Raw genomic sequence first — 57671 nt, forward strand, 5'->3', positions numbered from 1 at the left:
TCTAGCCGAACCCGCAGTCGTTGCCGATTTGATCGATGGGTCGATTTATAACGCCTAAAACAGCCCGCCTCGACACTATGAAAGGCCGTGCACTCAAAACTGAGCGTGCGGCCTTATTCATAAGGCATCAGGCAGCACTAAGACGGATGCTCTGCATTTTTGAGCAGCCAAAAGGACTTATTAACCAAAAATTTGTCTCTTTAAGCGCAATCTGGCCTCATGGAAACGCAGATCATCACCGACCCTAAGCACTGGGATGGCCTTGCAAATTTGACGCAAGCCCCTTTACAGCAACGCTGGCTTTACGGTGATGCGGTTCAACGCATCGGACGGGATGTGGTGCGATTGGCGGTCATTCACCAAGGTGAGCCTATAGCAATCGCGCAAATTGTGCAGCGTAAAATAATGGGGTTTGAGGTCTCTCTGACCAGCCGCGGACCTGTATTCTTGCAAAGCGGTCATTCAAATGATGTGCTGCGCTCTTTACGATCCACGCTAAAAACAGTCTCGTTCAAACTAATGTCTCCAGAGACCCGCTTGCGACGTCTGTCACTCTCTCCCAAGCCACAGATTTGCGAATTGGACTTAAGTCTTGATCTGCAAGACCTGCGCGCAGCTCAGCACCCCAAATGGCGTAACGCATTGAAAAAGGCCGAAGCGTCACGGTTGAAAGTCGCCCAGACCACCGCAACGCCAGTTGCGATCGCCCCACTGTTACAGCCAGAAAAAGCACGCCAATCCCAAGGGCAATATCGCGGTCTCCCACCTGAATTCACATTGGCTATTCAAAATGTTGCGCCCAATTCCTTACTGCTTTTGCGCGCAAGTGACGCGCAAATGCTGTTCATCCGGCACGGCAATACCGCCAGCTATCACATGGGGTACAACGGACCTGACGGACGGAAAGTCAATGCCCATAACTTGATCCTTTGGGATGCAATCAAACGCTTGCAGAAACTTGGCGTGACGCGCCTTGATCTTGGCACCATTGATCCCAAACGCGCCCATAATTTGGCGCGTTTCAAACAACGCAGCGGGGCACAGACCCGTCAGCTTGGTTCTGCTCAATTTCTATAGGCCAGTGACACCCAATGGAAAAAGGCCCCGAGCTGTGCTTGAGGCCTCTCGAAAGTTCCACGACTGGCGGGCTTATTTCATCATCATCATGTCAGTGATGTCAGATGTGTAAGCGCCGGTTGGTTCCATAGTGATCACAGGATCAGACCCGCCAGACAGCAAAGACGCAACTGTGCGATCATAGTCACCTATCTCAAGCGCGCCCGTAGAGCCCTCGATCAACTTGGCCACTTCGCCCATCATACGGATTTGGTGCGCCTCAGATTGCGCGCCTGTCTCATCGTACTCTAGAACAATCTCAGCGGCCTCTTCTGGGTTCTCAGCAGCCCAAGTCCAGCCTGCCATGGACGCCTTAACAAAACGTGCCATTTTGTCTTTGAACGCCTCATCTGTCAGGCTCTCTTCCAAAACGTAAAGACCGTCTTCTAGGGTCGCAACACCTTGATCTTCGTATTTAAACGTAATCAAATCGTCAGCTGAAATACCCGCATCCAAAACCTGCCCGTACTCGTTGTAGGTCATAGTGGAAATACAGGCCGCTTGTTTTTGCAACAATGGATCAACGTTAAAGCCCTGCTTGAGAACGGTCACGCCGCCCTCAGATCCGTCAGTCGCAAGGCCCAGTTTTCCCATCCAGCTCAGGAACGGATATTCATTGCCATAAAACCAAACGCCGAGCGTTTTGTCAGCAAAATCCTCAGGCCCTTCAATACCGCTTTCTTTGAGGCAGGTCAGCATCATGCCTGAGGATTTGAAAGGCTGCGCAATGTTCACCACAGGCGCGCCATTTTCGCGCGCGGCCAAGGCAGATGGCATCCAGTCAACCATCACATCTGCGCCGCCGCCAAGCAGCACTTGCACAGGCGCCACATCAGGGCCGCCAGGCTTGATCGTGACGTTCAAATCTTCGGCTTCATAAAGACCTTTTTCCAGCGCCACATAATAGCCCGCGAACTGCGCTTGGGTGACCCATTTCAATTGCAGCGTCACATCGTCAGCGGCAAACGCGCCTGTTGTCATTGCAGCCAGCGCTGTCGCGCTCAAAAGTAGATTCTTCATAATACAACCTCCAAGTTGTTGAACTGCCGAGGTTTTCCCCGTGCAATTTGTCAGCGGTTACCCGCGTTGTGAGGGATGCCAAAAGGTCACCCTCTTTTCAATTAAAGCCACGACCCCATAAAGCGCCGTACCCGTCAAAGCCGATATGGTGATTTCAGCCCAAACCATGTCCGTTGCCAAGCGCCCCATCTCTGTCGTGATGCGAAACCCCATTCCACGGATCGGAGAGCCAAAATATTCAGCAACAATCGCCCCAATCAACGCCAATGTGACGGCAATTTTCAAACCGTTGAACACAAATGGCAGTGCCGCCGGCAGGCGTAATTTCAAAAGCGTTGCGACATGCCCCGCCGCATAAGTGCGCATCAGATCGCGCTGCATCGTATCGGTATCGGCAAGACCGCCAAGCGTATTCACCAACATCGGAAAGAACACCATAATCGCCACAACAGCAGCCTTGGAATGCCAATCAAAGCCAAACCACATGACCATGATGGGCGCCAAGCCAACAATAGGCAGCGCGGCAAAGAAATTGGCCACTGGCAAAAGGCCGCGTTTGAGAAAGGCAAACCTATCGATCACCAAGGCCACAGCAATGCCTGCGAAACTGCCCATCCAAAGCCCGTTCAACGCGCCTTTCACGACTGTTTGCACCCAGTCGCCCCAAAGGATCGGCAAAGATCCGAAAATAGCAGCCCCAATAGCAGAGGGCGGCGGCAACAGTGCTGGTGATATGCCAAATACCATCACTGCGACTTCCCACAAAAGCAGAACCAAAAGGCCAAATCCGACGGGGTATGCGATGCGTTCAAACTTCGTGTCGACACGGGTCATACTGGCTGCCCTCCCATGGCGCGGCGCAGGATTTTTTCAATCGCTCCGACGGTGAAAATCAAAATTGCGGCCAATATAGCGGCGGCAAACAAAGCGGCCCACATGATCATCGGCTCACCAAATTGCGACCCAATCAACATGCGTGCCCCAAGGCCAGAAATCGCACTGGTGGACAACTCGCCTACCACAGCCCCGACAAAAGCGGCGGCAATGCTGACTTTCAATGAGGCAAAAAAGTAGGGCATAGACGCAGGAACCCGCAGCTTCCAAAACACGGCAGATCGTTTTGCCCCGTAGGTGCGCAGCAAATCCAACTGCATGTGATCAGGACTTGTCAGCCCTTTGATCATACTGACCATCACGGGGAAAAAGCTTAAATAGGCCGCAATGATCGCCTTGGGGACAAGCAGCGACCCTGCCCCGATGGCATTGCTCAGCACGACGATGATCGGCGCCAAAGCCACAATCGGAATGGTTTGCGAAATGATTGCCCAAGGCATCAGGCTGAGGCGTCCAACACGGCTGAGCACGATCAAGGCCGCCATAGCGATGCCAACCACGACGCCTAAGGCAAAGCCCCAAAGCGTTGTTTTCAAAGTGATCGACCCTTGATAGATCATCGACCGTTTTGAGGTGATTTTCTTTTCAACAGTGGTGTCCCAAAGCTCCGCAGCCACTTGATGCGGCACAGGCAACAGAGGCCGATCTTGCTGCATGGTGTCCTTGACCACTTCGGAAAAGCTTGGTTCTGTGCCTGCTCGCGCGGCCTGATCATAGGTCCATGTGGAATTCATCTTGATCGCCGCCGCGTACCAAACCACCACCAATACGGCAACAACAGTCAGCACAGGCAAAACCGAATACGTAAAAGTTGAAGGCTTGCCCGGAATCATTCGTCATGCCCCGCGCGCAAACCATCACGCACACGATGGGCAATTTGGATAAACTCTGCGCTGTCACGAATGTTCAAAGGTCGATCTTTGGGCAACGGACTGTCGATGATGTCTGTAATACGACCGGGGCGCGGCGACATGACAACGATTTTGGTGCTCAGGTAAACGGCTTCGGGAATGGAATGCGTCACAAAGGCGATGGTCTTTTCCGTGCGTGCCCAGAGCTTTAGAACCTGTTCATTCAAGTGGTCGCGCACGATCTCGTCAAGTGCGCCGAAAGGTTCATCCATCAACAAGATGTCAGCGTCAAAAGCCAGCGCACGTGCAATCGACGCGCGCTGTTGCATACCGCCAGATAACTGCCAAGGGTACTTTTTCTCAAAGCCTGCAAGATCCACAAGCTCTAGCACTTTTCGAACACGTTCAGTCTGATCTTCTTTAGAAAATCCCATGATTTCGAGCGGTAGTTTCACATTTCCACCAATTGTCCGCCAAGGGTACAATCCTGCGGCCTGAAACACATAGCCATAAGATCGCGCCTTGCGCGCGTCTTCTGGTGACAATCCATTCACTGTCAAATCACCGCCAGTGGGTGTTTCCAGCCCAGCAATACAGCGCAAAAGTGTGGTTTTCCCACAGCCAGACGGACCAATAAAGGACACGAAATCCCCTTTGTTGATCTCAAGGTTCACATTCTTGAGCGCATGGATCGGGCCATCGTTGGTTTGAAAGGTAAGGTCCACACCGGACACATCAATCACTGGCGAAGTCATAACTGGTCTTTCTGGCCTGGCTTAGTGCTAGGTCCATTATTTGTCCCTGTCGCAATGGGGGCCTTTTTCTGGCCCCCGCCGATCTTAAACCCCAGTTACGGGAATGCCTGTACGCTCCACTGGGCGCGGGGCTGTAAGGTCTTTCCATTTCGAAAGCGCGGTGTTCACGGTTGCATTGGCATCGCGAGCGACGAATTGACCATGACCTTCCTTGGCTTTCAGTTCACCATTATCAACAGCGACATAGCCACGGGTCAAAACATAACGCGGTAGGCCTGTGACCTCGATACCCTCAAACACATTGTAATCAATGGCAGAGGCTTGCGCATCGGCAGAAATCGTTTTGCTGATTTTCGGATCCCAAACGATTAAATCTGCATCGGCCCCAACAAGAACCGCACCCTTTTTAGGATAACAGTTGAGGATTTTCGCGATATTGGTCGAGGTCACCGCGACAAATTCGTTCATAGTGATGCGGCCAGTATTGACGCCTTTGGTCCACAAGACCGGCAAGCGATCTTCTAGCCCGCCAGTGCCGTTGGGAATTTTCGAGAAATCGCCGATACCATTGCGTTTTTGCTCTGTTGTAAAGGCGCAGTGATCAGTCGCCACGCAAGACAATGTGCCTGACGCCAGCCCAGCCCAAAGACTGTCTTGGTGCTGTTTATTGCGAAACGGTGGTGACATGACGCGGCGGGCAGCGTGGTCCCAGTCCTCGTGGAAGTATTCAGATTCGTCCAAGACAAGATGCTGCACCAAAGGTTCGCCCCACACCCGTTTGCCCTGCATTTTGGCACGGCGAATGGCTTCGTGGGATTCTTCGCAAGAGGTGTGCACCACATATAAAGGCGCGCCCGCCATATCGGCGATCATAATCGCGCGATTTGTCGCTTCGCCCTCAACCTGTGGGGGGCGCGAATAGGCGTGGCCTTCGGGGCCTGTATTGCCTTGCTCCAACAATTGCGCGGTCAACTCGGCAATCACATCGCCGTTTTCCGCGTGTACAAGCGGCGTCGCCCCAAGTTCGGCACAGCGTTTGAACGAGCTATAAAGTTCGTCATCATTCACCATCAATGCGCCTTTATAGGCAAGGAAGTGCTTGAAAGTATTGATGCCTTTTTCTTCGGTGATGATTTTCATGTCCTCAAACACTTGCTCACCCCACCAAGTGATCGCCATGTGGAAGGAATAATCACAAGACGCCTGAGCGGATTTATTATCCCAAACCTTCAGCGCATCGAGCAGGCTTTCACCTGGGCTTGGCAGGCAAAAATCGACCACCATCGTGGTGCCACCCGCAAGCGCCGCGCGTGTACCAGAGGCGAAATCATCTGCCGAATGCGTGCCCATAAACGGCATCTCAAGGTGTGTATGCGGGTCAATCCCGCCGGGCATGATGTAACAGCCCGTGGCATCAATCACCTCATCACCCGATAGATTTGGTCCGATTTCGATGATCTTCTCTCCGTCGATTTTCACATCAGCTTCATAGGTCAGATCGGCGGTGACAATCGTGCCGTTTTTGATCACTTTGGTCATATTCAGTCTCCCGTTTTGAAATGCGGCGCGTCGTGGTTTGCGCGCCTGCTTTTTCGATATTCAATGTCTACTCGACGACTTCAGCCGTGGCCAAAACCGCATGCAACAAGACATCTGCACCTGCGGCGGCCCATTCGGGGCTGATCTCTTCGGCCTCGTTATGGCTTAGACCATCCACACAAGGACACATGATCATCGAAGTTGGGTATAAGTCATTGATCCAGCAGGCATCATGCCCTGCGCCAGAGACGATGTCCATATGGCTGTAGCCCAGTGTTTCGGCAGCTTTACGCACGGCGCTCACGCAGGTCTTATCAAAGGCGGGCGGATCGAATTGGCCTGAGACTTCGGTGTCCAGTGACACGCCGATTTCTTCGCATAGTTTTGGCGCGCGGTCATAGAATTCTTCCAACATCGCATCGATCACGTCTTGTAAATGCGAGCGAAAATCGATGGTAAACACCACTTTGCCGGGGATAATGTTGCGCGAATTCGGGTAAACATCCACATGACCAATGGCGCCAACAGCATTGGGCTGATGTTTCATCGCGATCTCGTGGACCAGCTCGGTGATCCGCGCCAAGCCGCGTCCTGCGTTTTTACGCATCGGCATGGGCGTTGACCCTGTGTGACTTTCTTTGCCCGTCACCGTACATTCGATCCAGCGCAGCCCTTGCCCGTGGGTGACCACGCCAATGTCTTTCTTTTCGGCTTCTAAAATAGGCCCTTGTTCGATGTGTAGCTCGAACATGGCGTGCATTTTTCGCGCGCCCACCTGTTCAGAACCAACCCAGCCAATCCGTTTCAATTCATCGCCAAAGCTCTTGCCTTCAGCATCAACACGATCGTAGGCCCAGTCTTGCGTATGCTTGCCCGCGAACACGCCAGAGGCCAACATAGCAGGCGCAAAGCGTGTGCCTTCTTCGTTGGTCCAGTTGGCGATCACGATGGGATGTTTGGTTTTCAGCCCAAGATCATTCATTGTGCGCACGGCCTCAAGCGCGCCAAGCACACCGAGAATACCGTCGTATTTGCCACCCGTGGGCTGCGTATCAAGGTGCGAGCCCATGTAAACTGGCAAAGCCTCGGGATCAGTGCCCGAACGTGTCGCGAACATATTGCCCATCGTATCGACGCCCATGGTCATGTCCGCGGCCTCGCACCATGATTGAAACAAAGCGCGCCCTGCGGCGTCTTCATCGGTCAATGTCTGACGGTTGTTGCCGCCTGCAATGCCTGGGCCGATTTTGGCCATATCCATCAAAGAGTCCCAAAGACGCGCCCCATCGATCCGCATGTTGCTTTTATCTACTGAGCTGCTCATCTTTTTTCTCCAATTTCTGGTCTTGAAACGCACAAATTCACTGCGGCGTTTTTGTTCTCGACAGTCCTGCCGATCATTCTACTTCAATGTGACACAATCAACGGAGGACATCATGTTTAAAGGTCTCACAACATCCATCGCAATCATCACCGGCCTTATGGTCGGCGCGCCTGCGCTTTTGATTCTGATGTTTGAGTGACCCCGAGCGGGATCACTCAAGGGTTTTAGTCTAGCGTTTTGAGCACATCGGCAATGATCCCGATCAATGTGTCGATGTGTTCTTTTTCAATGATCAAAGGCGGTGACAGGGCAATGATATCACCTGTGGTACGTACAAGAACGCCTTTATCAAAACATTTCAAAAACGCATTGAACGCTCGTTTGGTGGGCTCGCCTGCGATGGGGGCCAGTTCAATCGCACCGATCAGCCCCATGCCACGAATATCAACCACATGCGGCAAACCTTTCAAGCTGTGCAACGCATCTTGCCAATAGCCCTCAAGCCCTGCGGCACGGGCAAACAGGTCTTCTTCTGCATAGGTTTCTAATGTCGCAAGACCGGCAGCTGCTGCCATCGGGTTGCCTGAATAGGTATAGCCGTGGAACAGCTCAATCATGTGCTCAGGACCCTGCATAAAGGCGTCGTGAATCTCACCCGAGACCAAGACAGCCCCCATAGGAATCACGCCATTGGTCAGACCTTTGGCTGTGGTGATCATATCCGGCATAACCCCGTAATATTCGGCGGCAAAGCTTGATCCAAGACGCCCGAAACCCGTGATAACCTCATCAAAAATAAGCAAAATACCATGATTGGTACAAATCTCACGCAGGCGTTGCAAATAGCCTTTTGGCGGCAGGAGAACCCCCGTCGACCCCGCCATCGGCTCGACAATCACAGCGGCAATTGTTTCGGCCCCATGCAGCGTCACGATGCGTTCCAGCTCGTCTGCCAAATGCGCGCCGTGTTCCGGCTGGCCTTTGGTGAAAGCGTTTTGGTCAGGCAAATGGGTATGCGGCAGGTGGTCGACGCCAGCCAAAAGCGTGCCAAACATCTTGCGATTGGTTACGATGCCGCCTACAGAAATCCCGCCAAAATTCACCCCGTGATAGCCACGTTCGCGGCCAATCAAACGGGTGCGTTCGCCCTGCCCTTTTGCACGATGATAGGCCAAGGCAAGCTTCAAAGCGGTCTCGACAGACTCAGAACCAGAGTTGGTGAAAAACGCATGTTCAAACGGCGCAGGCGCCATATCGACCAGTTTGCTCGCCAGCTCAAACGCCTTTGGATGCCCCATCTGAAATGCGGGCGCGTAATCCAATTCGGCGACCTGTTTTTGCACCGCTTCGACAATTTTCGGACGATTGTGCCCCGCGTTGCAACACCACAACCCTGCGGTGCCATCCAAAACCTGACGTCCGTCGTCTGTCGTATAATGCATACGATCTGCGGACACGAACATTCTGGGCTGTTTTTTAAACTGCCTGTTCGACGTGAACGGCATCCAAAAAGCCGACAAATCATTTGGGCGTGTATTGCCGTCCATAGCCATAGTGTACCTCGTTGTCATTAATAGAAGCGCGCGCCTGCCTTGCATGGCAATTGCCGTTTTGCACCTGCCATCGCCAGCACGCCTCACTTTGACCAAATGGTCAAGACCACGTTAACAGCGCGCCAACACGGGTCAAGGACAGTCACCCGCCTAAAAACCAAGCTGCCAGAAAATTTTCCATTTTTCAGGTAAAATCACCTTGGGAATGGCGTTTTTTTCAGCAACGCTGTAGCCTTTATAAACGCCAAGACGCGCAAAAAGGAATCGGCACCCTATGCCAAGTAAGATACCGCGGACGAGAATCCAAAAAAAGAACCACGAAACGATACTCGAAGCCGCCTTAGATGTGTTTTCACGGCACGGGTTTCGTGGCGCGACATTGGACCAAATCGCCCTTGCGTCAGGTCTGTCTAAGCCAAACCTATTGTATTATTTTCCTTCTAAAGTCTCGATACACCGCGCCTTGCTTGAGCGGCTCATGACCAATTGGCTCGACCCTTTGTACAAACTCAATGCCAACGGCGATCCGGTGGAAGAAATCCTTGCCTATGTTTTACGCAAACTCGATATGGCCCGCGAATATCCGCGCGAAAGCCGTTTGTTTGCCAATGAAATTGTCCAAGGTGCACCTAATATTGCTGATCAAATTGAAGGCGAATTGAAAGCCCTCGTGGACGATAAAGCGCAAGTCATCAAAGGCTGGTCTGAGGCGGGACGCATCGCAAATGTTGACCCCTACCATCTTATCTTTTCAATCTGGGCCACCACACAGCACTATGCCGATTTCGATGCGCAGGTCCGCAAAATCATCGAAACGGATGGCTCATCTCATTTCGACGATGCAGGTGTCTTTTTGAACAGAATGTTCCGTCGAATGCTCGCGCCCGACATCTAGATTTTACCAAACATTAACCATCCGCTTAATAACTTGTGGATGTTAACCCATTGGCAAGTTTAACTCTTTATACATTTGCAGGTGGGGGCTCCAAACGTAAGGAGTTCAGCATGTCCGATATACTTGGCGTGTCAGCCTTTGGTGGCAGTGGGGTTTCACTTAGATCTCCTCCTCAAAATCTAGGGCAAACAATGCCGAAAGTGGCCGCAACAGCGGATGACACTTCGGCCACATTTAACAAAGGGAGCACTCTCCCTAGCCAGAATGGCGACAGCTTCGATACAACTCAGTCGATCCGTGAAGATGCAGGTGCTTATGCGCCCACTGATCCGCGCGATGCGCTTGTCCAAAAACAGCCCTTGGATGCCGATATATTGACAGGTCCGACGCCAGCTTTCCAAGCCAGTTTGCTTGAGGTCGAAAGCGATCTGCGCAATGTTATTGCACGTGTCGAAGCCAAACGTGCCCAAATATCTGACGCTGCCGCTATAGCACCGGCCCCTCAGAAGGACTCGGCAAATAGTGTTTCAGGATCACAAAACAGCCTTGAGATTTCCCCTACGGCCCGACGTGATTTGCGCGAGGTAACACCAAAAACCGAAACGCAGCCAGCGCCAGAGGTTAAGATTGAATCTCCGCAAGCTGAAGTTCAAACAGAGGCCTTGGATCGCGAAGCAGCCTACGCTGGGCGCGCCGCAATTCCAGAGACTCCTTATAGCAAAGCAAGCGCTATGGATCTGTCTTAAACTGAGCCAGATTCCCACTTGAAGCATTCAATTGGATTGCTGTGCATTTCAAACGCAAACCCCCCGCACTCAAAAGTACGGGGGTCGATATGCGCGACCTCGTGATTGGGGTGGCTCTCACACCTGTGCAACAGGCATTACTCAGCTGCGACAAACGACGGGTTGTTAGGATGCTTGGTCCAATCGCTGGACTCTGACGACACAGCTTGGCCTGTGCGCGCATCCAGATCACCAGGTTCCAGCGTTTTCATGGTGATGCAGCCCTCAATCGGGCAGACATTTACGCATAAATTACAGGCAACACATTCGTCATCCATCACCTCAAACACGCGATCGGCGGTCATTGAAATCGCTTGGTGAGATGTGTCTTCACAGGCCGCATAACAGCGACCACATGAGATACATTCATCTTGATCGATCACAGCCTTAGTCACGTGATTGAGGTTCAAATACTGCCAATCCGTCACATTCGGTACCGCTTTGCCAGACAGTTCCGCGACCGATGTCATGCCCTTGCTGTCCAAATATTCAGACAGGCCAGAGATCATTTCCTCTACCACTTTAAACCCGTAAGTCATCACAGCCGTACACACCTGAACATTGCCCGCGCCAAGCGCCAAGAACTCAGCCGCATCACGCCAAGTGGTCACGCCACCAATGCCAGAGATCGACAAATCACGGGTTTCGGGATTGCGTGCGATTTCTGCAACCATATTCATCGCAATAGGCTTGACCGCAGGACCGCAATAGCCGCCATGGGTGCCTTTGCCGTCGATCATCGGCTCTGGGCTAAAGCTATCAAGGTTCACGCTGGCAATAGAATTGATCGTATTGATCAACGAAACAGCGTCCGCACCACCGCGTTTGGCGGCCTCGGCAGGTAGTAGAATATTGCTGATGTTCGGCGTCAGCTTGACGATAATCGGCAGGCCTGTCGCCTCTTTACACCATCGAGTCACCATTTCGATGTATTCGGGCACCTGCCCCACAGCCGACCCCATACCGCGTTCCGCCATACCGTGCGGACAACCGAAATTGAGTTCGAACCCGTCACAACCGGTCTCTGCAATACGCGGCAAGATGTCTTTCCAGCTTTTCTCATCGCAAGGCACCATAACAGAGGCAACCAAAGCCCGATCAGGGTAATCTTTTTTTACACGGGTCATTTCCGCAAGGTTAACTTCCAGCGGGCGATCCGTGATCAACTCGATGTTGTTCAGGCCCAAAAGACGACGATCCGCGCCGTAAATTGCGCCGTACCGCGGCCCGTTGACATTGACCACAGGCGGGCCTTCTTCGCCGAGTGTTTTCCAAACAACACCGCCCCAGCCAGCCTCAAAGGCGCGGCGCACGTTATATTCTTTATCCGTGGGCGGCGCTGAGGCCAGCCAAAATGGATTGGGGGACTTAATGCCGCAAAATTCGCTTGTTAGATCTGCCATGATTTAGCCCTCGCCCATCAAAACTGCATGAATATCCATCGCCGCATCGCGCCCTTCGGCGACGGCAGTCACTGTCAAATCGTCGCCACCAGAGGCGCAATCGCCACCTGCCCAGACATTTTCTACCGTGGTTTTGCCAAAGACATCGACAGCAATTTTGCCACCTTCAATCGTCAGCCCTTCAGGTGCGCCAAGTAAAGTTTGCCCAATGGCCACCAGCACTTGATCGGCTGCGACATGAATCATTTCGCCTGTACCTTTAAGCGATCCATCCACTTCTGCCGTGTATTCAAACACAACCTCAGAACACGTCCCCTCGCCCAAAACAGCAGAAGGCTGCGCGTCATACAAGATTGTCACCCCTTTTGATGTCGCCAAATCTTGCTCATATTCGGACGCCCCCATACGGTCTTTGCCGCGTCGGTAGGCCATCGTCACGTTTTGTGCGCCCAATAGTTTGGCTTGAACAGCGGCATCAACGGCGGTCATGCCTCCGCCGATCACCACAACATTACGTCCGATTGGCAGCGTCGACAGATCATCGCATTGGCGCAGCTTCGCGATAAAATCAACTGCATCATCTACGCCATCAAGGTCGACACCCTCAGCACGCAGGCTGTTCACGCCGCCAAGGCCAATGGATAAAAACACTGCATCAAAGTCAGTTTTCAACCCGTCCAGCGTGATCTCTTGTCCAAGCTTTTGCCCCGATTGCATCTGAATACCCCCAATGGACAACAGCCAATCGACTTCCTTTTGGGCGAAATCATCTGTAGATTTATAGCTCGCGATGCCAAATTCATTCAGACCGCCAAGCTTTTCGCGGGCATCAAACAGGGTCACATTATGCCCCAGCATCGCCAACCTGTGCGCTGCTGACAAACCGGCAGGTCCAGCACCGACGACAGCAACCGTTTTGCCCGTAGCCTCACCACGCGTATAAGGATGTGCAGGTTCCGCCATCAGTGTATCGGTGGCATAACGCTGCAAACGGCCAATTTCGACAGGCTTACCTTCGGCAATTTCGCGCACGCAAACCTCTTCGCACAATGTCTCGGTGGGGCAGACCCGCGCGCACATACCGCCCAATATATTCTGGTCGAAAATCGTTTGAGCTGCGGCTTTGGGCGTGCCGGTAACGATCTGGCGAATAAACATAGGGATATCGATAGATGTCGGACAGGCCGTCATACAGGGCGCGTCATAACAAAAATAACATCTGTCGGCGGCGACTTGTGCCTCGTGATCAGCCAAAGGCTCGTGAAGGTCAGTGAAATTTTCGGCTAAGGCATCTGGTTTCAGCCTGCCTGCCACAATACCACTGTGTCGTTCCCTACTTTGCATCTTTGGCTCCATCGCTATATGACTATGCGACCAAAGGTGCCATATTCAATTTTTTTATCAAGTGGTAAATTTTATTCTCCGCCCTTCACGCCCGTCGATATTGAAGTGAAACTCAAAAAAATAACGATATTAATTACACAGACCAACTAAAATTGATTTTATAGCGCAGTATACCTTTGCTTTTATTGGGTTTTCAGCCAAGACAGCGTGCCGTATAAGCTACCAAAGAAAATATTTCCGCTTGCCTTTTTTATAGGCATAAGTGGCAGAAACTGGGTTGGACCAATGACAAAGACAAACGATTCCGATGTAAAGTTCATTCAAGCACTGGCAGAATTGCTAACAGCAAATGATCTCACTGAACTTGAAGTGATGCGTGAGTATGGCGACAACGACAGTTTGAATGTCCGCGTAAGCCGTCAGCTTCCAGCGCAACAAATTGTCCAATCGATCGCAGCCCCTGCACCCGTTGCCGCAGCAGCACCTGCCGCCGCACCATTAGATGCCCCAATCGCACCAGCGGATCCATCAAACGATCCAAACGCAGTGCCCTCCCCAATGGTTGGCACCGCTTACCTGTCAGCCGAGCCAGGGGCTGCGCATTTTGTCAAAATCGGTGATCAAGTCTCTGAAGGCCAAACCTTGATGATCATTGAAGCTATGAAAACCATGAACCACATCCCTGCGCCAAAATCTGGCACGGTGAAACGTGTGCTTGTGGATGACGGAACACCAGTTGAATTTGGTGCTCCTTTGATGATCATCGAATAGGTGGGCGCCCACATGTTCGATAAAATCCTCATTGCCAACCGTGGCGAAATCGCGCTTCGCGTGATCCGTGCTTGCCGCGAAATGGGCATCAAATCCGTTGCCGTTCATTCAACTGCTGACGCTGATGCCATGCATGTACGCATGGCAGACGAAGCTGTTTGTATTGGCCCGAATTCGTCCACGGATTCATACCTGAGCTTCCCTGCCATCATCGCGGCCTGCGAAATCACTGGCGCGCAAGCGATTCACCCTGGTTACGGTTTCCTGTCTGAAAACGCGGCTTTTGTGCAGATCGTCGAAGACCACGGCTTGACGTTTATCGGCCCCTCTGCGGAACACATCCGCCAGATGGGTGACAAGATCACTGCCAAAGAAACCGCGCAAACTTTGGGTATCCCCATCGTGCCGGGCTCTGACGGTGGTGTGCCTGATGTGGCTGCGGCGAAAAAAGCAGCCGCAGAGATGGGTTACCCTGTCATCATCAAAGCCACAGCTGGTGGCGGTGGTCGCGGCATGAAAGTGGCCTTGAACGAGGACGAGTTGGAAACCTCTTTCCGCACAGCCCGTTCCGAATCCAAAGCTGCTTTTGGCAACGACGAAGTTTACATGGAGAAATATCTCCAAAAGCCACGTCACATTGAAGTGCAAGTCTTTGGCGATGGCCAAGGCGGCGGCGTCCATTTGGGCGAACGCGATTGTTCTTTGCAACGTCGTCACCAAAAAGTCTTTGAAGAGGCCCCCGGCCCCAGCATTACCGCAGAAGAACGCGCTCACATCGGTGGCATTTGCGCCAATGCGATCGCTAAAATGGGATACAAAGGCGCTGGGACTGTTGAATTCTTATACGAGGACGGCGAGTTCTTCTTTATCGAGATGAACACACGTTTGCAGGTGGAACACCCTGTGACCGAAGCCATCTTTGGCCAAGACCTTGTGCGCGAACAGATTCTTGTGGCCTCTGGCGAAAAGCTGTCCTTTACCCAAGATGACTTGGTGCTTAATGGCCATGCCATCGAAGTGCGGATCAATGCTGAAAAGTTGCCGAACTTTTCGCCCTGCCCTGGAAAAATCACGCAGTACCATGCTCCAGGTGGGCTTGGCGTGCGTATGGACAGCGCATTGTATGACGGCTACTCGATCCCGCCCTATTACGACAGCTTGATCGGCAAGCTCATCGTACACGGGCGCAATCGTCCCGAAGCACTGGCGCGCCTGCATCGCGCCTTAGGCGAGTTGATCGTCGACGGTGTTGAGACAACGGTTCCGCTTTTTGATATGCTTTTGCAAGAAGAAGACGTTCAAACAGGCAACTACAACATCCACTGGCTGGAAAAATGGCTTGATAAAAACCTAAGCTAAAGGTTTGATCTGACAGTGATGAGGTCGCCTTAGGGCGGCCTTTTCTTTTCCGCCCCCCTCTTCCCGTAATATAACATAGATACAAAATGGATCACGTAACCCTGACACCGCAAATGATGCTGAACGCCTATGCCAATGGCGTGTTTCCGATGTCTGACAGCCGTGATGACCCCGATCTGTACTGGGTTGATCCGACAGATCGCGGCATTTTTCCGCTAGACGGGTTTCACATTTCAAAGTCCTTGGCTAAAACCATTCGGCTTGAGCGCTTTTCGATCCGTTTCAACACCAATTTTGATGCCGTTGTAGAAGGCTGCGCAGACCGTCCTGAGACATGGATCAACGACACGATTTTTGATCTATACAAACAATTGCACGCTATGAAGTTTTGCCACTCTCTTGAAGTGTATGAAGAGGATGCACTTGTGGGCGGCGTTTATGGCCTGACCATTGGCACAGCCTTCTTTGGCGAAAGCATGTTTTCACGCCGCACAGACGCATCAAAAGTGGCACTGGCCTATATGGTCGCCCGATTGCGTGCCACAAGGTTCACACTGTTTGACACGCAGTTCATCACACCGCATTTGGCTTCACTCGGCGCGATTGAAATACCGCGTGCAAATTATCATGAATTGTTAGGTCAGGCGCTAGAGCATCGCGCAGATATTGAAGCCCTACCCGCCCAGCTTACGCCTCAGGACGTGCTGCAGGTCAATGGCCAAATATCATAACGCGCGTGATCCATCGCGTTCAATGCAGGGCTAGACGACACCATCCAGCCAGAAAACACAGGGTCATCAACCCCTTGTGCATGGACCATCAAATAGGCATAGGCATCGCCTGACGGGTTATTTTCTGGGTAACGGCAATCGGCAAGGTAGATTGAAATACGGCCAAAGACAGCGGGTTGCCCGACCGCGATAGTTAGATCTTGCACCTCCCCCGTCAGCTTATCAAGCGCACGTAGGTTCACGCCTGTCCCCGCAGTCACTTCAACCTGCGTCTCGGTGGTGATGTCTCGTAGCTCTTGTTGAAAACCCGACCCTGGGAACGATTGAAGGTCTTCCAACGACAAACCATCGCCACCAAAACCGATGCCGCTCTCATCCAAAGGCTGCACTAAAATTTGATCAACACCAGTTTGAAAATCTTCGCCCAGCCCATTGTCTTGTGCCCACATCGGAACAGCCAGCGACACCGCCAAGACCAAAGAAGTTAATCCCGCACGCATCACTCGCTACCACCACTGGCGGTGACAAATTTCAACAACAGATTGATCAGACTGACCGAGCCCTGAGTGTCAGCAATCACTTGTCCATCTTCAAAATTAAAAGCTGATCCACCGGGCACGAGCTCGATAAAATTGCCACCAAGCAAACCTTCAGAGGCGATCATCGCTGCAGTGTCATCGGGAAGAATGAGATCACGATCCAAAGACAAAGCAGCTTCAGCGCGAAAATTATCATAGTTCAAAGTCAGACCAGAGATTGATCCCACCTTGACACCAGCCAACCGCACATCTGTTCCCACGGCTACGCCCTCTGCAGAGCGAAAAGACGCAGTCAGCGTGTAGCGGTCATCTGAGCCTGTGGAAAATCCGGTGACCTGGCCTGCATAGACAAGAACCCCAAGCGCAAGCGCAAGAACCCCAGCCCCAACGGCAATCTCTGTCATGTTTTCAGACATTTATTCTGGCTGCCATGCCTCATAATCGCGGCGATCCGCAGGACGCGCGCGACGAATGGATCCAGCAGGTGCGTAAGCGGCAGCTGTCCCAGTCTGGTTTTCAAGGTGGGGTTTTTCCCACGTTTTATGCACAAGCGGCGTTGTGCCTGGGGCTTCATCAAAGGTTTGATGCAGCCAACCGTGCCAATCAGGGCTGATACGAGAAGCTTCAACTTCGCCATTAAAGATCACCCAGCGCTTGCTGTCATCTTTATTGCGGTAATAGATATTGCCCTGCGCATCGTCACCAACCTTGATGCCGTTGCGCCATGTGAAGAGTTGCGTGCCGAGTGTCTGATCTTTCCACCAGACGAGCCCGCGGAGAACTGAGTTCACGATGCCCATGGGTAAGCCTTTCGAATTGCGTTGTTCATTCTATGAACCATTGTTGCGACAAGGTCCAGAGGATTGGAGCGTTTGCACGGCTGAGAAGCGAAATCACGCATAGCCTTTTGGTTCATCATGCCTGTGCTGAAAAAAGAGGCCCCAGCACATCTGTACTGGGGCCTTTCGTCTTCGACGTTTCGCCGCCAGCCAGACTTAGCCTGCGCTTGCTTCTTTAACGTCTTCTTTTGAATAGATCATCAAAGGTTGTGCTTCGGTGTTTACCGCTTCCTCGTTCACCACAACTTCGCTGACATTGTCCATTCCAGGCAAATCAAACATCGTGTCGAGCAAGATGTCTTCCAAGATAGACCGAAGACCGCGCGCACCTGTTTTGCGTTCAATCGCGCGCTTGGCAATTGCGGACAGCGAATCTTCGGTGAAAGTCAGTTTGGTTTTCTCAAGCTCGAACAAGCGCTGATACTGTTTGACCAAAGCATTTTTAGGCTGCGTCAAAATCGTGATCAAAGCGGATTCATCGAGGTCTTCCAGAGTAGCAAGAACAGGCAGACGCCCCACAAATTCTGGAATCAGACCAAATTTCAGCAAATCTTCTGGTTCAAGCTCACCAAGCAATTCACCTGCGCCGAGGTTTTCAGATTCTTTCACATCAGCACCAAAGCCGATGGATGTGCCCTTACCGCGCTGCGCGATGATGCGATCAAGCCCCGCGAAGGCGCCGCCACAGATGAACAAAATATTGGTCGTGTCCACTTGCAAAAACTCTTGCTGCGGATGCTTGCGGCCACCCTGAGGTGGAACAGAGGCAACAGTGCCTTCCATGATTTTCAACAAGGCTTGCTGAACACCTTCGCCAGACACATCGCGCGTGATGGACGGGTTGTCCGATTTACGGGTGATTTTATCGACTTCATCAATGTACACGATGCCGCGCTGCGCGCGCTCAACATTGTATTCAGACGCTTGAAGCAGTTTGAGGATAATGTTTTCGACATCCTCACCGACATAGCCGGCCTCTGTCAGGGTCGTCGCATCAGCCATGGTGAAAGGCACATCAAGAATACGCGCAAGGGTTTGAGCAAGCAGTGTTTTACCACAGCCTGTTGGCCCCATCAGCAAGATGTTGGATTTGGACAATTCGATATCACCTGCACCACTGCTGGCGTGATTAAGACGTTTGTAGTGGTTGTGAACAGCGACAGACAGCACGCGTTTGGCTGTCGCCTGACCGATCACGTAATCATCTAGGAACCCAGAGATTTCTTTGGGGGATGGCACACCTTCGGAAGCTTTTAAACCAGATGATTTGGTTTCTTCACGAATGATATCCATACACAGTTCAACGCATTCATCACAGATGAACACGGTAGGTCCCGCGATGAGCTTGCGCACTTCATGTTGGCTTTTGCCACAAAAAGAACAATAGAGCGTATTTTTGCTGTCACCACTGGACGAGTTCGACATTACAATCCCCTAAGGCTGATCGCCTTTTAATTCCGTAAAATTGGCCCAAACAAAGGCCAATCAGTTTGCCCGTTACATGAAAGTGTAAGGCAGCGTATATGTGGGCACAATGCCAAAATCCTGCCCAAGCGTTACACTTGGGCAGAATGACAAAATGCTAGACTTTCTCTGCGAGCGGTTCGCGTGTTTCGACGATATCATCGATCAAACCGAAATCTTTGGCATCCTGAGGCGACATAAAGTTATCGCGCTCAAGCGCATCCACAACAGCTTTCATTTTTTGACCGGTATGTTTGACATAAATTTCGTTCAAACGGTCTTTGAGTTTTTGGGTTTCTTGCGCATGGATCATGATATCCGTGGCTTGACCTTGGTAACCACCAGAAGGCTGGTGCACCATAACGCGTGAATTTGGCAGCGAGAACCGCATACCCTTTTCGCCAGCCGTCAATAGCAATGACCCCATAGACGCCGCTTGGCCCATAACCAAAGTCGACACCTTTGGACGGATGTACTGCATGGTGTCATAGATCGACAGACCAGAGGTCACAACGCCGCCTGGGCTGTTGATATACATAGAAATTTCCTTGGACGGGTTTTCCGCCTCAAGAAACAACAGCTGTGCACAGATCAGTGATGACATACCGTCATGCACAGGGCCGTTTAGAAAAATGATGCGCTCTTTGAGCAGGCGCGAGAAAATATCGTAGGCACGTTCACCGCGACTGGTCTGTTCGACCACCATCGGAACGAGCGTATTCATGTATGTGTCAATTGGGTCTCTCATCGGTCCCTGCCTCTTATCTGTCTTTTTTGATGGTTAGCGCGGAAGTATTACTCGAATCTTATTAAGACCATCGAGAAGCTGCAAGTGCGCCTGAAGTCTTGTATCTGTGCCATGATCTTTCGTTTTTCAAGTCAGTGCAAACCGATAACGAAACTTTTGGACTAAAATGATATTATACCTTTAAATACAAAAAGTTATAAACACGCCCCACCACCCTATTTCACGGCACAGCTAAGGTCAGAGTGGTAATGGCACAAGGCATGTTGCCGCATTGCATCAAATTTCAACAAAATTTAATTAAAATGCCGACTCGCCCCCTTCAGCACTGGAAACAGCCACTCAAATGACACTTGAGCGATCAAAATCCTGCGCCCGATTATGATTCCGGCGGTGCCGTGTAATCCTCAGGGTTGAAGGTGATAAAAAACTGATACACCAGATAGCCCCCAGCGCCCAAGAAGAGCGCGCCAAATATATTGTTGCCATAGGCCAACTCTACCCCCGCCCAAACAAGGCAGACCAAGCAGGCCAGAGCCCTGCGCCACATAGGGCGAAAAAACGGCGTTTTCACGTTCCACATTTGCTTTTTCATGCCGTCACTTCATCCCAATAAAGGCAAAGACACAAGGTGATTATCCCAAGCCAAACCAGCCGTCTTATTCAGCAGGTGGCTGTCCGCCTCAATCGATAGCAAAGCCCCCTGCCCGTCAGAGGCCAGATATCCGTCACCTTTCGAGGCCAGCCCGCTAACATCTGTGCGCGACACAGCGGAGATAAACTGACCATCCGTTGCAAACCTATGGATACGCCCACCTCTCGATGAAGTAATCGCCAACTCTGTCCCTGCACCATTGAAGGCGATGGAGCTGGCGTAGGCTTTCATCGACAATTGATCGGCCAAAGGTGCCTCGAACAAGATCGGATCAGCGCCCCGTTTATGCAGTCCGAGCAATGGCACGATGTCAAAGGGATCGCCCTGCCACTGCATCGCAAACCCGACATGATCATCGGCCACCGAAAGATGGCGGATCGAGGCGTGATGCAGATCTTCAGACAAGATATGCTGTTCTTGCAGCGAAAACTCTGACGTCAGATAGGCCAAGGACGGCTGCATTGTCTCAAGGTTCAGCTTATCGCGTCCCTCGCCATGATCTGGATGGGTGAGAATGCCACCATTTGCGACCACCAGCGTACCGTCGGACATTACCCGAATATCGTGCGGGCCGATGCCGTGGCTGTCAACTTCGCCGATCCGCACGTAACCTTTGCTGCGCTGCCACAGCCCCAAACAGCCTTTCGATTCAGCATAGTTGTTTTCTGTGGTGACCAAGATATCGCCGCCTTGAACGAATACCCCGTGCCCCATGAAATGCCGCCCCTTGGGGGCTTGCAATTTATGCGTGACCTGACCATTGGCACAGTCAATCACGAGCGCGTAAGTGCCAGGTCTGCGGGCAAACCCCACGGCCTCGGGCCGCGTTGGATGAGCTGCGGCGGCATGTCCGCGCGCAGGAAGGCCCACACGAAACACGATTTGCGCCTCGGCGCTCAGGCCATAAAGCGCGAAATCACCGTTTTGATCACGCGCCGCCCCTAAATACGCAGGACTGCCAGCATCCGCCCAAGTCAACCGAGGCGTCAGGCTGGCGGCTGCTATCCCAAGTAAAAATCCACGACGAGAGGTCATATCAATCTCCGTCTGAGGCGTTGAACCCTGCTGAAATGCCCAAAGGTACGCCGATATCATTTGCTATAGAATCTGTTGCTGCCTCAATGCGCTGCGCGATTATTTCGATCTTGAGGCGGCCCATGGGATCCTCCACCGAAGCGAACGTCGGATCGTCCAAATCCTGCAATTTGGCCAAAACATCGTCCAAAACTTCAAGGGTATGTGTCGGGGTCTCTGGCGCCATTGCGACGACGAACTCACGTGCAGCTTGCACGGACAGCATCACGTTGCGCGCGGAGCGCCCTGACCGATAGGCCTCTGCACGTTTAGGACGCGGTTTTTCGAAACTGCCAAGGGGGCGACCGATGCGTTGCTCTGCGGAATTTTCCAACCCCGTCAGCAGCATGGTGTAAAGCGCCTGCGCCGCTTCTGTCTCGGATAAATAGCGCTGATTGCCTTGCGCACCTGCCGTGGTCAAAGTTGCGGCGAACCCGTCTTCGCGGGTCCATTCGCCAGCGATATGATCTGCTGTTTGTGCCAAGTCGTGGGTGATAGCTTGTACCAATTCACAAGAATAGCTGCCTTGTTCATAAGCATTAAATTCATCGTCGAAGAGCATGTATTCTAAGGCAAAAAGGCCACGCGCCGCGATTGACACATGGGCAAATTCATCAGCGTCTGCCACAGCTGCATCTTGACCTACGATGAGAGAAGAAAGCGTTTTGGGGATCATGCCTTTTTTGTCAGGCCAAAACGCAATTGTCAGCCCGCGTGCATCGGCTTCGACAGGTCCGATGTTCAGGTGTTGCAACCCCATCCACGCATCGAACCCTGCGTTATAGGCAGGCACAAGTGCGCCTGCTGTGCAATCAGATTTCGCAGCAACCTCAAGGGCTTTGGTTTGCGCCGAAAAGTTCAAAACCGCAGGAACGGCATGCTGCGTCACAACGCGCACCACAGCATCCGCTTGCGGGCCAGCATATGCGCCACCGCCTGTAAATAAGACAACAGATGCCGCAAGCGACTTGAGCGTTATTTGAACAAAAGATGTCATCATCATAGGCTTTCTAAAAAGCGGATCAGTGCCGCGCGGTCTTCACTTGGCATGTCCACCACGGTATCGCGAGCGCTTTCAGCCTCGCCACCATGCCACAGCACAGCTTCTAACAATGAACGCGCGCGCCCGTCATGTAAAAATTGCGTGTGCCCTGATACCTGCTCAGTCAAACCAATGCCCCAAAGCGGTGGCGTGCGCCATTCAGACCCGGTTGCGCGTAGCTCTGGTCGACCATCTGCCAACCCCTCGCCCATGTCATGCAAGAGAAAATCGGAATAGGGCCAAATCAATTGAAAGCTCTGCGCTTTGCTGCTGTCGTCCTCTAGGCGATGGGTCACGTATTTCGGCGTATGACAAGACGCGCAACCGATGTTGTAGAACACCTCTTTGCCGTGCAAGACCTGCGGATCATCGACGTCACGCCGTGCAGGTACGGCCAAATTCCGCGAGTAGAAAGCAACCAAATCAAGGCCTTCAGCGTCGATTTCATCACCGCGTTCATCATTATCGCCATGTACAGCCGCCAGACATTCGGTTTGCGCTTGCGTGCAATCTCCAAAAGGACGCGGCGCTAGAGGCGACGAAATGCCGATATCGCCAGCAAAGGCATCAGCGGACTGTTCAATCACCGTGCCGTGGCCGGCTTTCCAACCAAAGCGCCCCAAAATAGGCGTGTTAAATTCACTGGACCAGACCACCTGCGCGCGCCCTGAAATACCGTCGCCATCGGCGTCTTCTGCATCTTCACGGGCCAAAATATCGGCCACAGGAATGGCTTCCACCAGACCAAGTCCGATCATGGGGGGCGCGACACGGGGCGAGATTTGAACATCGGGGGCAAAGTCACCATAACCCGCGTTGGTCATGCGATAGCTTGGCACCCGCAGGCTTGCTGTTTCACCATCTGACAACGCGATAGGTTGCTCAACATAGCTGACATCCATTTGCGCCTCAGCGGCGTGGCCTTGGATCGCCAAATCTTGCAGCTGGCCCCCATAAGTCGGTTCGGGCGCAGTGCGCGGCGTGGCGGAATCGCCATCAAGAGCGGCCAAATAGGCTTCGATCTCAGTCAATGGCACGTCGTCTGGCGTTGGCACAGAGAGGCGCAAGAACATCGACACGCGGCTGTCGTCCGCGCCCTCAGGCGTGTGCCCGCGCCCGTCTTTCAGATGGCAGCGCTGACAAGAGCGTGCATTGTAGACCGGCCCCAAACCGTCAGAGGCCAAAGTGGAGGATGGCGATGACACCCAGAGCTTTTTGAACAACCCGTTGCCAAGCTTAAAGTCCAATTCATGTTCAAAACTCAAGGACTCTGAGGATTGCGAAAAGGCATCATGATCCGTGCGAGCACGGGTCGTTGCTTTGCCGGCGGAATTTTCCTCAAACTTTTCTGCTTTCGAAAAATCCGTTGTCGGCGCGGTGGCGGCTTTAATACGCTGCGCTTCAGCTTCGGTGCGCGGCACGACAGACAAATACGGCTCGCCGACCTTCGGCACCTCAGAGCTGGCCCCGCTCGCAAATGGCATGGCGCAGCCAAGCGAAATTGCGAGTACTGAAACGGTAGAGCTGGGGACGAAGAATGAACTGCTGCGTGCCATTATCGCTATCCTTGCAAATATTTACGTGAAAGATCACGCTTACACCCATAAAAGTGTTGTGCATAGGCGAAGCCCCCCGCCTATGCCGTTTTTTGTCAGCTGCGTTTATTCGAAAACCGCATCAGGATCGTCAAGGCTGTCAGAGCCTTCGATCCCCACACCGTCCACGTCAAGAACCGCAACAGCACGTTCAATTGACCGTGTTTGAGCGACAAGTGCATCAACAGCTGACAAGATCAATTCTTCGCCCGCAGCATTGCCGCGTTCAAGCATTTGGTCGTATGAAAAACCAGCTTCAGCCGCCGATTTGATCTGACCAAGTTCGGACATTGTCGCATCAATCGCGGAGGTCAATTCTGCAGCCACGGCAGGGTCAGTTGCGACCAACAAATCTTGCAAGCTTTCGCCGCTGACTGTGTTGCCTGATCCAGACACATATTCACCAACAAAGACGTTGCGGATGCCAAGGCCATCGTAGAAATGCGAGTTGTGAGTGTTGTCTGAGAAACAATCATGCTCTTCTTCTGGGTCGTTCAACATAACGCCAAGCTTCATGCGCTCGCCCGCTTGTTCGCCGTAAGACAATGATCCCATACCGGTCAGGATCGCTGTGATGCCCGCTTTCGGATCAGCCGTGACAGCCGCACGGGCTTCGCCCTCAGCGCCCCATTGCGCGGTCATGTATTCAAGATCGGACACGAGCAAATCAGCGGCAGCCGACAAATACGCGCCGCGACGATCACAGTTGCCGTTGGTGCAGTCATCGCCGGTCGCGTAATCTGTAAACGGACGATTGCCCGCACCGTGGTTTGTGCCGTTCAGGTCTTGGCCCCAAAGCAAAAATTCAATTGCGTGATAGCCAGACGCGACGTTGGATTCGACCTCATCCGCTTCGTGCAGTGTTTCACCGATCAACTCAGGTGTAATATCAGTCGCATCAATATCAACACCAGACAGTGTGAACATTGGGTTTGCAATCACGTTGAGTGCTGCAAATTCGTTTTCATCTGTCGCGCCGCCGTAAGCTGCATCAACGTAGTCGATCAAGCCCTCGTCCAAAGGCCAAGCGTTCACTTTGCCTTCCCAATCATCAACAATCGGATTGCCGAACCGGAAGACTTCGGTTTGTTGATACGGCACGCGGGCTTGGATCCAAGCAGCTTTTGCAGCGGCCAAAGAAACCTCGGACGGATCGGAAATCAGCGTATCGATGGCAGCGCGCAAAGCTTGGGCTGAGGTCAGGCTGTCACCGTAAGAGGCTTCGGCGATATTGGCGTAGGTGGTCAAAACCTCTGCTGGGCCAGCAAGGGCGGGAGCGACGGGCAAAGCTGCCACGGCGAAAGCGGTCATCATGCGTTTCATGTTTGGTCCTCGATCTCGGCTTTAGATTTTGGCGCGCGAGCTTCGAAGATTTACAGCCCATAGGCCTTCAAACATTCACCACCAGCATCGCCACTATATGTGTGATGCTGTATCTGACTTTTTCCATAAGGCATGTCAATCCTGATTTTTTATATCAGGTATTAAAACCCTCAACCCCAAGCATAAAAGTTAAAACAATAACCTTTAAAATAAGCATATTATCAATAATCTGACTGACGCCAGACATTCAGGATATCATACAACGCGCCTAAATGCGCGTCGCAATAATGACCGTATACCTGATTTAGATGGCTCCAAAAGACAGCCCAAAACAAATGCAACCGGATTAATTTCAACCATGATGACACCTTCAAAAAAGCATTCTCAATCGAATACAGGTGCCCTTTTAGGCATTTACTTTAAACCTCGCATGACAGCGTTATGGCGCTTTTTTAACAATAAACTAAGGATATCCCCACTCACACCGCATGATCAGCCAGTGCCGCACGCCGCGACATCCGCCGCGTGATCCGCATCCGGCGCACAAAGGCGATGATGAACAGCAGCGTCAAGATCAACACAATCGTCGGCGCGGGCGAGCTGTCTAGATAAAAACTGACATAGGTGCCAGCGAACATCGCAAAGGTGCAAGCGGCCATAGACACGAACATCATCGGCGCGAAACTGCGGGCAACCAAGAACGCAATCGCCCCCGGTGTGACCAGCAAGGCCACCGCCAAAATCAGCCCAACGGCGCTGAGCGTGGCGACGATGGTCAACGATAAGGCCGCCAACAGGCCGTAGTGCAGAAAATTGGTGTTCAACCCCGAGGCCTGCGCTTGCGCAGGATCAAAGGCGTGCAACAATAGATCACGCCATTTCAGCCCCAAAAGCAGGGTCACAAAAGCACCGATGATTCCCGCCGTCCATAAATCTTGCGACCCAACGCCCAGCATATTGCCAAACAACACATGATCGAGGTGCTCGTTGGTGGTGATCGAAGTGTACATGATGATGCCAAGTCCGAACATGCCCGAAAACACGACCCCCATCACGGTGTCTTTTTTCACGCGGCTGTGGTCAGAGAGATACCCCGTGGCAACAGCGCAGGCCATGCCCGCGACAAAAGCTCCGACAATCAGCGGCAGCCCTAAAATCCAAGCCAAAACGATCCCCGGCAGGGTCGCGTGACTGACGGCATCGCCCATCAAGGCCCAGCCTTTGAGCACAAGAAAACACGACAACAATGCTGTCGGCGGAGCGATCAAAATGATGATCCAAAAGGCGTTTTGCATGAAGGTGAATTGAAACGGCTGCAACAGAATATCTATCATTTCGCATCTCCCTTCATCACTGCAGATTTAGACGCGATGGCCTCGCGTGCGATGCGTTTGCTGGCCAAAATGCCATGCTTGGGCGCGAACACAAAAGCGATCAAAAACACAGCTGTTTGCAACACAACGATGATCCCGCCCGTGGCCCCATCCAAGAAATAACTGATATAAGCCCCGATGAAACAGGTCGCGGCCCCAATGAACACGGACAGCGCGATCAGGCGTGGAAACCGGTCGCACAGCAAATAAGCCGTGGCCCCAGGTGTGACCACCAAAGCGATCACCAAAAACGCGCCCACGGTCATCATCGCGGCCACAATCGCCGCCGACAACAACATGAAGAACACAACCTTCAACAGCTCAGGCTTTAACCCGATGGACCGCGCATGGGTTTCGTCGAAAAATGTCACCATCAGGTCTTTCCACTTGGCCAAAAGCACGACCAAACAGATCACGCCGATGATCGCCAATTGCAGCGTGTCCTCAGGCGTGATGGCCAAAATATTGCCCATAATGATGGTCTGGATGCTTACCGACATGGGCGACATCGACACCATAAACAGGCCAAGCCCAAAGAAAGAGGTGAAAATAATCCCGATGATCACATCAATTTTCAACCCCGAACGTTCAGACAAAAACAACATCGCGGCGGCGGCCAATCCCCCCGCCACAAAAGCACCCAAAGCAAAGGGCAAGCCCAGCATATAGGCGCCGGCCACACCTGGAACAACAGAGTGGCTAAGCGCATCGCCGATCAAAGACCAGCCTTTAAGCATCAGATATGACGACAAAAAAGCGCAAACACCGCCAACAAGGGCAGAAACCCACATCGCGTTGAACATGTAACTATAACTGAAAGGTTCCAACAACAGATCAATCATAGCGCATCTTCTTTGGCTGCGTCTGATTTATCGCCATACATCACGAAAGGCCGCTCGTCGTCGGTGATGATACGCACCTCGCGGGTGTCGTCATCGTCATGCAGTTCCGTTCCCCCCAAGGTAAAGTGCCGCAAAACACCGCCAAAAGCGCGCTCAAGATTGTCATGGGTAAAGACCTCTTCTGTGGTGCCGTAAGCCAGCACTGTGCCTTTGACCAAAACAGTGCGATCACAAAACTCTGGGACAGACCCAAGGTTATGCGTCGAAACCAACATCACCCGCCCTTCATCGCGTAACTCGCGCAAGAGCGTAATGATTTGCTCTTCGGTCTTCACATCGACACCTGTAAAAGGCTCGTCCAGCAAAATCACCTGACCGTCTTGGGCCAAAGCGCGGGCCAAGAACACCCGTTTGCGTTGCCCGCCTGACAGTTCGCCAATCTGACGCTTGCGAAAGTCGAGCATATTCACACGGCGCAACGCCTCATCGACGGCGGCATGATCAGCTTTGCGTGCATGGCGCAAAAACCCCATGTGACCATAACGGCCCATCATCACCACATCTTCGACAAGTACAGGGAAAGCCCAATCGACCTCTTCGGCTTGCGGCACATAGGCCACAAGGTTTTCGCGCAAAGCGTCTTTCACCGTTTTGCCGAGCAACCGAATTTCACCATTTGCAGCAGGAACGAACCCCATGATCGCCTTGAACAAGGTCGATTTCCCCGCGCCGTTCACGCCAACAAGTGCCGTAATCGTCCCGCGCGGGATTTCGAAACTTGCATCATGCAGCGCCATATGGCCGTTACGATACGTAACCGTCACATCGCGCGCCATAATACCGCCGCTTGTAGACGAGTTCAGGAGAGACTGGGGCTGTGTCACGGGGGGCGTCCTTTTGAAAATATCTGTCTTTTTATCAGGCTTTAAATTCAGTGCGTTTTATTGGCCTTGGTCTGTCAGGCCATTCACCACAGTTTGCGCGGTAACACGCAGCAGATCAAGATAGGTCGGCACCGGTCCATCTGCGGCACTTAGGCTATCAACGTAAAGCTCACCACCGTAACGCGCACCGGTTTCGCGAGCGACCTGTTTGGCGGGCGACGTGTTGACCGTACTTTCACAAAACACCACGGGAATATCATTGTCACGCACACCATCAATCACGCTGCGCACCTGTTGCGGTGTGCCTGTTTGATCTGCATTCATTGGCCAAAGGTAGAGTTCTTTCAAGCCAAAATCTCGCGCCAAGTAACTGAACGCACCTTCACAGGTGACAAGCCAGCGTTTGTCGTCTGGCAGTGTCTCTAGCAGGGTTTTGAGCGGCGCAATCGTGGCACGAATTTCATCTTTGTACTCAGCAGCATTGTTAAGATAAATCAAAGAATTATCGGGATCATTTAAAGACAAAGCTGCCGCGATATTGTCAACATAAATCAACGCATTGTCCAACCCCATCCAAGCATGAGGGTTGGCTTTGCCCTCATAAGCGCCAGCGGCAATTGAGATGGGCTCGATCCCGTCGGTCAATGTGGCTGATGGAATATCGCCGAGGTTGCTTAAAAACTGTTCGAACCATAGCTCCAAATTCATGCCGTTCCACAAGATCAGATCGGCATCTGAGGCTCGTACAATGTCGCGGGGCGTGGGTTGATAGCCGTGGATTTCCGCCCCCGGTTTGGTGATCGACACGATATCTGCCGCATCCCCTGCCACGTTCTGCGCCATCTCTGCTAAAACGGTGAATGTGGTCACGACCTTCAGTCGTTCTTGAGCCACAGCACCGTGAGGCATAAGCGCGAAACCTGCACTTAGCGCGATTGCGGACGTAAGTGTTCGGGAAAAAGATGAAGTGTTCATGATGGCTCCTACAGATGAAATTCTACATCTGTAAAAGCCAGGCACTGAAACTTGTCAAGCAGTTGCGAACGATTCGCAACTAAAGGCCTGATATTCGCAACTGGAGGCGAAAATTGATCTCAACAAGGGCCATTTGACCTTATTTCTGCCCCTGTTTCCAATCGACGAAATCGGAAAATTGCGAATCATTCGCAAAGCGCAGCATCTCTAAAAATAGACACGCCGCACCCCGCTTTGTTGTAAATTAGCTGCCTTGGTCAGACGGGTTTTGCGCATCATCAGTATCGCGTGCCAGCTCTGAAATCGCCAAATCAGCCATCTGCATGATCGCCTCACGCGAGTTGGCAACAGCAATAAAGCGCGCGTTGTGGCAAAACTTAGCGCCTTTGACGCCGCAAGCCTCTTCCAGCTTCGCATCTGTCAGCCCCGCCCAAGCGGCAGGCAGATCGGCACGTTGCTCGAAGGTTTCATTGGACAACTTGATCCCACCCAGCATCCAGTCTTCGCCACGAGGATTGACCACAAACATGATGTGATCCGCTTCGGCCTTATCCAAAGCAGAACGGTATGGCATACCCATAGGCAGCTCGAGAATGGGGGATGTTCCAGCCTTTTCAATCGCGGCCACAACAATGCTTTGCGCACGCGCTTTGGCGGCCAGATTGCGGATCTGCGCCTCAACAAAGCTGCGCGCAATCGGCAAAGCCATCATGAAGGCATCATCATCTGCGGTGGGCGATGTGTCATCAAACACGGGTTTCAAGCTGCCCAAAAGCGACGGCAAGGTCATGATCGACAAAGGCCCCGCCACAGACGGTTCCATCGCGCCGTTGTCCAACAGATCAATCGGCAAGACGAATTTGGCATCAAATTTGGTATGGATCGCTTCAACATCCCCGTCAGGCACGCCCAGCGCGGCCAAGTAATCACGACCGTAATGCGCCCAAATCAACCCGAATGAGCTATAGGGCTGCTCATCTTCGCGCAGCGGACCGGGGCGTTGGTGGTGATCAAAGATTTGCGCTGCAGCATCATATGCCCCGCCAACGTCATAGATGATCTTATCGTCCCCTGCAGTGATCCACTGACGATCACGGGTGCGCAAAAGCTCTGCCTCTGGAAACAGCCGCGTGAGCACAACAGAGGACAAAAGTTCATCCGCATGAAAGCCGCCGGAATGGGTGACAAGGTGAGTGATGGTCATTAGGGGGCTCCTCAAGGGGTCAAATCGCGATAGCGGCCCAAACAGCCGCCTTTGGCTTGCCCTACCTGATGGCTTTGCAAATGGAAACAGCCAGTCAGAGCTAAGTCAGAGTTTTGGGGGGCTCAATCACCGCCCCCCCCTTCTTGCCCCTCTTGACGCAGAGACACAGGACAGCTATTTCCCCGCTCAGGCCGCCGACGCCTGCCACCCGCTGACGTTTCTGTCTTGGTGAAGTTCTGGCGTAGACAAACTATGTGATCCTCCCCGCATATCGCGCGGATGGTAACGCGGGTGCCCGTCCTGAAATTGCGTGATCTTTGCATGAGGGCCACTTGGCTATGTCTCATACGTCTTCCAATGCGTATCTAACTGCTCCCTTAGGGGCGACCTACGCGAAAACCGCAGTTCCTATTATCTTTATCATGTCGATGAACGGGCTTTTGTCTGTCATGGACGCAATGTTCCTCAGTCACTATGTCGGACCGCTTGCGCTTGCCGCCGTCACATTGATGTTTCCCATCTTTATGCTGATCGTTGCCTGTTCGACCTTAGTCTCTAGTGGCATGTCCAGCCTTATGGCCCGCCATATAGGCGGCGCTGAGATGGATAAGGCGCGTGCCGTCTTTACAGGCGCGCATGGCTTGGCCCTACTCACAAGTGGCTGCCTTATCGTGCTGTTTGTACTGTTTGGTGCGCCTCTATCGCGCTTGGCCTCTGGCGGCAATGAAACGCTTGCCACCATGGGCCTCACCTATATCGGCATCACTGTCTTGCTCTCCCCGCTGCTGTTTGTCCTCTCCGTACACTCTGACACATTGCGCAACGAGGGCCGTGTGGGGTTTATGGCGGCTATGAGCCTGCTTGTGTCTTTGGCCAATATCGCCTTCAACTATATGCTGATCGCTGTGCTGGACATGGGGGTCGCTGGATCGGCTTATGGTACAGCCTTGGCGCAAGCATTGGCTTTAGTGATTATCATCCTATTCCGTCTGCGCGGCAAAACGGATTTGCGCCTATCTGCGCTGCGCCAGCACCGCCTGACCTCTGCTTGGTCCAGTATCTTGGCTTTGGGCGCACCGCAAAGTCTGGGGTTTATCGGCTTTGCCTTGGGATCTGCCACGATCATGGCGGCACTCCAATGGGTCGATACCCCGCACTATGAGAGCACTGTATCGGCTTACGGCATTATCACCCGTGTGATGACCTTTGCCTATCTGATCATGCTGGGGCTGTCTTTGGCGATGCAGACGATCACGGGCAACAACTATGGCGCGCGCCTGTGGCAGCGGTCTAACCGCAGTCTGATCTTGGCGATCACTGTGGCGGGGCTGTACTGTGCTGTTCTACAGATCCTTTTGCATGTCTTCGCCGCACGGATTGGCGCGGCCTTTGTGCCTGATCCGGTGGTTGTGGCCGAGGTCACGCGTATTCTACCCATTATGACCAGTGCTTTTGTGCTCTCAGGGCCATTGATGATGATTTCGGCCCATTTCCAAGCCATAGGCGATGCAAAGCGGGCAGCGCTTTTGGGCCTGTCGAAACCCTATCTATTTGCCATACCTTTAACGTTTATCCTGTCTGCGGGCATGGGCGAAATTGGTATCTGGATCGCAAGCCCCGTGACCGAAGTCTTGGTGCTTGTACTCACCCTAATTGTCTTAGCCATTACAGCACGGCGCAAAAGCCTGCGCTGGGGCCTGTTTTACACCACATCAGAGGATATCCAATGACATCCACCTTACCAACACTGACTGAAGCCAAAGCGCAGGCCAAACAGTTGCGAAATGATCTGGCCGATCAAGGTCGCGCCATCAGCCATGCAAGCGCCCTCGAACAGATCGCACATCAATACGGGTATCGTGATTGGAACGGTTTTTTTGCCGCCATTTCAAACCGCCCGCCACAGGGATGGGCCATTGGCGAGCGTGTCTCTGGCCAATACCTGTCGCAGCCCTTTACTGCGACGGTCATTGCAACTGAAATGACCCGCCCCGGTTGGTTTCACCTGTCCTTAGACCTCGATCACCCTGTGGATGTCGTCACCTTTGACAGCTTTTCAAACCTGCGCAAACATATACGCGGCACTGTGGGGCCTTTGGGCATATCCGCCGAGAAAACATCCAACGGCACGCCGCATTTGCAGATTGATCTGTAAAAACGCGGCCTAGGGAAATCGAGAGGCATCGAGGGGCATTGAACGCGCTATACCGTTCAATGCCCACTCAATACCCCCAACATGAATTGCTAAGTCACCTAACGATCTCAGGTCTCTACCCACAGGTAGGACCCAGAGGCCAATTCCATATCCCCATGCGTGACAGGCACATTTGAATAGTTGAAATACAGCGCTTGGTCTTTGGTGCTGCGCTTGCGCAAACCATCTGGCAAGATTTCGATGACGATACCTGCCTCTGCGCAAAGCCCCTCAAAGATACGCAAATAAGCGTCCTGATCCAACCAAGCCGCCAAATAGGACACATGTCCCTCTTGGCACATGATGTTATGGCCTTGATCTGTGGTCTCGACCACATGGCCCGCCTCGATCTCTTCATACCAGCGAATGACATGCCCGCCCGCTGACAAAGGCAAACGCACATTCGGGCGAAGACTTGCCACCCGTACCGTTTTGACCCCCGCAACATCTGGGCCAAGGCTCCGTGGGATTTGCATATCTGGCGTTTTCAAGCCAGAGCGCGGCCCGATAATGATTTGCCCCTCGAAGCGTTCAATCGCGCCGCGCAAATCGTCATTCCACGCCATAAGACCGGGAATAACAACCAACTTGCGCGCTCCAAAATCGGTGGTGTTGGCGGGCAAGATATCAACGTTCAAACCAAGTTTGCGCAATGCACGGTATTGTTCGAACACCAAGCGGAAGTAATCAAACCCCTTCCCTTGTGGCTGGATTTCCCACGCCCATTGGCTTTCGTAATCAAACACGATTGCCACATCCGCATCCACATGCTCGATCTCGCCCAAGATCTGCAATTCGTCGTAGACAGCGCGGGCTTCAATCTGGCCTTGCGCGTTGACACTGTCGGGGCGCAACAGACCTGCGTGCAATTGTTCTTGCGCAAAGGGTGCTTGGCGCCAACGGAAATAGCTGACCACTTCAGCTCCATGCGCAATGGCTTCCATCGACCACAGCTTGACCATACCGTCTTGCGGAATGGGATTATACGGCGCCCAGTTCACAGGGCCTGGTTGCTGTTCCATGATCCACCACCGCCCTTTGCCAACAGCGCGGTATAGATCGTGGTGAAACCCCTGAAAATCAGGATCACCATGGTTGGCATATTGCGCTTTCCATGCGTCATCTTCCTCTTGCAAGACATGTTCCAAAAAACCCATAGGGTAGCTGTCCCAACTGGCAATTTCCAAATCATCGCCAACATCAAAGTGGTCAAAGTCCAACACGCGCCCCATGTAATTGTGAATAAGCGGCGCATCGGTATGTGGGCGCATAGCTGCCACCTGCGCGCGGTTGAACGCTACGACCTGATCCGAGGTAAAGCGCCGAAAATCCAACCAATGGGACGGGTTGGCTTCGGTCACCGTCAGGTTCGGCAAATCGACCGCATCAAAACTGTCGTATTCCATTGACCAAAAGATATTGCCCCACGCCGTATTCAAGGCCTGCGGTGATTGGTATTTTTGCGCCAACCAGTCGCGAAACCCGTGTAATGCAGCGGGCGAAAACGACACTGTTGTTTCGTGACAGCCATATTCATTGTCGATCTGCCACGCAGTTACATAGGGATTGCGCCCGTAACGCTCAGCCATGGCTTTTGCCATGCGTGCAGCCTCGGCGCGGTAGCCCAGATGCGAAAAACAATAATGACGCCGCGAGCCGAATTTGCGTGGCTGGCCTTGCGCATCCACCGCCAACATGTCGGGGTATTTGTCCAACACCCAACGCGGCGGCGTGGCACTCGGCGTGCCCATCACCACCTCAAGCCCTGCCGCACCCAAGGTCTCGACCGCTTGATCCAGCCAATCCCATGTGAAAACACCCTCGAACTGTTCCAAGCGCGACCAAGCGAATTCGCCGATACGCACCCATTTCAAGCCTGTTTTCACCATCCGTTCGGCGTCGCGTGCCCAAGTGTCTTGCGGCCAATGTTCTGGGTAATAGCACACCCCAAGTTCTGGCTTCATTTGTTATCCTAACGCCACTTTAATTCTTAACAATCCAATTTAAAGCACTGATTTTTTGATTAAATCATGAAAAAACCGCATCATAAGCCTGCACCATATCAGCCGCCTTTTGCGCCACATCAGCCGCCGTATCACCAACGCGGTACAACGCTGAGCCGATACCAAATCCCGTGGCCCCAGCCTGAACCCAAGCGCCAAAATTCTCGGCCTTGGCACCGCCAACAGCAAAGCAATCGATATCTTTTGGCAAAACAGCCCGCATCGCTCGTAATCCCACAGGGCCAACAAGCTCGCCCGGGAAGAATTTTAAGGCATCCGCACCCGCGTCAAGGGCTGCAAAGCATTCACTGGGCGTCATCACCCCTGGAAAGCTCAACATGCCTGCGGCCTTAGTGGCTTTGATCACCTCAGGATGACAATTGGGCGACACAATCATCTGTGCGCCGATATCAGCCAGCCGCGTCACATCTTCGGTGGTCAAAACCGTACCTGCGCCAAATGTCCCTTGACCTTGAAACTTAGTCACCAAAGTCTCGATACTGGTGAAAGGATCAGGTGAATTGAGCGGCACTTCGATCTTGTCGATTCCCTGCGCGATCAACGTTTGTGCAATGGCATGCACCTCGGACGGCTGAACGCCGCGTAGAATTGCAATGATATTTCTGCTCATTTGAACACACTTTCATAGACAGTCTTCAATCCGGAAAGGGTCATTGTATCGACCTTTTCCACGTTTACAGTCGCACCGAGCTTTGAGAGCGCAGCACCATACAGGCGCGCCAATTCACCGGCCCCAATAATGACAGTGTCTTTGCCCTGCCAAAAGGCCTTTGTCGCTCCAAGTTCCGTGCCAATCACCATGCCAGATAAGCGCGCTTTGCCGGTATCATCCCCGTGCAGCAATTGCGATGCGCGCAATCCGAACAGCCCCGTCAGCAAAGCCTCTGGCGCTTGCGCGCTCTGTGTGATGGCTTGCAAAAAACTGGCCTCATTCCATGCCCCTATACTGTGGCGCAAGATCGATTTCTCCGCTAAGAGATCAAATAACTCTCCAGTCAGAACTGTTTGAAAAGACGTTATTTTACCTGAATCAATCGCCACCCATTTGCTATGGGTTCCAGGCAGACAGAGCACACCTGAATACCTTGGGTTTTGCGCCAGATATCCTGCGATTTGCGTTTCTTCGCCGCGCATCACATCGGCGGGTTCAAGCTGTTGCAGCCCCGCAATCACCCGCACATCAATGCGTGGATCACAGGTTTGCACTGTCACCACCTGTGACGCAGGCCGCACGGGTACTGTTTCATAGGGGGCCTCGATCCAGCCTTGACGCGACCCGACCATACCACAAGCGATCACAGGCATTGGTGCATCGCCAAGCCATGGTTCGATATGCGCCATCAGCACCGGCTCGTATTGGTCTTTCGTCAGCCCTAACATGCCTTGATCACTGGTGATCCGCTCAATCACCGCACCATTTGACCCCATGGCCCATATGCGCAGATTGCTAGAGCCCCAATCCACCGCAATCCAAGTGACGGGGGTCATCATCCTGTCACCACCACGCCGCCATCGATGACCATGACCTGCCCTGTCATCATCTTGCTGGCGCTTGAGGCTAAAAACAGCGTCCCTCCGACCATGTCTTCGGGTGCCAAATGCGTCTTGAGACATTGACGCGCCAAATGGTCTTGCAACCCTTCGGGGCTGGCCCATTGATCCAACTGTTTTTGCGTCAGCACCCAACCGGGGGCAATGGCATTGACGCGAATGTTCTGTGGGCCTAGCTCACGCGCCAACCCTCGCGTCAGACCTGTGATACCTGCATTCGCCGTCACATAAGCCGCATAGCAATCGTTGCCCATCATGTAACTGATAGATGAATAATTGATGATCGCCCCCCCGCCATTTTGAGCCATGAAAGGCGCCACGAATTGAGCGGTGAAAAAATAGGGCCGCAGATTGACAGCATGGTTGAAATCCCATTGATCAGGCGTCAGATCCTTGATCGAATGGCGCACATCATTGCCTGCGTTGTTGACCAAAACATCGATATCGCCATGACGCTTTTGCGCAGCCGTCATACTGGATTTGATCGCGTCTACGTCGCTCAAATCACAGGCGAAAAAACTGGGCGCGACGCCGTGCTTTTCTTTCATTTTAGCAACAAAATCGCTCGCATCTGAACGCTGTACAAAGCTCACCTTTGCCCCTTGCGCCAAAAAACCTTCGGTCAAGGCAGCACCTATGCCTGAGCCACCACCGGTGATGAACACATGTTTGTCTTTTAGGTCATGAAACTGGCAATCCATGGTGGTATCCCTTTGATTATAAATGACGGCTGCGAAACATCGCGCGCGCATCTTGTGTGTGTGTTAGGTCTCAAGCCCAAGCGATTTCAAACGCTAGCATTACGATTGCCGCAAGCCCTTGATCACCCATGTTTGGTTTGGAAAGCTCCACGGCAAATTAAGGCCGTGATGCATCAAATATTGTCCGCTCAATGTCACGTCATGCAGCTTTAAAACCGCTGGCCCGCGCGACAGATGATGCAGCTCATCACGGTTTTCTAACGTGATGCGATACAGCGCATCCGCATCTAGCCCCGTCAAACGCAACGGCCGTGGCAGGATTTGCTTTGAGCTGTCAATTTTATTGGCGAAGACTGCGAATTTTTGGGCATCCTGCGCCAAATGCAGCTCGGCCAAGATCGACGGATCAAGACTATCTAAGCGCAAAATATCGGCCTGCATCAGCCAAGCACGTTCAGCTTTCCACCAAGCGGTGATGTCGGTCAGTGTTTTCGCTTCCTCATCCGTCAACTCACGAGGGTCCATTTCAAACCCCATGTGGCGCTGCGCCGCAATCCAACCGCGAAACGCCATGCTGTGTACCCGCCCAGAGGTGTGACAATGCCGTGGGCCAACATGGCTGCCGGTCACGCTGACGGGCAAAAACATCGACGCACCATGTTGAATGCGCGCACGTTCCAGCGCGTCATTGCTATCAGACAACCAAACCCGTTGCGTGCGCTGCAAAATGCCAAAATCAATCCGCCCGCCACCTGAGGCACAACTTTCGATTTCGACGTGCGGAAACTCTGTACGCAGTTGATCAAGCAACTGGTACGTCCCACGCGTTTGCGCGGCATCGGGTTGCGGCAAGACGCGGTTGTGATCCCATTTGATGTAATCCACATCATATGCGCGCAAGATCGCAGCGATGCGGTCAAACAAAAAGCCGCGCACCTCAGGCAGCGCCATATTGAGCACCATCTGATTGCGTCCCAGAATTTGATCGGCATCACCCAAAACCCATTCAGGATGCGCGTCATATACTGTGGATACGGGGTTGATCATTTCCGGTTCGAACCAAATGCCAAAGCTCATCCCTTGGGTATGAATGTGATCGATCAAAGGCGTCAAACCATCGGGGTATTTGCGCGCATCGACTGTCCATTCGGACAGAGCGCGTGTGTCGTCGTCGCGGGTGCCAAACCAACCATCGTCCAAAACAAACCGCTCCGCCCCCAAAGCAGCCGCGCGGGTGGCGATCTCTTGCAACTCAGGCACGCTATGATCGAAATAAACGGATTCCCAGCAATTGTAGTGCACAGGACGCGGACGATCTGGATCGGGGAATGTGACAATATGCTTACGGGCGTGGCGTTGAAACGCCATTGCGCATCCGTTGATACCCTGCTCGGAATAGGTCAGATAAAGCGGTGCTGTCTGAAATGATGTGCCAGCCGTTTTCTCAGTGCCTGTCGCGGCACCGAACTGCACTTGACGGCGCCCGTCTGGCAGTTCTTCTGCAATCATACGATGCCCGCCGGACCAGCCATAATGAAACGCATATGCGCCACCGCGTGCATATGTGCCATCCAGCTCGGGTACTACAAGCGCGGGGAAATGTTCATGCCCTGTGCGCCCTGTCGGGTTTTCGCGCAGGCGTATGCCCGCAGACCACGATGTTTTCACCTCTTGGAACTCACCACACCAGCGGCCCGCATAGTCAATCATATGGGGGGCGGCTTGCGAGGCAGGCATCACAGGGGCGGCCAGCCAGTGCAAGCGCACGGGTGTTTGCGATGTCAGCGCAGCCTGTGCGACGATCATATTGGTGTCACCGCAAGCCTCGAATGTCGCAGTATATGTCAGACCATGGGCTTCATCCGCATAGGACAAGCGCAGGGATGCACCGTCTTGATCCTCACTGAAATAGCGAAACTTGGGATAGATCTGCGCGCCAGTGGCGTCAAACACCACAAGCCCCACCTGCCCCGAAAAACTTTGCGCGGCCTCAGGACAGATCGACAGTTCGGGATTTTCATCCAACATGCCAGCCGCCACATCCAAGGCACTTGCTTGCGCGAGCATATTCAAATCAGTGTCCGCTGCCAGTACAGGCCCCCAATAGACAACCCGCGCCAATCTGGCGTCACTTGCAACCAAAACGAGCGTCTGCTCAGTGGTATCTAATCGCCAAGTTTGACTCATTTGACGGCTCCGAGTGTGAGGCCTGAAATAAAGTGGCGCTGCATTAAGAAAAACAAAGCCACAGGCGGCACGGCGGCCAGCAAGGACGCGGCCGAAACCAAGTGCCACTGCGACACAAACTGTCCGTTAAGGGCGCGCACGCCTGCCGTGATCGGTTTTGACGCCTCGCCTTGGGTCAGTACAGTGGCCCAGAAAAAGTCGTTCCACACGAATGTGAACACCAAGACGCTCAGGGCTGCCACAGCGGGACGCACCAGAGGCAAAACGATGTGCCAGAATATTTTGAACTCGCCGATACCTTCGATCCGCGCGCTTTCAATCAAATCAAACGGCAAGGCCTTGATGAAATTGCGCATGAACAGCGTGCAAAACCCCGTTTGAAACGCCGCATGAAACAACACCAAGCCCGTGACCGTATCGTAAAGCCCTGCGCTGACAGACAGGTTGCGCACGGGCACCATCAAGATTTGAAACGGCACAAAATTGCCTGCCACAAAGATGAAAAACAATGTCAACGAGCCGCGAAAGCGGTAGATCGACAGCGCATAGCCCGCAAGACAGGCCAAACTTACCGAGATCATAACCGTTGGCACTGTGATCTTGATCGAATTCCAGAAATACATCAAAGCTTGCGAGCGCTGGAACACTGCCGCGTAGTTTTCCAACATTTGAAACTGGCTTGGCCAGCCAAAAACATTGCCTGAATTGATATCAGATACGGGGCGGATCGAGGTCATAAAGACAGCGATCAATGGCAACAGCCAGACGAACAACACCAGCGGCACCATAAGTTTATAAAGGCGCTGACGGGCGATGGATTTGCTTTCAATGGGGGTTGGAAACATGATGTTACCTCTTTTCGTCTTGGTACATCACCCACAAGAAGTAGCTGATAAATATAAGCATAATGAAGAACAAGATCACCGCGATGGCAGAGCCGTAGCCCATGCGGAACCCGTATTCAGATAGGGCCTGTTCGAACATGAAATAGGACAGCACATTGGATGTGCCGTAAGGGCCGCCTTGGGTCATAATCGCGATCATATCGAAAGACCGCAACGCGCCGATCACGGTGACCACGATGGCCAAAAACGTCGCGGGCCAAAGCTGCGGCAAGATCACATGGCGCAACATGCGAAAGCCACGCGCGCCATCAAGACGTCCCGCTTCGATCTGATCGGACGACACATTGTTGAGACCCGTGAGGTATAAAATCATGCAATAGGCAATCTGCGGCCAGAGGCCTGCGAAAATAATACCGTAGGTGACAAAGCGTTCATCCCCAAGAATGGAGGGCGCAGAGGCACCGAAGAATTCCCAAACCTTGCCGACGATGCCAAAGCTAGGATTGTAGAACCATGTAAAAATCAAACCGACGACAACTTGCGAGAACACAAACGGAAAGAAAAACATCGATTTATAAAACCGCATACCAGCGATATTTTGGTTGAGGAATAGTGCCACCATAAGCCCCGCGGGCACAGCCAGCAAATATAGCACCAACCAAATGATGTTGTTTTTCAACGAGGTGTAGAACCGGTCATCGTCAAACAGTTCGACATAATTGGCCATACCCACCCATTCTTTTTCGCCAAGCCCGTCCCAAGCGTAGAACGAAAACCACATCGATTGGAAAATCGGCGCGATGACATAGATGACGAAAAACACGATGGCAGGCGCCAAAAAGACCCAAGGTGCCACACGTTGACGGTTGGCTTTAAGCCAGTTGCGTTGGGGCAGAGCGGGATCGGGCATGGCACAGTCCTTTTGGGCAAGTACATGTAAGGCGGATGAATTGGGGGCTGCACTTGAAAATGCAGAGGACGCCGACCACCACATAAAGCGGCGATCGGCGCGGGAGGATTACTTGTAAACGCGCTCTTGGATTTTATCCAAACGTTTCAAGATCGCATCCAGACGCTCAGGCTTCAGCATGAACTCTTGGAACCCTTCCATACCACCTTTCGCCATTTCAGCTGGCGCATCGCGGTCATAGAATTGCGCAAGACCAGAAGCTGTGGACACTGTTTCAAAGCCTTGGACGATGAATTTGTCATCCAAGTTGATTTCGGCTTTGGAGTTTGGCGGCAATTGACCGATCTCTTTGTTCCATTCGCCTTGAATGTCAGGTTGCGCGATGAAGGCAAGGAATTTGCGCGCATCGTCTTTGTTCTTCGCTCCTGATGGAATGAACAAAGCGTCTGCTGGTGCCTCTTCTGCGCGTGGCAAGCCAGGTGTGATTTCTGGGAACTGGAAGAAACCAATTTGGTCGTCCGTTAGCCCCGCATCTTTCATCGCAGCCACGGCAAAGTTGCCCATCACATACATGCCCGCTTCGCCCTGTGCGAAGGGTGCAAGGGCGTCTTGCCAAGACATGGTCGCGTGATTGTCGACAAAGCTACAGCGCTCAAGCATTGTGTTCCAATTGGCGAATGTCGCGCGAATGCGGTCATCTGTGTATGCAATTTCGCCAGCAGTCAACGCGTTGTGCACCTCATAGCCGTTTGTGCGCAGATTCAAGTAATCGAACACGCCCGCAGCAGTCCAAAGGTATTTGGTACCAATGGTGAAGGGCGTCACGCCAGCCGATTTGAGTGTATCACAAGCGCCAAGCATTTCGTCCCAAGTGGCGGGCTTTTCGATACCGTTATCCGCAAATATATCAGCGCGGAAATACACACCCCATTGGTAGTATGAATAAGGCACGCCCCACTGCTTGCCGTCGCGGCTCATCGTTGGCTTGATCGCCTCAAAGCTTGTGGACAGGTTCGGGTCAGAGGCCCACAGATCAGAAATGTCTTCGAACAGGCCCGCATCTACGAAAGGCGCCATGCGGTTGCCCGGGTACCAAGCTGTGATGTCAGGCGCATCTGCGGACAAAAAGTTACGGATCGCTGTTTTATGCGCTTCGCGGTCATTGATGTTCGCCGTCACATTCACATCTGGATTTGCCGCTTCAAAGGCTGCAACGGCTGCTTCAAAAGCCGCCTTTGGTGCGGGACCCGGATCATCAAAGTTGATCACAAGATCCCCTGCGCCCGCCGCACCAGCCATCAATGCGCTCGCGCACAGGCCCGTCATAGTCGTTTTAAATGTCATCATGCTTTCCTCCCTGAAAACCATATATCAGTCAAACAAATAGGTTTCATTATTTGAAACTTTGTTTTAAGTATTGATATCTAGACATGGTTGCGGTAATGAGTCAATCGTAAATTAGGAAGACAGCATGACCGCAGAGGCAGACATCAAAGACGGAACCGTTGGCAAGGCGCTGGCCCTGCTCGACATTGTTGAGAGCTTCCAAGCGCCCGTCAGATTCAATGATATCTTGAAGCAAAGCCCCTTCCCCAAGCCCTCCACCTATCGCTTGCTGCAAACACTGGTGAGCCAAGAGATGCTCAGCCACAACGAGGACAGCGGCCATTACACCATCGGCTCACGCTTGATCCGCTTGGCGCATTCCGCGTGGAAAAATGCCTCGCTCGCCCCTATAGCAGCGCCTTTTTTGGATGCCCTGTCCAATACCACAGGCGAGACGATTCACTTGGCCAAACTGGACAACGCGCAGACGCTGTACTTGGACAAACGCAATGCGCGCAAACCCATCGAGATGTTTTCAAACGCAGGTAAAATCGGCCCCGCCTATTGCACCGGTGTGGGCAAAGCCATGTTGGCGAATCTCGGCCAAGCCGCACGAGACAAACACGTCGCCCAACAAAGTTTTTATGGCTACACGCCGAACACCTTCACCAATGCGGACGATTTCAACATCGAGCTTGACGCGATCAAGCACCGCGGCGTGTCCTTTGACGTAGAGGAACACGAACCGCACATTATTTGTATCGCTGTGCCTGTTTTGGGCCCTCAAGGCGAACTTTACGGCGCGATTTCAATCACCAGCTCGACCGAGCGCGCCTCATTGCAAGACCTAGAACGTTACAAAACCGATTTACAAAATACGGCACAACAAATCGGCGCAAGCGCCGCCGCTTGGATGCTGCCAAAGCTGGGAGGCTAAGATGTCAGGGGTTAAACTTGAAAAAGCGATCAAACGCTATGGGGCGATGCAAGTCATTCATGGGGTGGATCTTGAGATCGAGCCAGGCGAATTCTGCGTCTTCGTTGGTCCGTCAGGCTGCGGAAAATCCACCTTGCTGCGTATGATCGCAGGGCTAGAAGAAACCAACGGCGGGAATGTGATTATCGGCGGGCGCAATGTCACTCATGTGGATGCCGCCGATCGCGGCATTGCCATGGTGTTTCAAACCTATGCGCTCTACCCGCATATGACCGTGCGCGAAAACATGGGCTTTGGCCTCAAGATGAATGGCGTCGACAAAGCGACAATCAAATCCAAAGTTGATGGTGTCGCCGACATTCTTAAACTTGAAGATTACATGGACCGTAAACCCGCAGCCCTCTCGGGCGGGCAACGTCAACGTGTTGCCATTGGCCGTGCTTTGGTACGTGACCCTGATGTATTCTTGTTTGATGAGCCGCTTTCAAACCTTGATGCCGAATTGCGGGTGGATATGCGGGTCGAAATCGCGCGTTTGCACCAAGAAATCGGCGCGACCATGATCTACGTCACCCATGACCAAGTGGAAGCCATGACATTGGCTGATAAAATCGTCGTCCTGCGCGCGGGCCACGTTGAACAGGTCGGCTCGCCTATGGAGCTCTACACCAATCCCAGCAATAAATTCGTCGCGGGCTTTATCGGATCTCCGTCGATGAATTTCGTCAAAGGTGTCATCAAAGACGGCCAGATCACCGCAGACGCCCTGCCCGGCCTCAGCTTTGCCGCCCCGACACCCGCTGTCACGCTTGACGAGATCACCATTGGCTTACGCCCTGAAAATTTGACACTGGACCGCAGTGGCACAGGCCTGCGTGTTGAAGTCGTCGAAATGCTCGGTGGCATCACCTATGTGCATGCCTTCACCGCAGGCGGCGAACGACTTGTTTTTGAAGAACGCTCTCTTGATTTGCCAAAATTCGGCGATCAGATCGGTGTAAAATTGTCCGAGGCCGATCTCTACTATTTCGATGCGCAAACAGAACACCGGATCAGATCTTAACCCGCAGCAGCAAGGCGGTGCCACAAATATCAGGCGCCGCTTTGCCGCGAAACTAAGGTTAGATATGTTCACTACCACAAGTTTTGTATGCCCTCATTATGGCACGCAGATCCTGCCACCACGTGACGGCTAAAAAAGTGCATCCTCTTTGCACATTTATATGTCAAAGAACGACAATGAGTTTTTTTCGCAATTCCCTCGCCGTTCGTATTTTTCTCGCCATCGCTGCAACCTCCATTGTGATTGTTGCAATCATGGCCGTGTTGGTTGCGCTTTCAATGCGAGACGGCTTTGCGCGATATATATTGCGCAGCGAGCTCGCCCGTTTCGATGCGCTTGAGCAGGCATTGGTTTTGTCACATAACTCAAACGATCAGGGCTGGCCTGAACTGACGGCCACGCCAAAAGCGTGGAACGATTTTGTCAGGTTATATATACCACCACCGGACCTTCCCATAGACCCGCCACCGGACGCCCCTGTTCAAGGTTTACGCTTTGGTGAGCTGATTTTGGGGGGACCGCCCCCTGACGGCCCCCAAGGCGGACCACGAAACGGCCCTGGGGGTAATCGCACGTTTAAGATCGGAGATCGCTTGACTTTGCTCGATGCAAACGGGGACTGGATTGCGGGATCAACCAACCGCTCTAGTCTGTTTGAGCGTCGCGCGATTTGTTCTGATACGGCCTGCACAGACCAAAATGTGCTGGGATACCTTGGCCTGAACGCACCACTGTTGGCTAAAACCGCCAGCGATACTTTCTTTTTGCGCGGTCAATATGCCTCGCTGGCGCTATCGGCCTTGATTGCGTTACTGGTGTCTGCGGGGGCTGCGATCATCGTTGCACGTTACGTTTTGACCCCGATCCGCCAGCTTGAAGCTGGGGCGAAAACCATGGCCTTGGGCGATTATTCGACCCGTATAGGGCTTAAACGAACCGATGAATTGGGCCGGTTGATCGACCATTACAATGTTTTGGCGGCAACCTTGGAACGAACAGACCAAGCCGAACGGGAATGGATATCCAACACCAGCCACGAGTTGCAAACACCGCTGGCCACGTTGCGGGCGCAAATCGAGGCTTTACAAGACGGCATCCGCAAACCAGACCCCGAAACCTTGACGCAAATGCATGCGGCGATGATGCGGCTATCGCGTTTGGTCGAAGACGTGAAAATTTTATCCCATTCTAGGGAAAAAGGTCTGGCACATGAAAAGGGTCCGGCGACGACATTTCACAGCGAGGACCTGTGTGAAATTGCGCGGAGCTGTGTATCTGTTGCGCGTCCGCAAATAAATGACAAAGGTCTTACCCTGACAGTCGATATGCCTGACACAATGCCCATTGTTTGTGATCGCCTGCGCATCGGTCAAGTGATCGACAACCTCCTGCAAAATGCAGCCCGTTATACCAATGTCCCCGGATCGATCCATTTGTCCATCCACTGCGATGGCGATGCTGTACGGATACAGTTCGAAGATACCCCGCCCGCCCCGCGCGACGAGGATCTGCCAAAGCTATTTGATCGTTTTTTCCGCGGAGAAACATCCCGATCCCGCGCACATGGCGGATCAGGCCTAGGATTATCGGTGTGCAAAGCCATCGTAGACTCCCATAATGGCACGATCACAGCGGGATTATCGATGCGAGGCGGGCTTTGCATCACCGTGACCCTACCGAAAGCGACAGCATGACCGAACCACGTATCCTTATTGTCGAAGATGAAAGCGCACTGGCCGAGATTGTCCGTGATTATTTGATCGCAGAAGGCATGTCGGTCGACCATCTTATGGAAGGAACCGAAGCCGTGACCACGGCCTTGCAGAACCGACATGATTTGGTGGTGTTGGACATCATGCTGCCCGGTGTTGATGGGCTGACGATTTGCCGTGAGCTGCGCAAAACATCTGATGTGCCGATCATCATGACAACCGCCAAGGTCGAAGAAATTGACCGCCTGTTGGGGCTTGGATTGGGGGCGGATGACTACCTGTGCAAGCCGTATTCGCCGCGCGAACTTGTGGCGCGGGTGCAGGCCATTTTACGCCGCACAGGCCAGCGCAAAGATGTGCCCTCCACACGCGTTGGGCGCTTGCTTACCAACAGCGAAAATTGGACCGCAACCTTGGACGGCACGTATCTTGACCTCACCCGCCGCGAATTTATGCTGGTGAACGCCCTTGTCACGCGCCCCGGTCGGGTCTTTTCGCGCAATGAGCTTCTTGTGTTGGCATTCCCTGACGATACGGATGTATTTGACCGCACCATCGACAGCCATATTCGCAACATTCGCCGCAAAATTTCCAAGCTGACGGATGCCAACCCCATTCGTTCCGTTTACGGTGTTGGATATGCCTATGACGATTGAAAAGTGTAAAATAATATAATAAAATCATAATAATATAAGATTTTAACTCCCCTGCACCTTCGTTGCATATTGACTGCAAAACAGCTCCTTAATGATCTGGCATATTGGCTTCACCACCACGAACCAATCCCATCACAGGACAATACAATGTGTAACGAAACAAAGAAAACGGTCGCAGCAATAAGCAAGCCACGCAGCACGCACATGCGCTCAGCGCTGCCAACAATGGCTTTGGTTGCTATGTTTGCCGCGTCTTGTACATCCCAAGTCTCAGCACAGGAACAACATGGCCCAAATCCGATGGATGGAGTGGCCGAAGCATTGAACCTTGAGCCAGAACAATTGCGCGGATGCCTTGGCGAACCGCCAGCACGGGGAACGCAGCCCTCAGACAGTGATCGCATGGCCATGATCACATGCTTGCAAGGTCAGAATGCCTCCCTAACCGCTGAGCAAATTGATACAGCGATGCAATCCATGCACGACGCACATCCGCCAAAATCAAGAAGCTAAGACACCTCTCTGCGTTTTCGAACAAAAGCCCGCCGCCCCAAAAGCGGCGGTGCACATGTCATTCTCGATGCATATACTCGATACATTTAAAAGTTCCCCACACCTTAATCCCGCATCGCCTCTGGCGAAATCACCTGAACCGATTGTGGCCGAGGACGCGGCCTCCTATGCTAAAGAGGGCGTGCCCCATAGGGCTGTGTTCATGTGCATTACAAAGGATGTGACCTCACATATAGTCTGGCACCGACACTGGCTGGTCATTCCACAATCTAGTTTGGCAACAACGGCGCCAGCCCCCAAGCGGCAAAGATATCAATCCAGCCAAACCTAAGCGCGCTAGAATGTCTCGCCGCCTACTGAACGCGACTGTATTCCCTTGCTGCGCACTTCTGCGCATATAGCAAACAGGGTTCCCGAGCCTCACAATCAGTCACTTCATGGAACTTTTACAAAAACTTCACTTTTTTAGCACATTAATTCTGTTATTCATGAATTATGGAACAACAAGTCATCACCCGCTTCTCGACCCTTGGCCACCCGCAACGGTTGGCCCTGTTTCGGCTGCTTATGCGGCGCTATCCAGATCGTGTCCCTGCGACTGAGTTGGCGCAAGCGCTTGGGTTAAAGCCAAACACGCTTTCGGCCTATGTCAACGCCCTTATGCAAGCCGGTTTGGTGACCCAAGAGCGTGTTGGAACATCATTGCGCTATGCAATCAACTTAGATGCCGCCCGCGAAACCATTGGCTATCTCTTGCATGATTGTTGCAAGGGACGCCCCGACATCTGCCTTCCCAATGCCATCCCCACCTCAATCGGAGACAGTCCTATGACCGACCGTAAACTCAACGTCCTGTTCATTTGCACCGGAAACTCTGCCCGCTCTATTTTCGCGGAAGCTATCTTGCGAGATCTCGCAGGTGACCGCATTGAAGCCTATTCTGCTGGCACAAAGCCACGTTCAGAACTCAACCCATTTGCATTGCAAGTGTTGGAGCAAAAAGGCCACGACGTCTCGGCGTTGCGGTCTAAGAACGTATCAGAATTTCAAGGCGCAGAGGCTCCTGACTTTGATTTTGTCTTCACCGTCTGCAATCAAGCCGCAAATGAAGAATGCCCCTCGTGGCCGGGTCAGCCAATCAGCGCACATTGGGGGCTTATAGACCCAGTCAGCATTGACGGCACAGACGCCCAAAAAAGCCTTGCATTTCAACAGACCTACGGTGCGCTGCGCAATCGATTGATTGGCTTTACGGCCCTGCCCCTCGCATCACTGGACAGAATGTCATTACAAAGAGCTGTCGATGAAATCGGACAATCGACAGAAGAAGGGGCCTCCACATGACCGTTTATGCCCTCAACGGTCTTGGCCGCATCGGCAAACTCGCGCTGAAACCCCTGCTTGCGCAAGGGGCCAAGATCGCTTGGATCAACGATGCCGTTGGTGATCCCGAAATGCACGCGCACTTGCTTGAATTCGACACGGTTCACGGTCGGTGGGATGCTGATTTTTCATACGATGCAAAGAGCATCACAATCGACGGCCAGCGCCTGCCATTTGTCGGCACAGGCGATATTTCATCTCTGCCCTTGGAAGGCGTCGATGTTGTGATCGATTGTACTGGTGTCTTTAAGACAGAAGCCAAAATTGCCCCCTATTTCGATGCAGGGGTCAAAAAGGTGGTTGTGTCAGCGCCGGTGAAAGACGGGGACGCTGCCAATATCGTCTACGGCGTCAATCACGATATCTACGACCCTGATCACCATCGCATTGTGACCGCCGCCAGCTGCACGACAAACTGTCTCGCGCCAGTCGTGAAAGTCATCCATGAAAATTTGAAGATCAAACATGGCTCCATTACGACAATTCATGATGTGACGAACACTCAGACCATCGTGGACCGGCCAGCCAAAGACCTGCGTCGCGCGCGGTCTGCATTGAACTCTTTGATCCCGACCACGACGGGCAGCGCGACTGCGATCACGCTGATCTACCCCGAGCTGACAGGACGCCTAAACGGCCATGCCATTCGCGTGCCGCTGCTCAACGCATCCTTGACGGACTGCGTGTTTGAAGTGGAACGAGAAACGACCGCTGATGAGGTCAACGCGTTATTTAAGGCTGCATCACAAGGCCCCCTTAAAGGTATCTTTGGGTATGAAGAGCGCCCATTGGTGTCTGCTGATTACACCAATGATGAGCGATCCTGCATCATCGATGCACCGTCCACCATGGTCGTTAACGGCACACAAGTGAAAGTCTACGCATGGTATGACAACGAAATGGGATATGCACATCGATTGGTTGATGTCGCCAAAATGGTAGGAAACAGCCTGTGATCAAGACCTCCGCGCGCCCTGAAGGGTTGTCTGCCTATATTGCGGTCACGGCCTCTTACTGGGCCTTTATGCTCACCGATGGCGCACTGCGCATGTTGGTGCTGCTGCACTTTCATATGATTGGGTTCAGCCCTGTTCAGCTTGCCTATCTGTTTGTGCTTTACGAGGTTGCGGGCATGGTGACCAATCTGTGCGCAGGCTGGATCGCTGCGCGGTTCGGCCTCACATCAACACTTTATGCTGGTCTTGGTCTGCAAATTCTCGCGCTTATAGCCTTGGCGCAACTCGACCCGACTTGGACCATCGGCGCATCTGTTGTTTATGTGATGCTTGTGCAAGGGGCCAGTGGTGCCGCAAAGGATCTCGCTAAAATGTCGTCCAAATCCGCGGTGAAACTGCTTGCTCCGTCGCAAGACGGCGGGCTCTTTCGTTGGGTGGCCTTTCTCACGGGGTCCAAAAACATGGTCAAGGGCTTGGGCTTTCTTCTTGGTGCCGGTTTGCTGGCAACGCTTGGGTTTGTCTGGGCGGTCCTTGGTATGGCGGCAATCTTGACAGCGATCCTGCTGGCTGTCTTGTTCGCGATGCCTTCGGGTCTGCCAAAAGGGCGCAAAGGGGCTAAGTTCTCAGAGGTGTTCTCCAAATCTCACAACGTGAACGTTTTAAGCGCCGCACGGGTGTTCATATTTGGTGCGCGGGACGTCTGGTTCGTCGTGGGCATCCCGATCTACTTTTATGCCGTGCTCTCAGACGGCAGCAGTGAAGGCAACCGTGCTGCATTCTTCTTAATCGGGACATTCATGGCGGGCTGGGTGATATTATATGGTTTAGTGCAAGCCAATGCGCCACGCATATTGCGTGCAAAAACCCGCCCTGAGGCAGACCTGATCACAGCGGCACACAGATGGTCATGGGGCCTAGCCATCGTACCAGCGGGCCTGACCTTAGCCTCCATGTTCGCGGATGGCCCCCAGATGTGGTTGACCACAACCCTCATCGCTGGATTGCTGATATTCGGCGCAATTTTTGCAGTGAATTCCTCGCTGCATTCCTATCTGATCCTGTCCTTTACCAAGGCGGAGCGCGTGACCATGGATGTGGGGTTCTATTATATGGCCAATGCGGGCGGTCGATTGGCGGGAACTCTACTGTCAGGCCTGACATACCAAATCGGCGGATTGACCCTCATGTTCGGTACTGCAGCGGTTTTGGTCGCACTATCGTCGATCACGGTCAGATCCTTGAGATCAGACCAAAAGTAAAAAACGCACAGGACAGCAATCTGGCCTGTGTCGGTCATTCAATATATCCGCCATTCGCAACACGAACACAGGTGTGTTAAGCATGTTTATCTAAATTTTTTGCAAAGAATGTGAGCTTTAGATTTAGGAAAAATATGATTGGGAAATCAAACAAAATTTAAGAAGAGGTCTCTGCCGCTTGCGCATTTATTGCCAAACATGTCTCAGAAAAACCAAAATCAAAATGGTGCGGGTGAAGGGACTCGAACCCCCACGCCAAAGGCGCCAGAACCTAAATCTGGTGCGTCTACCAGTTCCGCCACACCCGCATTGCGTGCCTCATAGCAAAGGCAAAAGCGCTACGCCAGAGATAAAATGAAACTTTAGGGCGTAAATTGCTAGAATAACTAAAAATTAGTGCTTTGCGGTTCGAAAATCTTACCGTAGGCTGCGAAGAGATGGCGGAACATATCGCCACGACTGAGGCAGTTTTAGAAAAGAGAACATCATGAGCAGTGATGATCAAGGGCGCGATTCTGATCGCACGCCCGATGGCAAGACGAATCCCCACGCCCAAAGATCAGCCCGTAAGCGGCTGCGTATAAAGGATATTCTTCCAAGTTACGAAGACGGCATCCTACGTGGCACCCATGTGTTGACCGCGGATGGCACCTTGCCTGTTGAATATCTGGAAGCCGGTGATCGCATCGTGACGCGTGCGGGGATGCGGACGCTGCGCAGGTTAGACATCCCTGCACCGGATATGTTTAAATTGGCGTTTGACCGCGCCGAAATCGTCTATGCGGACGGAATTCAGTTCGATTCCCAAACCGGCAAGGCCTTTGCCGCTTAAGGGCATTAACCCCTTATTTTAAAGACATTGTGTCACTGGGTTTAAACTGTTTAACGGTTTGGTCCCTGCGCTGTTTACATGTTTTAATGTTTTTTTCGATGCAGATTGGCAGCATTGCCGCCGATCATACCCCCAAAGCGGTGAACACTTTGGGTAGTTCTTCGGGCAAGTCCTCGGCGATCAAGCCTGCGCCAAAACTGAGCGCACACTCCGTGTGTAAATAGGCCCCCATCTCGGCGGCATGATAGGGTGAAAACCCGCGCGCCATCTGCCCTGTGATAAACCCTGCCAAAACATCGCCCGATCCTGCTGTTGCCAGCCACGGCGCCGCGCGCTCATATAAAGAGGCGTTAACGGACACCTGACCATCGGGAGACGAGATGACTGTATCTGCGCCTTTGAACAGCACCACACAGCCTGCGCGTTTTGCGGCCTCACGGGTGGCGTCGACTTTGGAATAGGCGGGGCCAGTTGTGGCGGGGGCGTCGAGCTTTGCGGCGACATCTGGAAACAGACGTTTGAATTCGCCCGCATGAGGCGTGAGCACGCAGCCCTGATGCAGGGCCGCAAACAAAACCTCATCTTGCGACAGCAAAGTCAGCGCATCGGCATCAAGCACAGTGTTGCGCTTGGACCTCAGCGCCACATCGACCAGCTTGGCGGCGCGATTGTCCAGTCCCAGCGCAGGGCCAAGGCAAAGCGCATTGATGCGTTCGTCTTCTAGACTGCGTTTGAGCGCCTGCGGGCCATCAACCTCAGAGAGCATAATAGCCGTGAGATGATGCGCATTTTCCAACATGGCAGATTTGGGTGAGGCGACCGTGACCACCCCTGCCCCAATGCGCAGCGCGCCGCGTGCAGTTAGACGTGCTGCGCCTGTTTGGCCAGTGGGGCCAGAAAGCACGAGGGCGTGACCGTGGGAAAATTTATGGGCAGAGTGCTCTTTCCCAAAAAGACAGATGGGTCGCACAAAACTACGGTGATCTTCGACAAACGGCTTGCTGCGCAGCACTTGAACCTGTGGATGACGCATCCGCTTGATCACCCTGCCTGTCTCTTTGCCGTCGCGACCGATTTGAGCGGACATATTAAATTCACGATGTGCGCGCACCCCGATATCAACAACGGAGATCTTTGCGCAAAGTGATGGACCCATCCCAATGAAATGGCCCACTTTCGGGCTATCAAAGGTGACAGTCAAAGCCGCAAATCCAGTATCACCAAAGGGATAGGTCGATTTCTTTTGGTGTCCAGTGATTGCCGCCAATGCAGCGGGCGGCGGTTGCGTAAGCACATTTCCACTGTCCAAACACAGCCCTGAGGGGCAATCGACTGCGACAATCCTATTATAGCTGTCGCCATTTATACCTGTCATGTGATGAATGACTTTGAGCGCCTCACCCTCTAAAGGGCGTGACAGCCCTGTCCCAAACAAGGCGTCCACGATCATGTCTGCGGCTGGGACGGCTCGAAACGCGCTTTGCGTTAAGGGCGTCACCGCCCCCAACTGACACCAGAGATCATAGTTGATGCCTGCGTCTGCGGGCAACTTTTCGGCCTCCCCATAAAGAAAGACATCGACGTCCCAGCCCTGTTGTTTCAAAAGCCGCGCGACAACGAAACCATCGCCGCCATTATTACCTGGACCGCAAAGCACAACTGCACGGTGTGAGGTTTCCGCCAAGCTGGGCCATTCATTGAACGCAGCCTCCACCACACCACGCCCTGCGCGCTCCATCAACTCAAGACCCGTCACTGTGCCAGAGGCAATGGCGGCAGCTTCAATGGCGCGCATTTGGGAGCCGGTAATGAGTTCGGTCATTTGTAGACCTCCAAGACGGGCGGAAGGCCTGACGCAAAAGCCGCATTTGGAATGGCGCGCATTTGGGCAAAGTTAAGAGGTTCGGTCATAAAATACTCAAAATGTTTTTAAACTGCTTCTTTTGAATTCACATAGCCTAAATATTGTGCAAAAAGGCGGGAATCCTGCTGACGGTTTGATCTGGCTCAGTGTAGCCGATTGTAGCCCCATGTGAGAAGTGATCTGACATGTGTGAACGAATTTAAGGGAGTCTAAGGTCCATGAAAAAGATCGAAGCGATCATCAAGCCTTTCAAGCTCGACGAAGTGAAAGAAGCACTGCAAGACATCGGTGTCCAAGGTCTTTCTGTTGTCGAGGTCAAAGGTTTTGGCCGTCAAAAAGGCCACACTGAGCTGTACCGTGGTGCGGAATATGTTGTGGACTTCCTGCCAAAAGTAAAAATCGAAGTTGTTTTGTCTGACGACCAAGTTGACGGCGCGCTTGAAGCGATCGTTGCAGCGGCGAAAACAGACAAAATCGGCGACGGCAAGATTTTCGTATCGTCTGTTGAACAGGCCATTCGAATCCGTACAGGCGAGTTTGGCGAAGACGCGCTGTAAGCATAAAGCGGCCTTTGCGGGTCGTTTTTCCATCCAATACATAATTTTAAGGGGATAAGGTCACCATGAGCATCGAAAACGTTCTCAAGACCATGAAAGACGAAGACGTTCAGTACGTGGACGTTCGTTTCACCGATCCACGCGGCAAGTTGCAGCACGTAACATTGCGCCACACGGAAGTTGACGCAGACTTTCTTGAAGAAGGCTTCATGTTTGACGGCTCTTCCATCGCGGGTTGGAAATCTATCGACAAATCCGATATGAAATTGATCCCTGACACGGAATCCATCTACATTGATCCGTTTTACGCAGAAAAAACACTGTGTATTCACTGTTCTGTTGTAGAGCCTGACACACGCGAGCCATATGAGCGCGATCCACGCTCTGTTGCGGCGAAAGCGGAATCTTACTTGAAATCCACAGGTATCGGCGACACTGCATACTTTGGCCCAGAAGCTGAGTTTTTCTTGTTCGACGACGTGCGCTTCCAAGTGTCTATGAACAAAGTGTCTTACCAAGTTGACGCGCTTGACGGTGCTTGGAACACAGACACAGAATACGAAATGGGCAACACAGGCCACCGTCCTGGCATCAAAGGTGGTTACTTCCCAGTTAACCCAATCGATGACGCGCAAGACATTCGCGGCGAAATGCTGACGACAATGGCCAACATGGGCATGAAAGTTGACAAGCATCACCACGAGGTTGCCTCTTGTCAGCACGAGCTTGGTTTGATCTTCGGCACGCTGACAAAGCAAGCTGACGAAATCCAAAAGTACAAATACGTTGTGCACAACGTGGCGCAAGCTTACGGCAAATCCGCGACATTCATGCCAAAACCAATCGCTGGCGATAACGGCACTGGTATGCACGTGAACATGTCGATCTGGAAAGATGGCAAGCCATTGTTTGCAGGCGACAAATACGCTGATCTGTCACAAGAGGCGCTGTACTTTATCGGCGGTATCTTGAAGCACGCGAAAGCACTGAACGCGATCACAAACCCATCAACAAACTCTTACAAGCGTTTGATCCCTGGTTTTGAGGCTCCTGTTCTGCGCGCCTACTCTGCGTCGAACCGCTCTGGTTGTATCCGTATCCCTTACTCGGAATCCCCCAAAGCGAAACGTGTTGAAGCACGCTTCCCTGACCCAGCAGCCAACCCATACCTGTGCTTCGCAGCGCTTATGATGGCTGGTCTTGACGGCATCAAAAACAAGATCGATCCAGGCCCCGCGTCTGACAAAGACTTGTACGACTTGCCAGCTGAAGAATTGGCAGCGATCCCAACAGTTTGTGGTTCATTGCGCGAAGCTTTGGACGCTTTGGCAGCGGATATGGACTTCCTTACAGAAGGCGACGTGTTCACCAAAGACCAACTTCAGGGCTACATGGATCTGAAATGGGAAGAGGTCTACGCCTACGAGCACACACCTCACCCAATGGAATACAAATTGTACTACTCCTGCTAATCGCTGGATCAGTTCATTCTATGAAAAGGGCGTCTCATGCGAGGCGCCCTTTTTGCATGCCGCGCCTCACCATCGCGTGATGTGTCTTGCGATCGGAGTTGAGACACGCCAATTTCGTTTTAAACGCAAAGGATCACAACATGCCCACCGAAAAGCTCACCTTCACCGGCCACGGCGGTCATCAATTGGCCGCGCGTCTTGATTTGCCCACGGGACCACATCACGCCACGGCGCTGTTTGCCCATTGCTTTACCTGTTCCAAAGACATCCCTGCCGCACGGCGCATTGCCGGGCGTTTGGCGGCTATGGGCATCGCGGTGTTGCGGTTTGATTTCACCGGTTTGGGCCATTCAGAAGGCGAGTTCGAGAACACCAATTTTAGCTCAAACGTATCCGATTTGGTTGCAGCCGCTGCGGCCTTGGCCGAGCGCGGCATGGCGCCTTCCTTGCTGATTGGGCACTCGCTGGGCGGAGCTGCGGTGATCCGTGCCAGCCAAGAATTGCAAGGCATCAAAGGCGTTGTCACCATAGGTGCGCCCTTTGATCCTGAACATGTGACCCATAATTTTGGCGATGCTTTGCATGAAATTATCAAAGACGGAGTGGCATCGGTCAATTTGGGCGGGCGTCCGTTTCGCATCGGCAAGCAATTTCTAGATGACGTCGCAAAAGGCGCATTGACGCCTGCGCTTGGCAACCTGAAAGCCGCTTTGTTGGTGTTACACGGACCGAATGATCGGATCGTTGGTATTGATAACGCCAGTCAGATTTTTTTGGCGGCAAAGCACCCTAAAAGCTTTGTCACTTTGGATGATGCGGATCATTTGATCAGCCGCGCCAGCGATGCAGAATATGCAGCCGACGTGATTGCGGCGTGGTCGAAACGCTACCTGCCTGCCCCGATCGAAGCCGTGAACCCCGCCATCCCAGAAGGCATTTTGCGCGTTACAGAAGCGGACCCGAACGGATTTTTACAAGACATTCAATCGGGTGAAAATCATCTGTTGGCTGATGAGCCGATCAGCTTTGGCGGCACCAACAAAGGCCCCTCGCCTTACGGTTTGGTGTCGGCGGGCTTAGGGGCTTGCACGTCTATGACCATCCGAATGTATGCACGGCGCAAAAAATGGCCGCTGACGGGGGTGAGCGTCGATATCAGCCACGCCAAATGCCATGCCTCAGAGACGGCAAACGCGGGCGCCTCAAGCGCCGCCCCGAAAAGCGCTGAAAAGATCGACACGTTCGAGCGCATCATTACTTTAACGGGAGATCTGGACGAAGATCAGCGCGCCAAGCTGTTAGAGATCGCGGATAAATGCCCTGTACACAAAACATTGGAACGGCATTCTACGGTTAAAACACGACTGGCTTAGGCGTTGGCGCGCGCGGACAAGGCGGCCTCCGCGCGCACCTAAACTTTGACAGCCTCTTGTCAGATTTTGGCCTTGATCATCAGTTAATCATAGGGTCAGTTTCAATCAGAGATGTCGCATGGCCTTGTTTTCAAAAGACTATCACCCCTTGGATTCCCGCCACCCTAAAAACCGTAAGGGCGCGCAAGCAGGCACTTACGGGGTGCAAACTGTTACATCCAAGGTGCGTGCGACCCCTGTGAGCAGCACTCAGGCAGATGAAAAACAAATTCACCCCGCCTCGACAAAACCCCAGAAGTTTCAGCGCAAACTGTCACAGGTGGAACAAATGAACGCCTTGGTGGCTGAAACCCAAGCGCGAGCGCGCCAGCACAAGCGTCAACCGCAAACGGCATCGCCTTTTTCGTCTTCCACGGCTTCCTCACACAAAGGCGAGGCGATGACGGTTCATAAGGTGGTCCC

General features: G+C 52.8%; 54 protein-coding genes and 1 tRNA gene (1 of these 55 running past the window's edge). 21 read left to right on the top strand and 34 right to left on the bottom strand.

Features of this window, described 5'->3' with window-relative positions:
- Nucleotides 1–219: 219 nt before the first annotated feature.
- Nucleotides 220–1077, top strand: coding sequence for a GNAT family N-acetyltransferase (locus KO503_RS05150; protein WP_215990502.1), 858 nt, complete (start codon nt 220–222; stop codon nt 1075–1077).
- Between the two features lie 72 nt (nt 1078–1149).
- On the opposite strand, the gene KO503_RS05155 is transcribed toward KO503_RS05150, so the two are convergent.
- From KO503_RS05155 to KO503_RS05185, 7 genes are all read right to left on the bottom strand, one after another.
- Nucleotides 1150–2136, bottom strand: coding sequence for an ABC transporter substrate-binding protein (locus KO503_RS05155; RefSeq protein WP_215990503.1), 987 nt, complete (start codon nt 2134–2136; stop codon nt 1150–1152).
- A gap of 57 nt (nt 2137–2193) precedes the next feature.
- The gene (locus KO503_RS05160; protein WP_215943718.1) at nt 2194–2970 is read right to left on the bottom strand and encodes an ABC transporter permease; all 777 of its coding nucleotides are present in this window, start codon (nt 2968–2970) and stop codon (nt 2194–2196) included.
- A complete protein-coding gene (locus KO503_RS05165; protein ID WP_215943719.1) occupies nt 2967–3863 on the bottom strand; it encodes an ABC transporter permease in 897 nt (298 codons plus the stop codon). Before KO503_RS05165 ends, KO503_RS05160 begins: the two co-directional genes overlap by 4 nt.
- Complete coding sequence (locus tag KO503_RS05170; RefSeq protein WP_215990504.1) at nt 3860–4636, bottom strand: ABC transporter ATP-binding protein; 777 nt, start codon at nt 4634–4636, stop codon at nt 3860–3862. The genes KO503_RS05165 and KO503_RS05170 overlap by 4 nt, the downstream gene beginning before the upstream one ends.
- Nucleotides 4637–4720: 84 nt before the next feature.
- Nucleotides 4721–6175 carry a dihydropyrimidinase gene (gene hydA / locus KO503_RS05175; RefSeq protein WP_215990505.1) on the bottom strand — a complete coding sequence of 485 codons (1455 nt, stop codon included), beginning with the start codon at nt 6173–6175 and terminating at the stop codon, nt 4721–4723.
- A 67-nt stretch (nt 6176–6242) separates the two neighbouring features.
- Nucleotides 6243–7499, bottom strand: coding sequence for a Zn-dependent hydrolase (locus tag KO503_RS05180; protein WP_215990506.1), 1257 nt, complete (start codon nt 7497–7499; stop codon nt 6243–6245).
- Nucleotides 7500–7723: 224 nt separating this feature from the next.
- A complete protein-coding gene (locus KO503_RS05185; RefSeq protein WP_215990507.1) occupies nt 7724–9052 on the bottom strand; it encodes an aspartate aminotransferase family protein in 1329 nt (442 codons plus the stop codon).
- 274 nt (nt 9053–9326) lie between these two features.
- Between KO503_RS05185 and KO503_RS05190 the strand changes: the two genes are divergently transcribed.
- Both KO503_RS05190 and KO503_RS05195 read left to right on the top strand, forming a co-directional pair.
- On the top strand, nt 9327–9947 hold the full coding sequence (locus tag KO503_RS05190; RefSeq protein ID WP_215990508.1) for a TetR family transcriptional regulator C-terminal domain-containing protein: 621 nt from the start codon (nt 9327–9329) through the stop codon (nt 9945–9947).
- A 110-nt stretch (nt 9948–10057) separates the two neighbouring features.
- The gene (locus tag KO503_RS05195) at nt 10058–10693 is read left to right on the top strand and encodes a hypothetical protein (RefSeq protein WP_215990509.1); all 636 of its coding nucleotides are present in this window, start codon (nt 10058–10060) and stop codon (nt 10691–10693) included.
- 137 nt (nt 10694–10830) lie between these two features.
- Here the strand turns inward: KO503_RS05195 and preA are convergent, their stop codons facing one another.
- The gene (preA, locus tag KO503_RS05200; protein ID WP_215990510.1) at nt 10831–12135 is read right to left on the bottom strand and encodes an NAD-dependent dihydropyrimidine dehydrogenase subunit PreA; all 1305 of its coding nucleotides are present in this window, start codon (nt 12133–12135) and stop codon (nt 10831–10833) included.
- Between the two features lie 3 nt (nt 12136–12138).
- On the bottom strand, nt 12139–13479 hold the full coding sequence (locus KO503_RS05205) for an NAD(P)-dependent oxidoreductase (protein WP_215990511.1): 1341 nt from the start codon (nt 13477–13479) through the stop codon (nt 12139–12141).
- Nucleotides 13480–13764: 285 nt separating this feature from the next.
- Here KO503_RS05205 and accB point away from each other — a divergent pair, with 285 nt between their 5' ends.
- The 3 genes from accB (at nt 13765) to aat (ending at nt 16340) form a co-directional block, all read left to right on the top strand.
- Nucleotides 13765–14250 carry an acetyl-CoA carboxylase biotin carboxyl carrier protein gene (gene accB / locus KO503_RS05210; protein ID WP_215990512.1) on the top strand — a complete coding sequence of 162 codons (486 nt, stop codon included), beginning with the start codon at nt 13765–13767 and terminating at the stop codon, nt 14248–14250.
- A 12-nt stretch (nt 14251–14262) separates the two neighbouring features.
- The gene (accC, locus tag KO503_RS05215; RefSeq protein ID WP_215990513.1) at nt 14263–15609 is read left to right on the top strand and encodes an acetyl-CoA carboxylase biotin carboxylase subunit; all 1347 of its coding nucleotides are present in this window, start codon (nt 14263–14265) and stop codon (nt 15607–15609) included.
- Nucleotides 15610–15695: 86 nt separating this feature from the next.
- Nucleotides 15696–16340: a leucyl/phenylalanyl-tRNA--protein transferase gene (aat, locus tag KO503_RS05220; protein ID WP_215990514.1), complete on the top strand. Its 645-nt coding sequence runs from the start codon at nt 15696–15698 to the stop codon at nt 16338–16340.
- On the opposite strand, the gene KO503_RS05225 is transcribed toward aat, so the two are convergent.
- The 15 genes from KO503_RS05225 to KO503_RS05295 all read right to left on the bottom strand — a co-directional run bounded on the left by KO503_RS05225 (nt 16304) and on the right by KO503_RS05295 (nt 30894).
- On the bottom strand, nt 16304–16840 hold the full coding sequence (locus tag KO503_RS05225; RefSeq protein ID WP_252730951.1) for a DUF2155 domain-containing protein: 537 nt from the start codon (nt 16838–16840) through the stop codon (nt 16304–16306). The genes aat and KO503_RS05225 overlap by 37 nt on opposite strands.
- The gene (mlaD, locus tag KO503_RS05230; protein WP_215990515.1) at nt 16840–17295 is read right to left on the bottom strand and encodes an outer membrane lipid asymmetry maintenance protein MlaD; all 456 of its coding nucleotides are present in this window, start codon (nt 17293–17295) and stop codon (nt 16840–16842) included. Before mlaD ends, KO503_RS05225 begins: the two co-directional genes overlap by 1 nt.
- On the bottom strand, nt 17296–17679 hold the full coding sequence (locus tag KO503_RS05235; RefSeq protein WP_215990516.1) for an NADH:ubiquinone oxidoreductase subunit NDUFA12: 384 nt from the start codon (nt 17677–17679) through the stop codon (nt 17296–17298). It lies immediately after the preceding gene.
- Between the two features lie 195 nt (nt 17680–17874).
- Entirely contained in the window at nt 17875–19143 is a 1269-nt protein-coding gene (gene clpX, locus KO503_RS05240; RefSeq protein ID WP_215990517.1) for an ATP-dependent Clp protease ATP-binding subunit ClpX, read from the bottom strand.
- A 157-nt stretch (nt 19144–19300) separates the two neighbouring features.
- Complete coding sequence (locus KO503_RS05245; protein ID WP_215990518.1) at nt 19301–19930, bottom strand: ATP-dependent Clp protease proteolytic subunit; 630 nt, start codon at nt 19928–19930, stop codon at nt 19301–19303.
- Between the two features lie 376 nt (nt 19931–20306).
- A complete protein-coding gene (locus KO503_RS05250; RefSeq protein WP_252730952.1) occupies nt 20307–20522 on the bottom strand; it encodes a hypothetical protein in 216 nt (71 codons plus the stop codon).
- A gap of 9 nt (nt 20523–20531) precedes the next feature.
- Entirely contained in the window at nt 20532–21617 is a 1086-nt protein-coding gene (locus tag KO503_RS05255) for a DUF1513 domain-containing protein (protein WP_215990519.1), read from the bottom strand.
- A gap of 1 nt (nt 21618) precedes the next feature.
- Nucleotides 21619–22659 (bottom strand): imelysin family protein, encoded by a 1041-nt coding sequence (locus KO503_RS05260; protein WP_215990520.1) that lies wholly within the window; start codon nt 22657–22659, stop codon nt 21619–21621.
- Nucleotides 22656–24182 carry a di-heme oxidoredictase family protein gene (locus KO503_RS05265; protein ID WP_215990948.1) on the bottom strand — a complete coding sequence of 509 codons (1527 nt, stop codon included), beginning with the start codon at nt 24180–24182 and terminating at the stop codon, nt 22656–22658. Before KO503_RS05265 ends, KO503_RS05260 begins: the two co-directional genes overlap by 4 nt.
- A gap of 177 nt (nt 24183–24359) precedes the next feature.
- On the bottom strand, nt 24360–25616 hold the full coding sequence (locus tag KO503_RS05270) for an imelysin family protein (protein ID WP_215990521.1): 1257 nt from the start codon (nt 25614–25616) through the stop codon (nt 24360–24362).
- Between the two features lie 479 nt (nt 25617–26095).
- On the bottom strand, nt 26096–26950 hold the full coding sequence (locus tag KO503_RS05275) for a metal ABC transporter permease (RefSeq protein ID WP_215990522.1): 855 nt from the start codon (nt 26948–26950) through the stop codon (nt 26096–26098).
- On the bottom strand, nt 26947–27831 hold the full coding sequence (locus tag KO503_RS05280; protein ID WP_215990523.1) for a metal ABC transporter permease: 885 nt from the start codon (nt 27829–27831) through the stop codon (nt 26947–26949). The genes KO503_RS05275 and KO503_RS05280 overlap by 4 nt, the downstream gene beginning before the upstream one ends.
- Nucleotides 27828–28667 carry a manganese/iron ABC transporter ATP-binding protein gene (locus tag KO503_RS05285; RefSeq protein WP_215943822.1) on the bottom strand — a complete coding sequence of 280 codons (840 nt, stop codon included), beginning with the start codon at nt 28665–28667 and terminating at the stop codon, nt 27828–27830. Before KO503_RS05285 ends, KO503_RS05280 begins: the two co-directional genes overlap by 4 nt.
- A 105-nt stretch (nt 28668–28772) precedes the next feature.
- On the bottom strand, nt 28773–29690 hold the full coding sequence (locus tag KO503_RS05290) for a metal ABC transporter substrate-binding protein (protein WP_215990524.1): 918 nt from the start codon (nt 29688–29690) through the stop codon (nt 28773–28775).
- A gap of 244 nt (nt 29691–29934) precedes the next feature.
- Nucleotides 29935–30894 carry an MYG1 family protein gene (locus KO503_RS05295; RefSeq protein WP_215990525.1) on the bottom strand — a complete coding sequence of 320 codons (960 nt, stop codon included), beginning with the start codon at nt 30892–30894 and terminating at the stop codon, nt 29935–29937.
- A 338-nt stretch (nt 30895–31232) separates the two neighbouring features.
- Here KO503_RS05295 and KO503_RS05300 point away from each other — a divergent pair, with 338 nt between their 5' ends.
- Together KO503_RS05300 and KO503_RS05305 are read left to right on the top strand one after the other, a co-directional pair.
- On the top strand, nt 31233–32624 hold the full coding sequence (locus KO503_RS05300; RefSeq protein ID WP_215990526.1) for an MATE family efflux transporter: 1392 nt from the start codon (nt 31233–31235) through the stop codon (nt 32622–32624).
- Nucleotides 32621–33049 (top strand): glyoxalase superfamily protein, encoded by a 429-nt coding sequence (locus KO503_RS05305; RefSeq protein ID WP_215990527.1) that lies wholly within the window; start codon nt 32621–32623, stop codon nt 33047–33049. Before KO503_RS05300 ends, KO503_RS05305 begins: the two co-directional genes overlap by 4 nt.
- A 107-nt stretch (nt 33050–33156) precedes the next feature.
- Here the strand turns inward: KO503_RS05305 and KO503_RS05310 are convergent, their stop codons facing one another.
- From KO503_RS05310 to KO503_RS05345, 8 genes are all read right to left on the bottom strand, one after another.
- Entirely contained in the window at nt 33157–35052 is a 1896-nt protein-coding gene (locus KO503_RS05310; protein ID WP_215990528.1) for a beta-galactosidase, read from the bottom strand.
- A 64-nt stretch (nt 35053–35116) separates the two neighbouring features.
- Nucleotides 35117–35722 (bottom strand): 2-dehydro-3-deoxy-6-phosphogalactonate aldolase, encoded by a 606-nt coding sequence (locus KO503_RS05315; protein WP_215990529.1) that lies wholly within the window; start codon nt 35720–35722, stop codon nt 35117–35119.
- Nucleotides 35719–36600, bottom strand: a complete 882-nt coding sequence (locus KO503_RS05320) for a 2-dehydro-3-deoxygalactonokinase (RefSeq protein ID WP_215990530.1) — start codon at nt 36598–36600, stop codon at nt 35719–35721. Before KO503_RS05320 ends, KO503_RS05315 begins: the two co-directional genes overlap by 4 nt.
- A complete protein-coding gene (locus KO503_RS05325) occupies nt 36600–37364 on the bottom strand; it encodes an SDR family NAD(P)-dependent oxidoreductase (protein ID WP_215990531.1) in 765 nt (254 codons plus the stop codon). Before KO503_RS05325 ends, KO503_RS05320 begins: the two co-directional genes overlap by 1 nt.
- 99 nt (nt 37365–37463) lie before the next feature.
- On the bottom strand, nt 37464–39551 hold the full coding sequence (locus KO503_RS05330) for an alpha-galactosidase (protein ID WP_215990532.1): 2088 nt from the start codon (nt 39549–39551) through the stop codon (nt 37464–37466).
- A complete protein-coding gene (locus KO503_RS05335; RefSeq protein WP_215990533.1) occupies nt 39548–40396 on the bottom strand; it encodes a carbohydrate ABC transporter permease in 849 nt (282 codons plus the stop codon). The genes KO503_RS05330 and KO503_RS05335 overlap by 4 nt, the downstream gene beginning before the upstream one ends.
- A gap of 4 nt (nt 40397–40400) precedes the next feature.
- Complete coding sequence (locus tag KO503_RS05340; RefSeq protein ID WP_215990534.1) at nt 40401–41306, bottom strand: carbohydrate ABC transporter permease; 906 nt, start codon at nt 41304–41306, stop codon at nt 40401–40403.
- Nucleotides 41307–41414: 108 nt separating this feature from the next.
- Nucleotides 41415–42653, bottom strand: a complete 1239-nt coding sequence (locus tag KO503_RS05345; protein WP_215990535.1) for an ABC transporter substrate-binding protein — start codon at nt 42651–42653, stop codon at nt 41415–41417.
- Nucleotides 42654–42777: 124 nt separating this feature from the next.
- Here KO503_RS05345 and KO503_RS05350 point away from each other — a divergent pair, with 124 nt between their 5' ends.
- The 8 genes from KO503_RS05350 (at nt 42778) to arsJ (ending at nt 51111) form a co-directional block, all read left to right on the top strand.
- The gene (locus KO503_RS05350; protein WP_215990536.1) at nt 42778–43569 is read left to right on the top strand and encodes an IclR family transcriptional regulator; all 792 of its coding nucleotides are present in this window, start codon (nt 42778–42780) and stop codon (nt 43567–43569) included.
- Nucleotide 43570: 1 nt separating this feature from the next.
- Nucleotides 43571–44632, top strand: a complete 1062-nt coding sequence (locus KO503_RS05355; protein ID WP_215990537.1) for an ABC transporter ATP-binding protein — start codon at nt 43571–43573, stop codon at nt 44630–44632.
- A 176-nt stretch (nt 44633–44808) separates the two neighbouring features.
- Nucleotides 44809–46326: an ATP-binding protein gene (locus tag KO503_RS05360; RefSeq protein ID WP_215990538.1), complete on the top strand. Its 1518-nt coding sequence runs from the start codon at nt 44809–44811 to the stop codon at nt 46324–46326.
- Nucleotides 46323–47000 carry a response regulator gene (locus KO503_RS05365; protein WP_215990539.1) on the top strand — a complete coding sequence of 226 codons (678 nt, stop codon included), beginning with the start codon at nt 46323–46325 and terminating at the stop codon, nt 46998–47000. The genes KO503_RS05360 and KO503_RS05365 overlap by 4 nt, the downstream gene beginning before the upstream one ends.
- 147 nt (nt 47001–47147) lie before the next feature.
- A complete protein-coding gene (locus KO503_RS05370; RefSeq protein WP_215990540.1) occupies nt 47148–47513 on the top strand; it encodes a hypothetical protein in 366 nt (121 codons plus the stop codon).
- A gap of 495 nt (nt 47514–48008) precedes the next feature.
- Nucleotides 48009–48857, top strand: coding sequence for a helix-turn-helix domain-containing protein (locus tag KO503_RS05375; protein ID WP_215990541.1), 849 nt, complete (start codon nt 48009–48011; stop codon nt 48855–48857).
- Nucleotides 48854–49852 (top strand): ArsJ-associated glyceraldehyde-3-phosphate dehydrogenase, encoded by a 999-nt coding sequence (locus tag KO503_RS05380; protein ID WP_215990542.1) that lies wholly within the window; start codon nt 48854–48856, stop codon nt 49850–49852. The genes KO503_RS05375 and KO503_RS05380 overlap by 4 nt, the downstream gene beginning before the upstream one ends.
- Entirely contained in the window at nt 49849–51111 is a 1263-nt protein-coding gene (gene arsJ / locus KO503_RS05385; protein WP_215990543.1) for an organoarsenical effux MFS transporter ArsJ, read from the top strand. Before KO503_RS05380 ends, arsJ begins: the two co-directional genes overlap by 4 nt.
- Before the next feature lie 224 nt (nt 51112–51335).
- Here the strand turns inward: arsJ and KO503_RS05390 are convergent.
- Nucleotides 51336–51419, bottom strand: a tRNA-Leu gene (locus KO503_RS05390).
- A 179-nt stretch (nt 51420–51598) separates the two neighbouring features.
- On the opposite strand from KO503_RS05390, the gene KO503_RS05395 reads away from it, so the two are divergent.
- Nucleotides 51599–51943, top strand: a complete 345-nt coding sequence (locus KO503_RS05395) for a Hint domain-containing protein (protein WP_215990544.1) — start codon at nt 51599–51601, stop codon at nt 51941–51943.
- 124 nt (nt 51944–52067) lie between these two features.
- On the opposite strand, the gene KO503_RS05400 is transcribed toward KO503_RS05395, so the two are convergent.
- Nucleotides 52068–53765 carry an NAD(P)H-hydrate dehydratase gene (locus KO503_RS05400; RefSeq protein WP_215990545.1) on the bottom strand — a complete coding sequence of 566 codons (1698 nt, stop codon included), beginning with the start codon at nt 53763–53765 and terminating at the stop codon, nt 52068–52070.
- A 260-nt stretch (nt 53766–54025) separates the two neighbouring features.
- Between KO503_RS05400 and KO503_RS05405 the strand changes: the two genes are divergently transcribed.
- The 4 genes from KO503_RS05405 to KO503_RS05420 form a co-directional block, all read left to right on the top strand.
- The gene (locus KO503_RS05405) at nt 54026–54364 is read left to right on the top strand and encodes a P-II family nitrogen regulator (RefSeq protein ID WP_215990546.1); all 339 of its coding nucleotides are present in this window, start codon (nt 54026–54028) and stop codon (nt 54362–54364) included.
- 65 nt (nt 54365–54429) lie between these two features.
- Entirely contained in the window at nt 54430–55836 is a 1407-nt protein-coding gene (gene glnA, locus KO503_RS05410) for a type I glutamate--ammonia ligase (protein ID WP_215990547.1), read from the top strand.
- Between the two features lie 140 nt (nt 55837–55976).
- A complete protein-coding gene (locus KO503_RS05415) occupies nt 55977–57209 on the top strand; it encodes a bifunctional alpha/beta hydrolase/OsmC family protein (protein WP_215990548.1) in 1233 nt (410 codons plus the stop codon).
- Nucleotides 57210–57327: 118 nt separating this feature from the next.
- Nucleotides 57328–57671, top strand: the 5' portion of a protein-coding gene (locus KO503_RS05420) for a hypothetical protein (protein ID WP_215990549.1). Its footprint extends 208 nt past the window's final position; the window shows 344 of its 552 coding nt (coding positions 1–344); it begins with the start codon at nt 57328–57330; its stop codon lies off the right edge, out of view.

This window comes from Pacificibacter marinus (assembly GCF_018860505.1).
Classification (GTDB): domain Bacteria; phylum Pseudomonadota; class Alphaproteobacteria; order Rhodobacterales; family Rhodobacteraceae; genus Celeribacter; species Celeribacter marinus_B.

What these genes read in the sequence shown, in the direction of transcription:
- KO503_RS05150 (WP_215990502.1), top strand. Translation starts at nt 220, where the DNA reads ATGGAAACGCAGATCATCACCGACCCTAAGCACTGGGATGGCCTTGCA.
- KO503_RS05155 (WP_215990503.1), bottom strand. Translation starts at nt 2,136, where the DNA reads ATGAAGAATCTACTTTTGAGCGCGACAGCGCTGGCTGCAATGACAACA.
- KO503_RS05160 (WP_215943718.1), bottom strand. Translation starts at nt 2,970, where the DNA reads ATGACCCGTGTCGACACGAAGTTTGAACGCATCGCATACCCCGTCGGA.
- KO503_RS05165 (WP_215943719.1), bottom strand. Translation starts at nt 3,863, where the DNA reads ATGATTCCGGGCAAGCCTTCAACTTTTACGTATTCGGTTTTGCCTGTG.
- KO503_RS05170 (WP_215990504.1), bottom strand. Translation starts at nt 4,636, where the DNA reads ATGACTTCGCCAGTGATTGATGTGTCCGGTGTGGACCTTACCTTTCAA.
- hydA (WP_215990505.1), bottom strand. Translation starts at nt 6,175, where the DNA reads ATGACCAAAGTGATCAAAAACGGCACGATTGTCACCGCCGATCTGACC.
- KO503_RS05180 (WP_215990506.1), bottom strand. Translation starts at nt 7,499, where the DNA reads ATGAGCAGCTCAGTAGATAAAAGCAACATGCGGATCGATGGGGCGCGT.
- KO503_RS05185 (WP_215990507.1), bottom strand. Translation starts at nt 9,052, where the DNA reads ATGGCTATGGACGGCAATACACGCCCAAATGATTTGTCGGCTTTTTGG.
- KO503_RS05190 (WP_215990508.1), top strand. Translation starts at nt 9,327, where the DNA reads ATGCCAAGTAAGATACCGCGGACGAGAATCCAAAAAAAGAACCACGAA.
- KO503_RS05195 (WP_215990509.1), top strand. Translation starts at nt 10,058, where the DNA reads ATGTCCGATATACTTGGCGTGTCAGCCTTTGGTGGCAGTGGGGTTTCA.
- preA (WP_215990510.1), bottom strand. Translation starts at nt 12,135, where the DNA reads ATGGCAGATCTAACAAGCGAATTTTGCGGCATTAAGTCCCCCAATCCA.
- KO503_RS05205 (WP_215990511.1), bottom strand. Translation starts at nt 13,479, where the DNA reads ATGCAAAGTAGGGAACGACACAGTGGTATTGTGGCAGGCAGGCTGAAA.
- accB (WP_215990512.1), top strand. Translation starts at nt 13,765, where the DNA reads ATGACAAAGACAAACGATTCCGATGTAAAGTTCATTCAAGCACTGGCA.
- accC (WP_215990513.1), top strand. Translation starts at nt 14,263, where the DNA reads ATGTTCGATAAAATCCTCATTGCCAACCGTGGCGAAATCGCGCTTCGC.
- aat (WP_215990514.1), top strand. Translation starts at nt 15,696, where the DNA reads ATGGATCACGTAACCCTGACACCGCAAATGATGCTGAACGCCTATGCC.
- KO503_RS05225 (WP_252730951.1), bottom strand. Translation starts at nt 16,840, where the DNA reads ATGCGTGCGGGATTAACTTCTTTGGTCTTGGCGGTGTCGCTGGCTGTT.
- mlaD (WP_215990515.1), bottom strand. Translation starts at nt 17,295, where the DNA reads ATGTCTGAAAACATGACAGAGATTGCCGTTGGGGCTGGGGTTCTTGCG.
- KO503_RS05235 (WP_215990516.1), bottom strand. Translation starts at nt 17,679, where the DNA reads ATGGGCATCGTGAACTCAGTTCTCCGCGGGCTCGTCTGGTGGAAAGAT.
- clpX (WP_215990517.1), bottom strand. Translation starts at nt 19,143, where the DNA reads ATGTCGAACTCGTCCAGTGGTGACAGCAAAAATACGCTCTATTGTTCT.
- KO503_RS05245 (WP_215990518.1), bottom strand. Translation starts at nt 19,930, where the DNA reads ATGAGAGACCCAATTGACACATACATGAATACGCTCGTTCCGATGGTG.
- KO503_RS05250 (WP_252730952.1), bottom strand. Translation starts at nt 20,522, where the DNA reads ATGAAAAAGCAAATGTGGAACGTGAAAACGCCGTTTTTTCGCCCTATG.
- KO503_RS05255 (WP_215990519.1), bottom strand. Translation starts at nt 21,617, where the DNA reads ATGACCTCTCGTCGTGGATTTTTACTTGGGATAGCAGCCGCCAGCCTG.
- KO503_RS05260 (WP_215990520.1), bottom strand. Translation starts at nt 22,659, where the DNA reads ATGATGATGACATCTTTTGTTCAAATAACGCTCAAGTCGCTTGCGGCA.
- KO503_RS05265 (WP_215990948.1), bottom strand. Translation starts at nt 24,182, where the DNA reads ATGCCATTTGCGAGCGGGGCCAGCTCTGAGGTGCCGAAGGTCGGCGAG.
- KO503_RS05270 (WP_215990521.1), bottom strand. Translation starts at nt 25,616, where the DNA reads ATGAAACGCATGATGACCGCTTTCGCCGTGGCAGCTTTGCCCGTCGCT.
- KO503_RS05275 (WP_215990522.1), bottom strand. Translation starts at nt 26,950, where the DNA reads ATGATAGATATTCTGTTGCAGCCGTTTCAATTCACCTTCATGCAAAAC.
- KO503_RS05280 (WP_215990523.1), bottom strand. Translation starts at nt 27,831, where the DNA reads ATGATTGATCTGTTGTTGGAACCTTTCAGTTATAGTTACATGTTCAAC.
- KO503_RS05285 (WP_215943822.1), bottom strand. Translation starts at nt 28,667, where the DNA reads ATGGCGCGCGATGTGACGGTTACGTATCGTAACGGCCATATGGCGCTG.
- KO503_RS05290 (WP_215990524.1), bottom strand. Translation starts at nt 29,690, where the DNA reads ATGAACACTTCATCTTTTTCCCGAACACTTACGTCCGCAATCGCGCTA.
- KO503_RS05295 (WP_215990525.1), bottom strand. Translation starts at nt 30,894, where the DNA reads ATGACCATCACTCACCTTGTCACCCATTCCGGCGGCTTTCATGCGGAT.
- KO503_RS05300 (WP_215990526.1), top strand. Translation starts at nt 31,233, where the DNA reads ATGTCTCATACGTCTTCCAATGCGTATCTAACTGCTCCCTTAGGGGCG.
- KO503_RS05305 (WP_215990527.1), top strand. Translation starts at nt 32,621, where the DNA reads ATGACATCCACCTTACCAACACTGACTGAAGCCAAAGCGCAGGCCAAA.
- KO503_RS05310 (WP_215990528.1), bottom strand. Translation starts at nt 35,052, where the DNA reads ATGAAGCCAGAACTTGGGGTGTGCTATTACCCAGAACATTGGCCGCAA.
- KO503_RS05315 (WP_215990529.1), bottom strand. Translation starts at nt 35,722, where the DNA reads ATGAGCAGAAATATCATTGCAATTCTACGCGGCGTTCAGCCGTCCGAG.
- KO503_RS05320 (WP_215990530.1), bottom strand. Translation starts at nt 36,600, where the DNA reads ATGACCCCCGTCACTTGGATTGCGGTGGATTGGGGCTCTAGCAATCTG.
- KO503_RS05325 (WP_215990531.1), bottom strand. Translation starts at nt 37,364, where the DNA reads ATGGATTGCCAGTTTCATGACCTAAAAGACAAACATGTGTTCATCACC.
- KO503_RS05330 (WP_215990532.1), bottom strand. Translation starts at nt 39,551, where the DNA reads ATGAGTCAAACTTGGCGATTAGATACCACTGAGCAGACGCTCGTTTTG.
- KO503_RS05335 (WP_215990533.1), bottom strand. Translation starts at nt 40,396, where the DNA reads ATGTTTCCAACCCCCATTGAAAGCAAATCCATCGCCCGTCAGCGCCTT.
- KO503_RS05340 (WP_215990534.1), bottom strand. Translation starts at nt 41,306, where the DNA reads ATGCCCGATCCCGCTCTGCCCCAACGCAACTGGCTTAAAGCCAACCGT.
- KO503_RS05345 (WP_215990535.1), bottom strand. Translation starts at nt 42,653, where the DNA reads ATGATGACATTTAAAACGACTATGACGGGCCTGTGCGCGAGCGCATTG.
- KO503_RS05350 (WP_215990536.1), top strand. Translation starts at nt 42,778, where the DNA reads ATGACCGCAGAGGCAGACATCAAAGACGGAACCGTTGGCAAGGCGCTG.
- KO503_RS05355 (WP_215990537.1), top strand. Translation starts at nt 43,571, where the DNA reads ATGTCAGGGGTTAAACTTGAAAAAGCGATCAAACGCTATGGGGCGATG.
- KO503_RS05360 (WP_215990538.1), top strand. Translation starts at nt 44,809, where the DNA reads ATGAGTTTTTTTCGCAATTCCCTCGCCGTTCGTATTTTTCTCGCCATC.
- KO503_RS05365 (WP_215990539.1), top strand. Translation starts at nt 46,323, where the DNA reads ATGACCGAACCACGTATCCTTATTGTCGAAGATGAAAGCGCACTGGCC.
- KO503_RS05370 (WP_215990540.1), top strand. Translation starts at nt 47,148, where the DNA reads ATGTGTAACGAAACAAAGAAAACGGTCGCAGCAATAAGCAAGCCACGC.
- KO503_RS05375 (WP_215990541.1), top strand. Translation starts at nt 48,009, where the DNA reads ATGGAACAACAAGTCATCACCCGCTTCTCGACCCTTGGCCACCCGCAA.
- KO503_RS05380 (WP_215990542.1), top strand. Translation starts at nt 48,854, where the DNA reads ATGACCGTTTATGCCCTCAACGGTCTTGGCCGCATCGGCAAACTCGCG.
- KO503_RS05395 (WP_215990544.1), top strand. Translation starts at nt 51,599, where the DNA reads ATGAGCAGTGATGATCAAGGGCGCGATTCTGATCGCACGCCCGATGGC.
- KO503_RS05400 (WP_215990545.1), bottom strand. Translation starts at nt 53,765, where the DNA reads ATGACCGAACTCATTACCGGCTCCCAAATGCGCGCCATTGAAGCTGCC.
- KO503_RS05405 (WP_215990546.1), top strand. Translation starts at nt 54,026, where the DNA reads ATGAAAAAGATCGAAGCGATCATCAAGCCTTTCAAGCTCGACGAAGTG.
- glnA (WP_215990547.1), top strand. Translation starts at nt 54,430, where the DNA reads ATGAGCATCGAAAACGTTCTCAAGACCATGAAAGACGAAGACGTTCAG.
- KO503_RS05415 (WP_215990548.1), top strand. Translation starts at nt 55,977, where the DNA reads ATGCCCACCGAAAAGCTCACCTTCACCGGCCACGGCGGTCATCAATTG.